General features: G+C 74.5%; 56 protein-coding genes, 2 tRNA genes, 1 other RNA gene and 1 pseudogene (2 of these 60 only partly in view). 32 read left to right on the forward strand and 28 right to left on the reverse strand.

Annotated features, from left to right (window positions below; translation table 11 throughout):
• The 3 genes from WCD58_RS19920 to WCD58_RS19930 form a co-directional block, all read right to left on the reverse strand.
• Positions 1-65, reverse strand: the 5' end (the start) of a protein-coding gene (locus WCD58_RS19920; RefSeq protein ID WP_337704806.1) for a cytochrome P450 family protein. It extends 1141 nt beyond the left edge of the window; only the first 65 of its 1206 coding nucleotides appear in the window; its start codon is at positions 63-65; its stop codon lies off the left edge, out of view.
• 113 nt (positions 66-178) lie between these two features.
• Positions 179-1075, reverse strand: coding sequence for an SDR family oxidoreductase (locus WCD58_RS19925; protein WP_337704807.1), 897 nt, complete (start codon positions 1073-1075; stop codon positions 179-181).
• Positions 1076-1097: 22 nt separating this feature from the next.
• Positions 1098-2639 (reverse strand): flavin-containing monooxygenase, encoded by a 1542-nt coding sequence (locus tag WCD58_RS19930; protein WP_337704808.1) that lies wholly within the window; start codon positions 2637-2639, stop codon positions 1098-1100.
• Between the two features lie 76 nt (positions 2640-2715).
• Between WCD58_RS19930 and WCD58_RS19935 the strand changes: the two genes are divergently transcribed.
• A complete protein-coding gene (locus tag WCD58_RS19935; protein WP_337704809.1) occupies positions 2716-3408 on the forward strand; it encodes a TetR/AcrR family transcriptional regulator in 693 nt (230 codons plus the stop codon).
• 354 nt (positions 3409-3762) lie between these two features.
• Positions 3763-4980, forward strand: coding sequence for an LCP family protein (locus WCD58_RS19940; RefSeq protein ID WP_337704810.1), 1218 nt, complete (start codon positions 3763-3765; stop codon positions 4978-4980).
• Here the strand turns inward: WCD58_RS19940 and WCD58_RS19945 are convergent, their stop codons facing one another.
• On the reverse strand, positions 4981-6087 hold the full coding sequence (locus tag WCD58_RS19945; RefSeq protein WP_337704811.1) for a YncE family protein: 1107 nt from the start codon (positions 6085-6087) through the stop codon (positions 4981-4983). It abuts the gene before it with no gap.
• A 95-nt stretch (positions 6088-6182) separates the two neighbouring features.
• Positions 6183-6770 (reverse strand): type 1 glutamine amidotransferase domain-containing protein, encoded by a 588-nt coding sequence (locus tag WCD58_RS19950; protein WP_337704884.1) that lies wholly within the window; start codon positions 6768-6770, stop codon positions 6183-6185.
• A 126-nt stretch (positions 6771-6896) separates the two neighbouring features.
• On the opposite strand from WCD58_RS19950, the gene WCD58_RS19955 reads away from it, so the two are divergent.
• Positions 6897-7121 carry a copper ion binding protein gene (locus WCD58_RS19955; protein ID WP_337704812.1) on the forward strand — a complete coding sequence of 75 codons (225 nt, stop codon included), beginning with the start codon at positions 6897-6899 and terminating at the stop codon, positions 7119-7121.
• A 6-nt stretch (positions 7122-7127) separates the two neighbouring features.
• Here the strand turns inward: WCD58_RS19955 and ku are convergent, their stop codons facing one another.
• Positions 7128-8165: a non-homologous end joining protein Ku gene (gene ku / locus WCD58_RS19960; RefSeq protein WP_337704813.1), complete on the reverse strand. Its 1038-nt coding sequence runs from the start codon at positions 8163-8165 to the stop codon at positions 7128-7130.
• A 164-nt stretch (positions 8166-8329) separates the two neighbouring features.
• Here ku and WCD58_RS19965 point away from each other — a divergent pair, with 164 nt between their 5' ends.
• A complete protein-coding gene (locus WCD58_RS19965) occupies positions 8330-9052 on the forward strand; it encodes an ATP-dependent DNA ligase (protein WP_337704885.1) in 723 nt (240 codons plus the stop codon).
• A 31-nt stretch (positions 9053-9083) separates the two neighbouring features.
• Here the strand turns inward: WCD58_RS19965 and WCD58_RS19970 are convergent, their stop codons facing one another.
• The gene (locus WCD58_RS19970) at positions 9084-10949 is read right to left on the reverse strand and encodes an HNH endonuclease signature motif containing protein (protein ID WP_337704814.1); all 1866 of its coding nucleotides are present in this window, start codon (positions 10947-10949) and stop codon (positions 9084-9086) included.
• A 54-nt stretch (positions 10950-11003) separates the two neighbouring features.
• A complete protein-coding gene (locus WCD58_RS19975) occupies positions 11004-11663 on the reverse strand; it encodes a TetR/AcrR family transcriptional regulator (protein ID WP_337704815.1) in 660 nt (219 codons plus the stop codon).
• Between the two features lie 104 nt (positions 11664-11767).
• On the opposite strand from WCD58_RS19975, the gene WCD58_RS19980 reads away from it, so the two are divergent.
• Complete coding sequence (locus WCD58_RS19980; protein WP_337704816.1) at positions 11768-12688, forward strand: SDR family oxidoreductase; 921 nt, start codon at positions 11768-11770, stop codon at positions 12686-12688.
• Here WCD58_RS19980 and WCD58_RS19985 read toward each other — a convergent pair.
• Positions 12675-13697 (reverse strand): prephenate dehydrogenase, encoded by a 1023-nt coding sequence (locus tag WCD58_RS19985; protein ID WP_337704817.1) that lies wholly within the window; start codon positions 13695-13697, stop codon positions 12675-12677. The two genes, WCD58_RS19980 and WCD58_RS19985, sit on opposite strands and share 14 nt — an antisense overlap.
• A 56-nt stretch (positions 13698-13753) precedes the next feature.
• Entirely contained in the window at positions 13754-15007 is a 1254-nt protein-coding gene (locus WCD58_RS19990; RefSeq protein ID WP_373696253.1) for a M20 metallopeptidase family protein, read from the reverse strand.
• 166 nt (positions 15008-15173) lie between these two features.
• On the opposite strand from WCD58_RS19990, the gene WCD58_RS19995 reads away from it, so the two are divergent.
• From WCD58_RS19995 to WCD58_RS20005, 3 genes are all read left to right on the forward strand, one after another.
• A complete protein-coding gene (locus WCD58_RS19995; protein WP_133826502.1) occupies positions 15174-15713 on the forward strand; it encodes a tRNA adenosine deaminase-associated protein in 540 nt (179 codons plus the stop codon).
• Positions 15714-15759: 46 nt separating this feature from the next.
• Positions 15760-16206: a nucleoside deaminase gene (locus WCD58_RS20000; RefSeq protein WP_337704819.1), complete on the forward strand. Its 447-nt coding sequence runs from the start codon at positions 15760-15762 to the stop codon at positions 16204-16206.
• A gap of 10 nt (positions 16207-16216) precedes the next feature.
• Positions 16217-16302 (forward strand) — tRNA-Ser (locus tag WCD58_RS20005).
• A 130-nt stretch (positions 16303-16432) separates the two neighbouring features.
• Here WCD58_RS20005 and mftD read toward each other — a convergent pair.
• Together mftD and WCD58_RS20015 are read right to left on the reverse strand one after the other, a co-directional pair.
• On the reverse strand, positions 16433-17611 hold the full coding sequence (gene mftD, locus WCD58_RS20010; protein WP_337704820.1) for a pre-mycofactocin synthase MftD: 1179 nt from the start codon (positions 17609-17611) through the stop codon (positions 16433-16435).
• Between the two features lie 105 nt (positions 17612-17716).
• Positions 17717-18787 (reverse strand): LacI family DNA-binding transcriptional regulator, encoded by a 1071-nt coding sequence (locus WCD58_RS20015; protein WP_337704821.1) that lies wholly within the window; start codon positions 18785-18787, stop codon positions 17717-17719.
• A gap of 150 nt (positions 18788-18937) precedes the next feature.
• On the opposite strand from WCD58_RS20015, the gene WCD58_RS20020 reads away from it, so the two are divergent.
• From WCD58_RS20020 to WCD58_RS20035, 4 genes are all read left to right on the forward strand, one after another.
• Positions 18938-19180 (forward strand): hypothetical protein, encoded by a 243-nt coding sequence (locus tag WCD58_RS20020; RefSeq protein ID WP_337704822.1) that lies wholly within the window; start codon positions 18938-18940, stop codon positions 19178-19180.
• An 86-nt stretch (positions 19181-19266) separates the two neighbouring features.
• Entirely contained in the window at positions 19267-19944 is a 678-nt protein-coding gene (locus WCD58_RS20025; protein ID WP_337704823.1) for an RNA polymerase sigma factor, read from the forward strand.
• On the forward strand, positions 19941-20759 hold the full coding sequence (locus WCD58_RS20030; RefSeq protein WP_337704824.1) for an anti-sigma factor domain-containing protein: 819 nt from the start codon (positions 19941-19943) through the stop codon (positions 20757-20759). The genes WCD58_RS20025 and WCD58_RS20030 overlap by 4 nt, the downstream gene beginning before the upstream one ends.
• Before the next feature lie 183 nt (positions 20760-20942).
• Entirely contained in the window at positions 20943-22715 is a 1773-nt protein-coding gene (locus WCD58_RS20035) for an ATP-dependent DNA ligase (RefSeq protein WP_337704825.1), read from the forward strand.
• Between the two features lie 73 nt (positions 22716-22788).
• On the opposite strand, the gene WCD58_RS20040 is transcribed toward WCD58_RS20035, so the two are convergent.
• Positions 22789-23046 carry a hypothetical protein gene (locus tag WCD58_RS20040; RefSeq protein WP_337704826.1) on the reverse strand — a complete coding sequence of 86 codons (258 nt, stop codon included), beginning with the start codon at positions 23044-23046 and terminating at the stop codon, positions 22789-22791.
• A 222-nt stretch (positions 23047-23268) separates the two neighbouring features.
• On the opposite strand from WCD58_RS20040, the gene WCD58_RS20045 reads away from it, so the two are divergent.
• Positions 23269-24048, forward strand: a complete 780-nt coding sequence (locus tag WCD58_RS20045) for a hypothetical protein (protein ID WP_337704827.1) — start codon at positions 23269-23271, stop codon at positions 24046-24048.
• 17 nt (positions 24049-24065) lie between these two features.
• On the opposite strand, the gene tatB is transcribed toward WCD58_RS20045, so the two are convergent.
• From tatB to tatA, 3 genes are read right to left on the reverse strand one after another with little or no spacing between them, the layout of a single operon-like run.
• Positions 24066-24374, reverse strand: a complete 309-nt coding sequence (tatB, locus tag WCD58_RS20050) for a Sec-independent protein translocase protein TatB (protein WP_337704828.1) — start codon at positions 24372-24374, stop codon at positions 24066-24068.
• Between the two features lie 29 nt (positions 24375-24403).
• Positions 24404-25291, reverse strand: a complete 888-nt coding sequence (tatC, locus tag WCD58_RS20055) for a twin-arginine translocase subunit TatC (RefSeq protein ID WP_337704829.1) — start codon at positions 25289-25291, stop codon at positions 24404-24406.
• 1 nt (position 25292) lies between these two features.
• Positions 25293-25547, reverse strand: coding sequence for a Sec-independent protein translocase subunit TatA (tatA, locus tag WCD58_RS20060; protein WP_337704830.1), 255 nt, complete (start codon positions 25545-25547; stop codon positions 25293-25295).
• A 262-nt stretch (positions 25548-25809) separates the two neighbouring features.
• Between tatA and WCD58_RS20065 the strand changes: the two genes are divergently transcribed.
• Positions 25810-27090 carry a Gfo/Idh/MocA family protein gene (locus tag WCD58_RS20065; RefSeq protein ID WP_337704831.1) on the forward strand — a complete coding sequence of 427 codons (1281 nt, stop codon included), beginning with the start codon at positions 25810-25812 and terminating at the stop codon, positions 27088-27090.
• Positions 27087-27989: a TIGR03619 family F420-dependent LLM class oxidoreductase gene (locus WCD58_RS20070; protein WP_337704832.1), complete on the forward strand. Its 903-nt coding sequence runs from the start codon at positions 27087-27089 to the stop codon at positions 27987-27989. Before WCD58_RS20065 ends, WCD58_RS20070 begins: the two co-directional genes overlap by 4 nt.
• On the opposite strand, the gene WCD58_RS20075 is transcribed toward WCD58_RS20070, so the two are convergent.
• The 4 genes from WCD58_RS20075 to WCD58_RS20090 form a co-directional block, all read right to left on the reverse strand.
• Entirely contained in the window at positions 27975-29108 is a 1134-nt protein-coding gene (locus tag WCD58_RS20075) for an ROK family transcriptional regulator (protein WP_337704833.1), read from the reverse strand. The two genes, WCD58_RS20070 and WCD58_RS20075, sit on opposite strands and share 15 nt — an antisense overlap.
• A 51-nt stretch (positions 29109-29159) precedes the next feature.
• Positions 29160-30161: a Gfo/Idh/MocA family protein gene (locus WCD58_RS20080; protein WP_337704834.1), complete on the reverse strand. Its 1002-nt coding sequence runs from the start codon at positions 30159-30161 to the stop codon at positions 29160-29162.
• Positions 30162-30186: 25 nt separating this feature from the next.
• Positions 30187-30999 carry an LmeA family phospholipid-binding protein gene (locus WCD58_RS20085; RefSeq protein WP_337704835.1) on the reverse strand — a complete coding sequence of 271 codons (813 nt, stop codon included), beginning with the start codon at positions 30997-30999 and terminating at the stop codon, positions 30187-30189.
• Between the two features lie 112 nt (positions 31000-31111).
• Positions 31112-31196: transfer RNA gene (locus WCD58_RS20090), tRNA-Ser, on the reverse strand.
• A 73-nt stretch (positions 31197-31269) separates the two neighbouring features.
• On the opposite strand from WCD58_RS20090, the gene ffs reads away from it, so the two are divergent.
• An RNA gene (ffs, locus tag WCD58_RS20095) (signal recognition particle sRNA small type) lies at positions 31270-31366 on the forward strand.
• 52 nt (positions 31367-31418) lie between these two features.
• Positions 31419-33503 carry a DNA polymerase III subunit gamma and tau gene (locus WCD58_RS20100; protein WP_337704836.1) on the forward strand — a complete coding sequence of 695 codons (2085 nt, stop codon included), beginning with the start codon at positions 31419-31421 and terminating at the stop codon, positions 33501-33503.
• A gap of 57 nt (positions 33504-33560) precedes the next feature.
• On the opposite strand, the gene WCD58_RS20105 is transcribed toward WCD58_RS20100, so the two are convergent.
• Complete coding sequence (locus WCD58_RS20105; protein WP_337704837.1) at positions 33561-34607, reverse strand: aldo/keto reductase; 1047 nt, start codon at positions 34605-34607, stop codon at positions 33561-33563.
• Positions 34608-34685: 78 nt separating this feature from the next.
• On the opposite strand from WCD58_RS20105, the gene WCD58_RS20110 reads away from it, so the two are divergent.
• Complete coding sequence (locus tag WCD58_RS20110) at positions 34686-35282, forward strand: TetR-like C-terminal domain-containing protein (RefSeq protein ID WP_337704839.1); 597 nt, start codon at positions 34686-34688, stop codon at positions 35280-35282.
• 35 nt (positions 35283-35317) lie between these two features.
• On the opposite strand, the gene WCD58_RS20115 is transcribed toward WCD58_RS20110, so the two are convergent.
• The 3 genes from WCD58_RS20115 to WCD58_RS20125 form a co-directional block, all read right to left on the reverse strand.
• Positions 35318-36187: a DMT family protein gene (locus tag WCD58_RS20115; protein ID WP_337704840.1), complete on the reverse strand. Its 870-nt coding sequence runs from the start codon at positions 36185-36187 to the stop codon at positions 35318-35320.
• Between the two features lie 3 nt (positions 36188-36190).
• A complete protein-coding gene (locus WCD58_RS20120; RefSeq protein ID WP_337704841.1) occupies positions 36191-37303 on the reverse strand; it encodes an MGDG synthase family glycosyltransferase in 1113 nt (370 codons plus the stop codon).
• Positions 37304-37390: 87 nt separating this feature from the next.
• On the reverse strand, positions 37391-39202 hold the full coding sequence (locus tag WCD58_RS20125) for a S9 family peptidase (protein ID WP_337704842.1): 1812 nt from the start codon (positions 39200-39202) through the stop codon (positions 37391-37393).
• 98 nt (positions 39203-39300) lie between these two features.
• Here WCD58_RS20125 and WCD58_RS20130 point away from each other — a divergent pair, with 98 nt between their 5' ends.
• Both WCD58_RS20130 and recR read left to right on the forward strand, forming a co-directional pair.
• Positions 39301-39621, forward strand: coding sequence for a YbaB/EbfC family nucleoid-associated protein (locus tag WCD58_RS20130; RefSeq protein ID WP_337704887.1), 321 nt, complete (start codon positions 39301-39303; stop codon positions 39619-39621).
• 6 nt (positions 39622-39627) lie between these two features.
• Positions 39628-40248 carry a recombination mediator RecR gene (gene recR, locus WCD58_RS20135; protein ID WP_337704843.1) on the forward strand — a complete coding sequence of 207 codons (621 nt, stop codon included), beginning with the start codon at positions 39628-39630 and terminating at the stop codon, positions 40246-40248.
• Positions 40249-40263: 15 nt separating this feature from the next.
• Here recR and WCD58_RS20140 read toward each other — a convergent pair whose 3' ends face one another.
• Positions 40264-40452 carry a hypothetical protein gene (locus WCD58_RS20140; RefSeq protein ID WP_337704844.1) on the reverse strand — a complete coding sequence of 63 codons (189 nt, stop codon included), beginning with the start codon at positions 40450-40452 and terminating at the stop codon, positions 40264-40266.
• Positions 40453-40721: 269 nt separating this feature from the next.
• On the opposite strand from WCD58_RS20140, the gene WCD58_RS20145 reads away from it, so the two are divergent.
• Both WCD58_RS20145 and WCD58_RS20150 read left to right on the forward strand, forming a co-directional pair.
• On the forward strand, positions 40722-41591 hold the full coding sequence (locus WCD58_RS20145) for a helix-turn-helix domain-containing protein (protein WP_337704845.1): 870 nt from the start codon (positions 40722-40724) through the stop codon (positions 41589-41591).
• Between the two features lie 41 nt (positions 41592-41632).
• Positions 41633-41845 carry a DUF397 domain-containing protein gene (locus WCD58_RS20150; protein ID WP_337704888.1) on the forward strand — a complete coding sequence of 71 codons (213 nt, stop codon included), beginning with the start codon at positions 41633-41635 and terminating at the stop codon, positions 41843-41845.
• A gap of 202 nt (positions 41846-42047) precedes the next feature.
• On the opposite strand, the gene leuA is transcribed toward WCD58_RS20150, so the two are convergent.
• Positions 42048-43859 (reverse strand): 2-isopropylmalate synthase, encoded by a 1812-nt coding sequence (gene leuA / locus WCD58_RS20155; protein WP_337704846.1) that lies wholly within the window; start codon positions 43857-43859, stop codon positions 42048-42050.
• Between the two features lie 304 nt (positions 43860-44163).
• Here leuA and WCD58_RS20160 point away from each other — a divergent pair, with 304 nt between their 5' ends.
• From WCD58_RS20160 to WCD58_RS20190, 8 genes and pseudogenes are all read left to right on the forward strand, one after another.
• The gene (locus WCD58_RS20160; protein ID WP_337704847.1) at positions 44164-44523 is read left to right on the forward strand and encodes a hypothetical protein; all 360 of its coding nucleotides are present in this window, start codon (positions 44164-44166) and stop codon (positions 44521-44523) included.
• A 103-nt stretch (positions 44524-44626) separates the two neighbouring features.
• A complete protein-coding gene (locus WCD58_RS20165) occupies positions 44627-45892 on the forward strand; it encodes an aspartate kinase (RefSeq protein ID WP_337704848.1) in 1266 nt (421 codons plus the stop codon).
• A 2-nt stretch (positions 45893-45894) separates the two neighbouring features.
• Positions 45895-46947 (forward strand): aspartate-semialdehyde dehydrogenase, encoded by a 1053-nt coding sequence (locus WCD58_RS20170; protein ID WP_337704849.1) that lies wholly within the window; start codon positions 45895-45897, stop codon positions 46945-46947.
• A gap of 122 nt (positions 46948-47069) precedes the next feature.
• Positions 47070-47399 (forward strand): annotated as a pseudogene (locus WCD58_RS33695) (toll/interleukin-1 receptor domain-containing protein); the annotation flags it as partial.
• Positions 47400-47577: 178 nt separating this feature from the next.
• The gene (locus WCD58_RS20175; protein WP_337704850.1) at positions 47578-48291 is read left to right on the forward strand and encodes a DUF1349 domain-containing protein; all 714 of its coding nucleotides are present in this window, start codon (positions 47578-47580) and stop codon (positions 48289-48291) included.
• 163 nt (positions 48292-48454) lie between these two features.
• Positions 48455-48922, forward strand: coding sequence for a Fur family transcriptional regulator (locus WCD58_RS20180; protein ID WP_373696255.1), 468 nt, complete (start codon positions 48455-48457; stop codon positions 48920-48922).
• Positions 48923-48931: 9 nt separating this feature from the next.
• Positions 48932-50416 carry a catalase gene (locus tag WCD58_RS20185; RefSeq protein WP_337704852.1) on the forward strand — a complete coding sequence of 495 codons (1485 nt, stop codon included), beginning with the start codon at positions 48932-48934 and terminating at the stop codon, positions 50414-50416.
• 132 nt (positions 50417-50548) lie between these two features.
• Positions 50549-51025, forward strand: a complete 477-nt coding sequence (locus WCD58_RS20190; RefSeq protein ID WP_337704853.1) for a Dps family protein — start codon at positions 50549-50551, stop codon at positions 51023-51025.
• A 152-nt stretch (positions 51026-51177) separates the two neighbouring features.
• Here the strand turns inward: WCD58_RS20190 and WCD58_RS20195 are convergent, their stop codons facing one another.
• Complete coding sequence (locus WCD58_RS20195; protein ID WP_337704854.1) at positions 51178-53031, reverse strand: S9 family peptidase; 1854 nt, start codon at positions 53029-53031, stop codon at positions 51178-51180.
• Positions 53032-53111: 80 nt separating this feature from the next.
• Here WCD58_RS20195 and WCD58_RS20200 point away from each other — a divergent pair, with 80 nt between their 5' ends.
• Together WCD58_RS20200 and WCD58_RS20205 are read left to right on the forward strand one after the other, a co-directional pair.
• Positions 53112-53924, forward strand: a complete 813-nt coding sequence (locus WCD58_RS20200; RefSeq protein WP_337704855.1) for an SAM-dependent methyltransferase — start codon at positions 53112-53114, stop codon at positions 53922-53924.
• Positions 53925-53931: 7 nt separating this feature from the next.
• On the forward strand, positions 53932-54663 hold the full coding sequence (locus WCD58_RS20205; RefSeq protein WP_337704856.1) for an enoyl-CoA hydratase: 732 nt from the start codon (positions 53932-53934) through the stop codon (positions 54661-54663).
• Here the strand turns inward: WCD58_RS20205 and WCD58_RS20210 are convergent.
• Positions 54660-55646, reverse strand: partial view of an HAD-IB family hydrolase gene (locus tag WCD58_RS20210; protein ID WP_337704857.1) — the 3' portion only. 465 nt of this gene lie beyond the right edge of the window; only the last 987 of its 1452 coding nucleotides appear in the window; the start codon falls outside the window, past its right edge; its stop codon occupies positions 54660-54662. The genes WCD58_RS20205 and WCD58_RS20210 overlap by 4 nt on opposite strands.

Below are 55646 nucleotides of genomic sequence, written 5' to 3' on the forward strand. Positions count from 1 at the left end.
AGAGCGGCGAAGGGGTCGCGCCAGTAGTCGTCGGTGAAGAGCGGCGCGGGGGCGACGTCGGTCACGGAGCAGGACCCCTTCCGGGTTCACTGAGTGGTGGTTCAGTGACGACCGTACGCGCGCGCCCGGGGCCCTGCCGTGTCGATGGTCGAGCTCCGCAGGCTCCGTCTCCCGCTGGTCAGCTCCGCACCTTCCCCATCCCCGCACTGGTCGCCCCGAAGGTGCGTCCGGTCTTCCGGAACTGCTCCTCCAGACGGGGCACCATCTGCTTGGCCTGCGCGAGGACGGGCAGGTCGCCGAGCCACGAGAACGTGATCGGCCGCGCCGCCGCGACCAGCGCGACCGCCTTCGGCACGAAGATCCGGCGCTTGCGCTTGGCGATCCCCTCGAGGAACGCGTTCGCGCAGTCCTCGACGGAGGTCAGCGCGCCGAGCGGGTAGGGGAGCTTCTTCAGTGTGTCCTCGAACGTCGACGAGTCCGCCTTGACGTCCCGGACGAGGTCGGTGTCGATCCACCCCATGTGCGCGGTGCCGACGCCGATGGCGCGGTGGGCGAGCTCGAAGCGCAGGGCGTTGCCGTAGTTCTCGACGCCCGCCTTGGCCCCGCAGTAGGCGGCCATGCCGGGCAGCGCGGTGAACGCGGCGAGCGAGGACACGAGCAGCAGGTAGCCCCGCCGCTTCTCGACCTCGGCGACCGTCGCCGACACCGTCCGCGAGACGCCGATGAGGTTGACCTCCATGACGCGGGCGATCACGTCGGCGGGGCTCTCGGCGACCGTGCCGTGGTTGGCGATGCCGGCGTTGGCGACGACGACGTCGATGCCGCCGAGCTCGCGCACGGTCGTCGCGACGGCCGCCTCGAGCGAGGCCTGGTCGGTGACGTCGCACTCCGCCCAGGTGTGGCCGGGGCCGAGCTCGGCGACCAGCTTCTCGAGGCGCTCGGGCTCCATGCCCACGGCGGCGATGTGCGCGCCGCGGGCGGCGGCGCGCCGCGCGGTCTCCTCGCCGATCCCGCGGGCGGCGCCGGTGATGAACAGGACCTTGTCCTTGAGGCTGCCGGTCAGGTCGGTGGCCATGGTGTCTCCTCGGGGTGTCGTGTCAGCGGCGCGTGGCGGCCACGGGAGTCAGCACGTACTCCTCGGGCCGGAAGCGCCGCAGCCGGCGGCGGAACGGCATCGTGAAGGTCGGCCAGAGGGCGGAGTTCTGTCCGTGCTTGTCGAGGTACCAGCTCGAGCACCCGCCATCGACCCAGACGGTGCCCTCCGTCTTCTGCTGCATCTCGGCGACGAACGCGTCCTGCGCCGCCCGGGTGGGCTCGACGGCGCCGACGCCGTGTCCGCGCATGTGGCGGATGGTGTCGAGCACGAGGTTGATCTGCGACTCGATCATGAACACGACCGAGTTGTGCCCCAGCCCGGTGTTGGGGCCGAGCAGCGTGAACGCGTTCGGGAAGCCCGCGATCATCGTGCCGTTGTGGGCGTACGGCGAGCCGGCCCAGTGGTCGGCGAGGGTGCGGCCGTCGCGCCCGTGGATGCGGTGGCTGATCGGCAGGTCGCCGATCGCGAAGCCGGTGCCGGCGATGATCGTGTCGACCTCGTGCTCGGTGCCGTCGGCGGTGACGACGGCGTGCGGCCGGATCTCGACGATCTTCTCGGTGATCACCTCGACGTTGTCCCGGTCGAGCGCGGGCAGGTAGTCGTTGGACAGCAGGATGCGCTTGCAGCCCATCGAGTAGCTCGGCGTGATCTTCTCGCGCAGCTCCGGGTCGCTCACCTGGCGGCGCATGTGCGCCTCGGCGATCTTGGCGGCCTTGGCCATGCGCTTCGGGTCGCGGAACCCGAACACGAACGTCTCGCGCGCCCAGTAGATCGCCTCGCGCACCGCGCGCTGGGCCGGCGGGAACCAGCGGAAGAGCAGCTTCTCGACCCCGGTGATCGCCCGGTCCTGCCGCGGCATGATCCACGGCGGCGTGCGCTGGAAGACCTTGAGCTCACCGACCACCGGCGCGATCTCCGGCACGAACTGGATCGCCGACGCGCCGGTGCCGATGACGGCGACCTTCCGGCCGGTGAGGTCGAGGTCGTGGCGCCAGGTCGCGGAGTGGAAGACCGGCCCCTCGAAGGAGTCGAGACCCGGGACGTCGGGGAACGACGGGTCGGAGAGCGCGCCGGAGCCGAGGACGAGCGCGTCGCCGGTCCAGACGCCCTGGCTCGTCGTGACCGTCCACTGCTGCGTGGCGTCGTCCCACGTCGCGTCGAGGACCTCGTGGCGGTGGCGGGTGAAGCGGTCGATGTCGTACTCGGCCGACACGCGCTGCAGGTAGGCGTGGATCTCCGGCTGGCCCGAGAACGAGCGGCTCCAGTCCGGGTTCGGGGCGAACGAGAACGAGTACAGGTGGCTCGGCACGTCGCAGGCGCAGCCGGGGTAGGAGTTGTCGCGCCAGGTGCCGCCGACGTCGTCGTGCCGCTCGAAGATCAGGAAGTTGTCCTCGCCCGCCTGGCGCAGCCGGATGGCCGTGCCGAGACCGGAGAAGCCGTTGCCGACGATCGCGACGGCGAGGTGCGGGACGTGCCCGTCGCCGGGTCCCGGCGGGGTCTGCTGCTCGGTGGCCGTGTCTCTCACCCGGGTCGGCGTGCTCATCAAGAACCCTCCTCGTTTGGTACGCGAGCGTACCGAATCGGGGAGTCAGTGTGGTACGCGGTGGTACCGTTGTCCAGTGTCCGTTCCCGCCGCCACCGGATCCGTGGGTGCCGCCGGCTCCGCGCACCGCGACCGCCTCGTCCAGGCGATGATCACACTGGTCGCCGAGCGGGGCTACGCGGCCGTCACCGTGGCCGACGTCGTCGCCGCCGCGCGCGTCTCCAAGCGGACCTTCTACCAGCACTTCTCCGACCGCGAGGACTGCTTCCTCGCCGCCTACGTCACCGCCGCCGAGCAGCCGCTCACCCGGATCGCCGAGGCCGTCGCCCCGGTCGTCGAGGCCGCCCCGGGTGCGGCGACGCCGTCGCTCGCCGACGAGGTGACGGCGGGCACCTCGGCCTACCTGGCCGCGCTCGCGGAGCAGCCGGCGCTGACCCGCACGCTGCTCACCGAGATCAACGGGCTCGGGGCGCGGGGCTGGCGGGTGCGGCGCGAGGTGCTCAACCGCTTCGCCGAGCAGCTCTCCGCCCTCATCGCCCTCGGCGCCGCCCGCTGGGCCTCCGGCGAGTCGGGACCCGCCGCCGTCCCCGAGCTCGCCGGGGTGCGGGGGCTGCCGCACCCCACCGCCCTCGCGCTCGTCGGCGGCATCAACGAGCTGGTGCTCGACGCCGTCGAGGACGGGCGCGGCGACCGGCTCGGCGAGCTCACCCCGACCGTCACCGAGCTGATCCTCGCGGTGATCGACCGCACGGCGCGGCCGGAGGGCTGAGCGCGCCGATCCACATTCGGCCGGACGTGTGACGCCCTCCGGCCGCGTGATCGGGACCGTTCATGAGCGCCCGGACGAGCGGGGGGCGCTGGGCGGCCCTGTGGCCTGCGTATCCTCATCGACCACGACGGCCCCGCGGTCGGTATCCGAGAGCCGGCCGGGCGTCCACCGACGCCCCGTCGACGCGAGGCGCGAGGTGAGACGGCGATGAACCGACCCGGCGGACCCCCCGGCCGGGGACGACCCCCCGCGGGTCCTGGCGGCCCGCCGCCGGGGCCCCCGCCCGGGCGCCCCGCCGGTCCACCTCCCGGGCCCCCGCAGGGCCAGCCGCCCCCGCGTCCCGGCGGGTTCCAGATGCCCGGCCGCGGCGGTCGCGGCGGCGGTGGTGGTGGTCGCGGCGCCGGTCGCGGTGGCGGCGGTGCCGCGCCGCCGAACGGCGGCCCGCGCCAGCAGCCCACGCGCGTCGGGGGGCCCGACTGGAACCGCGATCCGCAGGTCGGCTTCGACCCCGACGTCGCCCGCGCGGCGCAGGAGCGGCAGCGCCCCTCGTGGCGCGAGCGCATCCCCGAGCGCCCGGCCTGGTCGCGCTCCGGGGGTGGCGGGCGCGGCGGTCGTGGCGGCCCGTTCTCGCGCTGGAGCTGGCCGAAGCGCATCGGTGCCGTGCTCGCGGTGCTGGCCCTGCTGCTCGTCAGCTTCGGGATCTACCTCGACACGCAGATGACGCGGATCGACGCCCTGCCCGAGTACGAGGGCTCCGCGAGCTCGGGCACCAACTGGCTGATCATCGGCTCGGACAGCCGCGCCGGCCTCGACGACGCGGCCGCCCAGCAGCTCTCCACCGGCGAGGTCGACGGCAGCCGCACCGACACGATGATGCTCGTGCACGTCGGCGGCTTCGGCGGTCAGACGTCGCTGACGAGCCTGCCGCGCGACTCGATCCTCTCCATCCCCGGACACGGGCGCGGGCGCCTGAACTCCGCCTACGGGATCGGCGGCCCGAAGCTGCTGGTGCAGACCATCGAGCAGAACGCCGACATCGAGATCGACCACTACGCGGAGATCGGCTTCGAGGGCTTCGCCGGCATGGTCGACGCGATCGGCGGGGTCAACATGTGCCTCGACGAGCCGATCGACGACCCGAAGGCCGGCATCGACCTGCCCGCCGGCTGCCAGGACCTGGACGGCCCGAACGCGCTGGGCTTCGTCCGCACCCGCGCGTTCCCCAACGCCGACCTCCAGCGCATCCAGAACCAGCGCAAGTTCCTGTCCGCGCTGATCTCCGAGGCGTCCAGCCCGACGGTGCTGCTCAACCCGTTCCGCATCGTGCCGTTCGCGAACTCCGCGATCGCCACGCTGACGGTCGACGACAGCACCCACGTCTGGAACCTCGCGAGCCTCGGGTTCGCGATGCGGTCGCTCTCCGGGGGCAGCGGGGTGACGTCGACCGTCCCGATCGACCTCTCGACCAGCGTCTCCGGCGGCGTCGTCTGGAACCGGCAGAAGTCCGGGCAGTACTTCGACGCCATCCGCGAGGACGAGGCGATCCCTCAGGACCTGATCACCGGAGGCTGATCACGGGTCGACGATCTGGACGACGCCGGTGGAGACGCCGGCGACGTACAGACGTCCGGTCTGCGGGTCGACGCCGACCGTGTACGGGTTCTGCACGGTCGCCACGCGGGCGACCTCGCGCGGCTGGGGCGCGGTCATGTCGTAGCCGACGACCTCGTTGGTGCCCGAGGACGCGACCCAGAGGCGGTCGCGGACCGGGTCGTAGGTGATGCCGTAGGGCCCGCCGGGCTGGGGGACGCGGGCGACCTCGCGGGGGCCGCCGTTCGGCCCGGTGGTCGGCTCGAAGACGATCACCGCGTCACCGCGGGTGTCGGTGGCGATCATGCGGCCGTGGCGGTCGGCGACGAGGTGGGTCGGGCCGGCACCCGCCGGGGCCTCGCCGACGATGCGCAGACCGGCGACGTCGTACGTGGTCAGCGTGTTCTTGCGGACGTCGATCATGCCGACGGTGTCGCCGACCGGGGCGACGCCCGCGGGCTGCACGCCGTCGGTGAAGACCTTGACGACCCGGTCGCCGCGCACCGCCGACACGGTCCCGCCGAGCTCGTCGGCGGCGATCACCGTGCCGTTCGGGGCCTGGGTGACGTCGTGGGGCACGGTGCCGACGACCAGCGGAGGGTCGGCCTGCCCGCCGGGCAGCGCGACGCGCACGACGGCGTTGGCGCTCTCGACCGGCACGAGCACCGGACCGCCCGGGGCGGCGAGCTGGAGGTGGCGCACGAAGCCCGGCAGCGGGGTGCGTGTGCGGACCGCGCCGGTGTCGGCGTCGAGGAGGACGAGCTCGTTGGGGTTGCGCTTGGTGACCGCGACCGTCCGCGTCACCGGGTCGACCACCACGCCCTCGGGGGCGGGGCCGACCTCGACCTGGCGGCCGGGCGGGGTGGCCGTCGGCGCGGGGGCGCCCTGCGGCTCGGCGGCGAGGGGGAGCTGGTCCGTCGGCGGGCGGGTGCCCTCGGTGGGGACGCCCGGCGGGAGGAAGCCGGTGGTCGTCGTCGGGGGCGCGGCGGGGGTCGGCGGCGCCGGGGGTGGCTCGTTGCTGCAGCCGGCGAGCGCGAGGCCCGCGATCAGGCCGAGGGCGGCCACGGCGCGGGCGGTGCGTCTGCGCATGGGCCGGGAGTATGGCGCTGCTCCCGGCGTCCGCGCGCGATGACGCCGACCGGCCCAGCGCACCGGACCGGTCGGCGTCGTGGCTCGGGGCGGTGTCAGGCCTGGTCGCCGGAGAGGGCGTGGGCCGGGGTCGGCGCGTTCGCGAACTCCTCGACCAGCGTCCGGCAGAAGGCGGGCAGGTCGTCGGGGTTGCGGCTCGTGACGAGCCCCTGGTCGACGACGACCTCCTCGTCGACCCACTCCGCGCCGGCGTTGCGCAGGTCGGTCGCGAGGCTCGGGAACGACGTCAGGCGGCGTCCGCGCACGACGTCGGCCTCGATGAGCGTCCACGGGGCGTGGCAGATCGCGGCGACCGGCTTGCGGTTCGCGAAGAACTGCCCGACCACCTGGACGACGTCCGGGATCGTGCGCAGCAGGTCGGGGTTGGCGACCCCGCCCGGCAGCACGAGGCCGTCGTAGTTCTCGATCTTGACCTGGGTGATGACCGCGTCGACGTCGAAGCGGTCGCCCTTGTCGAGGTGGTTGAAGGCCTGGATGGAACCCGGCGTCTCCGAGACCAGGACCGGCGTGCCACCGGCCTCCTCGACCGCCTTCCAGGGCTCGGTCAGCTCGACCTGCTCGGTGCCCTCCTTGGCGCAGAGGAACATGATGGTCTTGCCCTGAAGCTGGTTGTTCTCGGCCATGGTCGCGCAGTGCTCCCTCACGTCATCGGTACCCTCGGGGGGTATGCACGCGTCCCCGCAGGAGGACGGTGTCGCTTGACGCCGGGGGCTCCCCCGACCCCGCCGCGACGAAACGGAGGCCGCGCCATGGCCAGCACCACCCTGTCCGTGCCCGAGATCCACTGCGGGCACTGCAAGTCGGCGATCGAGGGCGCGGTCGGGCCGCTCGACGGCGTGCAGACCGTCGAGGTCGACGTCGACTCCCGCAGCGTGCACGTCCAGCACGACGACGCCGTCACCGTGCGCGCGCTCGTCGACGTGATCGAGGACCAGGGCTACGACGTCCCCGACCAGGAGGCGCTCGCCGGCTGAGCCCGCTCAGGCGGTCTTGCTGCGCCGGCCCTTCGAGGTCGAGGCCGCCGCGGTCTCGTCGTCGTCGGCCTTCTTCTTGGTCGAGCTCTTCGACCGCGTCGACTTCTTCGGGGCCTCCTCGGTGGCCTCCTCCGCCTTCGCCTCGGTCGCCTCCTCGGTCTTCTTGGTGCGCGAGCGCGAGCGCTTCGGCTTCTCCTCCTCGGCCGGTGCCTCGTCGGTCGACGCGGTCGCGGCGGTCGCGGCGGCCGGCTCCTCGGCCGGGGCCTTGCCGCCGGCGGCCTCGACGCTGCGCCGCAGGGCGGTGAGCAGGTCGGTCATGTCGTCGCCCTCGTCGGCGGGGGCCGCCTCGGGGGTCGGGCGCCCGCCGCCGTGCTCGCGCTTGTACTCGATGAGGTCCGAGACGGCCTGGCGGTAGTCGTCCTCGAACTGGTCGGACTCGAACTCGCCCGAGAGGCTCTCGACCAGCGAGGACGCCATCTGCATCTCCTGCGGACGCAGGTCGACCTCGGTGTTGAGCGTCTCGAACTCGGGCTCGCGGACCTCGTCGGGCCACAGCATCGTCTGCAGCACGATCGCGTTGTCGCGGACCCGCAACAGCGCCAGCGTCTCGCGCTGCCGCAGCGCCACCTTCACCACGGCCATCCGGTCGGTCTCGCGCAGCGCCTCGCGCAGCAGTGCGTAGGGCTTGACGGCCTTGCTCTCCGGCTCGAGGTAGTAGCTCTTGTCGAGCAGCAGGGCGTCGATCTGATCCGACGGCACGAACTGCACCACGTCGATCTCGTGGCCGGACGCGACCGGCAGCGTCGCGAGGTCGTCGTCGTCCAGCATGATCAGCTGGCCGTCGTCGGTCTCGTAGCCCTTCGCGATCTCGGAGTACTGCACCTCCTCGCCGCAGACCGAGCACGTGCGCTTCTGGCGGATGCGCCCGCCGTCGCGCTCGTGCACCTGGTGGAAACGGATGTCGTGGTTCGTGGTGGCGGCGTACAGCCGCACCGGCACGTTCACGAGCCCGAACGACACCGCGCCGTTCCAGATCGCGCGCATCATCGGCCCCTCTCGGCGGGCAGGTCGGTCGGCGCGGTCGACACGCGCTCACCCTGCGTCGGGACCAGCATGCCCCACCGGCCCCATTCGTCCCAGTCAAGGACGCGCCGACCCCGGTCCCCGTGATTGTCGGTCGGCGGAGGCACGATGGCCGGGTGCGTCCGATGCTCCCCGTCCCCGGCGACCTGCCGGTCGACGGCGCCTGGAGCTACGAGGTCGACTGGGCGGGCGTCCGGCTGCTCGCCGACGTCGACCAGGGCGAGCTGACCCTGCGCACCGCGGACGGCGAGGACGTCACCGCGCGGTTCCCCGAGTTCGCCGGCCTGGTCGACGCCGTCGCCGACGGCCTGCTCGACGGGGAGGCGGTGATGCTCGACGGCGGCAGCCCCTCGGGCGACGCGCTCGGGGAGCGTCTCCGGATCGCCGACGCCGGCCGCGCCCGGGCGATGGCCCGCGAGCGCCCGGCGGTGTTCATGGTCTACGACGTCATGCGCCTCTACGGGGTGCCGCTCGACCCGCGCCCCCTGGAGGAGCGGCGGGCCGTGCTCGCGCGGCTGGACCTCTCGCAGGCCTCCCGCATCCAGATCTCGCCCGCCTACGACGACGGTCCGGCCCTGCTCTCGGGCGTGATCGCGCAGCACTTGTCCGGGGTGATCGCGAAGCGCCGGGGGACGCCGTACCGCTCGGGCGACTCGGCGGGCGACTGGGTCCGCGTCGACCCGGCCCTCGCCACCGGCCCCGCCCTCCTCCCGGCGCAGGCGGGGACCCGCACCCCGCAGCCTCCACCCGTGCCACCGGCGGGTCCCGCGTCTCCGACCCCGCCCGCGTCCCGGCGGCCCCGCCACGCCCGGCGCGAGCGCACGCCCCAGCACGACACCCTCTTCTGAGAGGCGCCGCGGCGCGGCCGGTGAGCCGGGGTCAGAACGGTGGGTCATCGCTGCGTCCTCCGACCCGAGCCGGCGGGCTCGGCCTGGGTGTCGGTGTCGGTGCTGGTGTCGGTGCGGGTGCTGGTGTCGGTGTCGGGACCGTGTCGGGTGTCGCGGGCAGCAGGACGGGCCGGATCGTGCGGTAGCGGCGCCCGGACGGCGTGGTCCAGACGACCGAGCCGCCCGGTCCGCGGGCGACCGTCCACCCGGGCAGGTGCTTGATCCGGTGGTGGTGGCGGCACTCGGGACCGAGGTTGTCGGCCGCCGTCCGGCCCCCGGGATCGCCGGGGCGGAAGGGCACCAGGTGGTCGAGGTCGCAGGCCTGCGCGGGCACGCGACAGCCCGGGAAGGTGCAGTGGAGGTCGCGGTGGCGGACGTGGTCCGCCATCGCGGCGGGTGGTCGGTAACGGCGGTGGCCGACGTCGACGACGGCGCCGGACAGGGGGTCGGTGAGGACGCGCCGCCACGTCGCGTCGGCCTCGGCGGCGAGGGCGCGCGCGGCCTCCGCGGTGATCGGGCCGTACCCGACGAGCTCGGCGGGACGCTCGTCGAACCCGAGGAGCGTGTCGGCGGAGACCACGACCCGGACCTGCACCGACCCCCGCCGACCGGGAGACCCTGACGGCGCTCCCCGCGGTCGAGCCCGAGGCCGATCCCGCGGTCGGGAGGGCGGTGGGGAGGGCGGCGGGGAGGCTGGTGTGGTCCCGGCCGGTGGTCTCTCCGTTGGTGGTCTTCCCGCCGGTGATGACGTGGCGGGCGTGCCCTCGTCGTCGGGCCGCCGCGGCGCGGGGACGAGCGCGCCGGCGTCGTTCTCGGCGGCGTCGTTCTCGGCGGGGTCGTTCTCGGCGGCGTCCTCCGCCGGGCGCCGGGCCGCGTGACCCGGCGGCGGGCACGCGCACGACCCCGCACCCGGATCGCCGCCCCGGTCGTCCGCGTCCGCCCCGTCTCCGGCCTCCTCCGCCGGCTCGGCCACGGCCCCGGCCGCTGCGAGGGCGCCGAGGGTGACGAGGTCGGTCAGGGCATCGGCCCGCCGCGCGTCGGGGGAGCGCTCACCCTCGTCGTCCCTCGACGCCACAACACGGGCGTGGGCGTCGATGGTGCGGTAGAGCAGCAGGGCCTCGGCGGCGGGCAGGTAGGCGGTGACCGTGGCCATGCCGTGGTCCTCCGCGCCGAGGTGCACCCCGCGCTCGCGGGCTTCGGCCCGTTCGCGGCGGCGGGCGCTCGCGGGATCGAGGCGGATCGCGGCCCGGCGCGCCGCGCCGGCCAGCTGGGCCGGCGTGCGCGCGATCTGGCGGCCCGCAGCGGTGCCCTCGAGCAGGTCGCGGCAGATGCGCTCGCGCAGCTCGGGATCGAGGTCGAGCAGGACCCCGGCGACCGCGCGGACGTGGGCGAGACCGAGGCGCCCGTCGAGCATCGCCTCCACGAGCAGCGGCAGCCCGCCCACGAGGCTGACCGCCTCGTCGACGCGGCGGGTGGCGGTGCGCCCGGCGACCTGCCAGGTCAGCGCCAGCTCGGCGGTCACCGAGTCGACCTCGGCGCCGACCCCGCCCACGTGATCGTCGAGAAGCGTGCCCGGCGGGCGCCGCTCGGCGCGCGCGACGGCACCGGAGACCAGCGACTCGACCGTCATCATCTCCTGCGCCTGGGCCCACGCGCTCATGCGCGCCCACCCCGCGACCCGGTCCAGCCCGTCGCGGACGGCCGCCCGCCAGGCCGCGTCGCCGTCCGGCGAGTGGTCGGCCGGCGAAGGATCCGGGGCGAGGAGCTCGGCGGCGATCAGGTGCTCGCCCAGCTCCGGACCCGGGAGGACGCCGGCCAGGGCGGCCGGAGCGCTCTCGTCGACGAATCCTTCGAACATGTGTTCGAGTATGTCACGCCCCACCGACACCGCGGGCCGCTTCGGGCAAAGAACTCAGGGCTCCCGCGCCACCAGCCCGCTGAGCACCACGGCCAGGAGCTCGGTCAGGGCCGTCGGGAAGTCCAGGCGCATGACGGCGAGGTCCGGGTTCTCCTCGTAGGCGCAGACCATCGCCGGCGCCGGCTGCGTGGCCGCCCACAGCGTCCCGGCGCAGAGGCTCGACACCGCGGCGGCGCGCAGGGTCGCGTCGGGTCCGAGCTCGGGGAGGTGCCGGCGCAGGACGGCGGCCAGGTCGCCGGCCAGGGCCATCGTCTCCCGCTTGTGGCGCACGGCCAGCTCGGTGGACACGTTGCGCTCGAGGACCGCGGCCTGGGCGCCCAGGAGGTCGCACAGCACGGGACGCTCGGCGAGGGTCCGCGCCAGCAGGCCCGCCACGGCGTCGATGCGCTCACGACCGGTCCCGGAGGCGACGGGCGCCGCGGCGACGACCGCGAGCCACTCCGCCAGCCGCGCGTGCAGCAGGTCGAGCAGGGCCGCCTCGCGGGATTCGACGTACCGGAGCACGTTCGACTTCGCGAGCCCCACCCGGCGGCTGATCTCGTTGAGGCTGACGTCGGCGACCGGCATCTCGCCGAGCATCGCGGCCGTCGTGTCGAGGATCGCCCGGCGCCGCTCCTCGCGCTGCTCCTCGCTGCGCGCCCGCCGGAAGGTCATGGGTCACATATTACGGACCACCGGTCCGTTGCGAAGAGACCGGTGGTCCGTTAGCGTCGGTCGCAGCTACAGACCGTCGGTCTGTTACGACGAGAGGAGCGGCCGTGTACGCCGTGCCCGACCAGACCGGACGGACCGCCGTCGTCACCGGCGCCAACAGCGGGACCGGGAAGGAGGCCACCGCCCGCCTCGCGGCTGCGGGCGCCCGGGTCGTCCTGGCCGTGCGTTCCCCGGAGAAGGGGGAGGCGGCGCGTGAGGAGATCCGGCAGCGGGTGCCGGGCGCCGACCTCGAGGTCCGTCGCCTCGACCTCGCCGACCTGGCCTCCGTCGAGGCCTTCGCCGACGGGATGCGGGGCGGCCCCCTCCACGTCCTCGTCAACAACGCCGGCGTCATGGCCGTGCCGCAGCGCCGCGAGACCGCCGACGGGTTCGAGCTGCAGATGGGCAGCAACGCCCTGGGCCCGCTGGCGCTGACGGTCCGGCTCCTGCCCGCGCTGCTCGCCACGCCCGGCGCGCGGGTCGCCACCATGAGCAGCGGCGCGGCGCACGTCGGGCGCGTCGACCCCGCGGACCTCGACGCCACGCGCCGCTACAACCCGTGGCGCGCCTACGGAGCGTCCAAGCTGGCGGACCTCCTGCTGACCCGCCACCTCGCCCGTCTCGCCGACGAGCGCGGCTGGGACCTGCGCAGCACCGCGGCCCACCCCGGCTACACGCACACCAACCTGCAGACGACCGGGCCGAACCTGGGGCACCCGGGTCGCGTCCAGCGTGCGGGCCGGTACCTGGAGCGGTTCCTCCCGTCGCAGGAGGTCGACACCGGCGCCGAACCGCTGCTGTTCGCCGCCGTCGACCCGGCCGCGGAGAACGGCAGCTACTGGGGCCCGGACGGCCGCTTCGAGATGACCGGGTCGACGACGCGCGCCCGCTTCCCGCGCCGCGCGCTCGACGCCGAGCTCGCCGCCCGCTTCTGGCACACCGCGCAGGAGCGCACCGGCGTGGAGCTGCCCGTCAGGACGGGCTGAGCGCCTCGTCCGCGGCGTCGAGGGCCTCGGCGGTCCAGCCGATGACGCGCCCGCCGGTGCGGCCGAGCTCGCGCATCGCCTCGAGGAACTCGCCGGGGGTGCCCTCGAGGTCGATCCGGACCTCGCGGCGGGCCGAGCGCGCCTCGTCGAGCGCGGTGCGCCCGTCGTGGCCGGCGCGCAGGGTCGCCAGCAGGCCGCCGGTCGAGGCGAGGGAGCCGCGGGCGGCGCCCAGCCGACCCAGGGCGTCGTCGAGCGACGACAGGAGGGCCGAGCGGTTGCCCTCGGTCATGGCGGCGGTGAGCTCGGGGCGGGTGCCGGCGACGCGGGTGCCGTCGGTGAACGACCCGGCGGCCAGGGCCAGGGCGAGCTCCCCGCCGTCGGCGCCCACCGCGGCGAGCACCGCGGCGAACAGGTGCGGCAGGTGGGAGATGCGGGCGGCGGCGAGGTCGTGCTCGTCGGCGGCGGCCGGGACGACGACCGCGCCGCACGCCAGGGCCAGCGCGGCGACGTCGATCCACACCTCGAGGTCGGTGTCGTCCTCGGTGGCGACCACCCAGACCTTCTCGTGGAAGAGCTGCAGCGACCCCGCGTCCCAGCCGGAGAACTCCGTGCCGGTCATCGGGTGGCCGCCGACGAACCGGGTCGCGGGGGCCAGGCGGGCCACCGACTCGGCGACCGGGACCTTGACGCTCGTGACGTCGGTGAGCCGGCAGTCCGGGGCCTCGCGGGCCACGGCGGCGAGCACGTCGTCGAGGGCGGTCAGTGGCACGGCCAGCACGACGAGGGCGTCCTGGGCGGCGGCCCGGGCGAGCGCCTCGTCGACCGAGCCGGCGATGTCGTAGCCGTCGGCGGCGGCCTTCTCGGCCGTGGTCGTCGAGGCGGACGCGCCCCAGGCGTGACGTCCCGCGTCCGTGGCGGCGCGCAGCAGCGAGCCACCGATGAGACCGAGCCCGATGACGCACACCGGGCGCTGCTGGGCGGCGGCGAGGGCGGCACCTGCGGATTCCACGGGGGCGACCCTAGGACGACCCGGGAGAGTGAGGACGATGCGCCCGAACAGGGGTCTCAGCCCGGCCGGAGGGCGTCCAGGACGTACCCCGAGTACAGGGCCACCCCGGCGACCATCGAGTCCTCGTCGAACACCACGCGGTTGGAGTGGTTGGGCGGCGCCTCGGCGGGGTCGACGTCCGACGGGCAGGCGCCGAGGAACGCGAGCGCGCCGGGCACGCGCCCGAGCACGTAGGAGAAGTCCTCCGACCCCATGATCGGGTCGGGCATCGGCTCCACGAAGCGCGACCCCAGCACCGAGCGCCCGACGTCGGCGACGCGGTCGGCGACGTCCGGGTGGTTGACGGTGACCGGGTAGCCGGCCTCGATGTGCACCTCGCACGAGCACCCGTAGGCCGCCGCGACGCCCGCGCACACCTGCCCGATCTCCTCGAGCACCCGGGAGCGCGTCTCCTCGGACAGCGTGCGCACCGTGCCCTCGAGCAGGGCGGTCTCGGGGATGACGTTGGTGGTGGTGCCGGCGCTGATGTGGGAGACGGTGAGCACCGCGGGGTCGAACGCGCTGATCTTCCGCGTGATCATGGTGTGCAGCGCACCGACCATGGCGGCCGCGGCCGGGACCGGGTCGAGCGCGTCGTGCGGGGCGGAGGCGTGGCCCCCGCGGCCGGTGACGCGCACGTGCAGGTCGTCGGACGACGCCATGATCGAGTCCGGACGGGTCTGCAGCGTGCCGGCGGTCAGGCGCGAGGTGACGTGCAGCGCCATCGCCGACTCCGGGACGCCGCCCGGGCCGTCGGCGGACAGCAGGCCCTCGTCGATCATCGTGCGCGCGCCGTGCGCGCTCTCCTCGCCGGGCTGGAACATGAAGACCGCGGTGCCGGCGAGGCGTTCGCGACGGCCGCTGAGCAGGCGGGCGGCCGAGGCGAGCATCGCCGTGTGCAGGTCGTGCCCGCAGGCGTGCATGGCCCCGTCGATCTCCGAGGCGAACGGCAGTCCGGAGTTCTCCTCCATCGGCAGCGCGTCCATGTCGGCGCGCACGAGCACCGTCGGCCCCGGCTGCGCGCCCCGCAGCACGGCGGTGACCGAGGTGCAGTCGCGGCCGGTGTCGATCTCGAGCGGGAGCTCCCGCAGCGCGGACAGCACCGCCGCCTGGGTGACCGGGAGCGTCAGGCCGACTTCGGGGTTGCGGTGCAGGACGCGGCGCAGCGCGAGCGTGCGCGGCTGGAGGCCCCGTGCCTCGGCCAGCAGCGCCCGTTCGGGGGCCCGGTGTGCCGCGCGCCGACCACCCGCTCGCCGCTCCGGAGCACTCACCCGTCCGATCCTGGCACCCCCGTCGTGTGGTCGCGGCGTGCGCGAGACCGTTCGTTCATCCGGGCGAGGTCCCCCGGACGCCCGGAGGCAGTGCGCCGACGACCGTCCGGCGCCCGTGACCTCGCCGGACTTCCACGTGGACACACCCGCCCCCTACCGTAGAGCCATGGCAGGCCAGGGCCCTGGAGGCTCCACCGCGACACGCGGCGGCGCGGGCACCGTCGCACCCCTCGACGGGTGGGCGGTGGCCGTGACGCGCGAGGAAGGACGCTGGCGCGCGGTCGCCATGGACCGCGGCAGCCTGGCCGATCTCGACTCGGCCATCAGTGCCCTGCGGGCCCTGCGCTCGACCGGCGCGGTGCTGGGGCTCCTCGACGTCGACGACGAGTTCTTCGTCCTCGTGCGCCCGACGCCCGGCGGGGTGGCGCTGCTGCTCTCCGACGCCGTCGCCGCGCTCGACTACGACGTCGCCGCCGACGTGCTCGACCTCCTGCGCCTCGAGGTCCCCGACGAGGACGAGGCCGACGACGACCCGTGGCCCGAGGGCGACCTCGGCATGCTCGCCGACCTCGGCGTGCCCGAGGACGAGCTGGCGGTCCTCGTCGAGGAGATCGACCTCTACCCGGACGAGCAGCTCACCGCGATCGCCCGCCGCTGCGGGTTCGCCGACGAGCTGGCGAAGGTCGTGGAGACCGCTGCGCCCTGACCGGGAGACGGAGCGCAGCGCAGCTCGACCCGTCGATACGGCCCTGATGGGCCGGGCGCTGGAGATCGCCCGGACCTCGGGTGACGACGTCCCCGTCGGCGCGCTCGTCGTCGACGCCGACGGCCGCGAGCTGGCCGCGGCCGCCAACGCCCGCGAGGCCACCGGCGACCCCACCGCCCACGCCGAGATCCTGGCGCTCCGGGCGGCGGCGCCGCGTCACGGCGACGGCTGGCGCCTGGGCGGCTGCACGCTCGTCGTCACCCTCGAGCCCTGCACGATGTGCGCCGGCGCGGCCGTGCTCGCGCGCGTCGACCGCATCGTGTTCGGCGCCTGGGAGCCGAGGACCGGCGCCGTCGGCTCCCTGTGGGACGTCGTGCGCGACCGGCGGCTCAACCACCGCCCCGAGGTCGTCGGCGGCGTCCGCGAGAGCGAGTGCGCGGCGGTCATGCTCGACTTCTGGCCCGGTCGTGATCGTCGGGAGAGCGTCCCGTAGCCTTGTCGGCGGTAGCGTGTCCGAGCGGCCAAAGGAGCGCGCCTCGAAAGCGCGTGTGGGTTCTGCCCACCGTGGGTTCGAATCCCACCGCTACCGCACAGTGAGGGGCTCCGCCCCCCACACCCCCTGAAAGACAACGACAGTGAGGGGCTCCGCCCCCCCACACCCCCCGAAGGACAACGACGGCCCCCTCCCGGACTCGGGAGGGGGCCGTCGTCATCGGTGGCTAGTGGACGGCCTGGCGGGTGAAGTTCGGCGGGATGATCAGGTCCTCGGGGACGAGGTCGTGCACCGACTTCTTGCCCAGGCCCATGAGCCCCGAACCGATGCCGCCGCGCAGGATCTCGAAGACGTTCTCGACGCCCGGCTGGCCGGCTGCGGCGAGGCCCCACAGGTAGGCGCGGCCGATCGCGACGGCCTTGGCGCCCAGCGCAAGGGCCTTGACGACGTCGCTGCCGCGGCGGATGCCGCCGTCGAGGATGACCTCGACGTCGCGGCCGACCGCGTCGACGATCCCGGGCAGCACGCGGATCGGCGCCGGGGTGGAGTCGAGGTTGTTGCCGCCGTGGTTGGACACCTGGATCGCGGTGGCGCCGGCGTCGACGGCGCGCTTGGCGTCGTCGATGCGGGTGATGCCCTTGACCGAGAACGGCAGGTCCGAGCCCCACTGCTCCCGCAGCCAGGCGACGTCGGCCCAGGTGGGGGGCGGGGTGAACATCCACTGCCCGTAGGCGCCGAAGAACGTGGGCGGCTGCTCGCCCTGGGTGGGGATGTTCGGGACCGTCAGGTCGGGGATCTTGCCGGAGCGCAGGAACGCGAGGCCCCACTTCGGCCGCGTGGCGCCCTCGGGGATGTACTTGAGGATCGTCTTCCAGTCCATCTTCTCCGGGATGGACGGGCTGCCCCAGTCGCGGCCGTGGGAGAACGACCAGTCGAGGGTGACGATGAGGCCCTTGGCGCCGGCCTTCTTCGCGCGCTCGGCGCGGGCCGCGAGGGTGTCGCGGTCGCCGACCCAGTACATCTGGAAGAACGTCTTGTCGTTCGCCTCGACGACGTCCTCGACCGAGCGGCTGGCGAACGACGACAGGCCCATCGCGGTGCCGGCGTTCTTCGCGGCGCGCGCGACCGCGACCTCGCCCTCCGGGTTGACCGCCTGCACCCCGGTGGGGGAGACGATCACCGGCATCGAGACCTCCTGCCCCATCACCGTGGTCGACAGGTCCTTCTCGAACGGCAGGTCGCACACGTGCGGCAGGAACTGCAGCTCGCGGAAGGCGTTGATGTTGTCCTCGAGCGTCGCGCCCGCCTCGCTGCCGGCCACCAAGGCGCCGTACACCGACTTCGGCAGGCTCTTCTTGGCGCGCCGCTGCGCCTCGGCGACGGACTCGAACCACTGACCAGCCATGGAAACCCTTCCGCGCGTGACGTGCTTCGCCGCAGCCTATCCGCGCGTGAGGCCGAGCACGGTGTCTGCGCGGACGGTCCCGGGCTGCCCGTTCGGAGGGGGCGCTCACCGCCAGGGCGGGGGTCCACTCGACGCGCGCACCACCAGCTCGACGGGCAGCCGGTGCTCGTCGGCGACCGCGTGCGGGCGCAGCAGGAGCTCCGCGGCGCGCCGCCCCTTCTCCCGGTGGGACTGGCGCACGGTGGTCAGGGCGGGGTGCGCGTCGGCGGCGGCGGGGACGTCGTCGAACCCCACGATCGAGACGTCGCCGGGCACCGACAGCCCCGCGTCGGCGGCGGCCGCCATCGCGCCGAGGGCGAGCTCGTCGCTCATCGCGAGCAGCGCGGTGGGACGGGGACGCCGCGCCAGCAGCGCGGCCGCGGCCCGCCGGCCGGCGTCGCGGCCGTAGGGGGAGCGCTCCTCGACGGGCACCGCCGACCAGCGGTGCCCCGCGGCCTCGACGGCCTCGCGGTAGCCGATCAGCCGCTCCCGGCAGGCGCGGTACCGGGCGCGGTCCTGGCGCTCCAGGTCGGCGGTGCCCTCCCACTCGTCGTCGACCAGCGGCATGGCCAGCACCCCGAGCCGCGTGTGACCGAGGTCCAGCAGGTGGCGCGCGGCGGACGCGGCGCCGCGGCGGTCGTCGATGCCGACGTGCCCCGCCCCCGGCAGCCGCGGACCGTCGACGACGACGAACGGGAGGCCCCGGTCGACGACGGCGGCGAGCTTGCCGTCGATCGGGACGTCGCAGTAGCAGATGACCGCGTCGACGAGGGCGACGCGCGCGACCGCGCCCGCGGGACCCCCGCTGATGAGCACGAGCGCGAGGTCCTCGTGCTCGCACACCTCGCTGACGCCCTGGAGGAACAGCACCGCGGCCGGGTCGCTGAACGCGAACGACATCGGGTCCTCGTAGATGAGGCCCAGGGCGTTCACCCGGCCCCGCGAGAGCGTCGCGGCGAGGGGGTGGGGCCCGGCGTAGCCGAGCTCGCGGGCGGTGTGGAGGACCCGGTCGCGCAGGGTCGAGCTGAGCCGCTCGGGGTGGTTGTAGGCGTTGGAGACCGTCGCCCGCGAGACGCCGAGCGCGTCGGCGACGGTCGCGAGCGTGACCCGCCCGCCCCGGCGCCCGTCGGTCTCCACGCCGCGATTCTCCCCGACCCCGGGAGAGGGCCGGGAGACGACGAGGTGGTGAACCGGTTCAAGGCCAGCTCGATCGACTTCAATCGAGGTCTTGCGTCGCGCTCGTTTGAACCGGTTTAGTAGGCGAGCGACGACGTGAGGAGGAGCCACATGGGACTCCGACGAACCTGGTTCGAGCAGGCGCAGGTGCTGCTGGGGGTCGGCGCGGCGGCCCGGCAGGTCGCGGCGGAGGCGGAACGGGTGGTCGCCCGGGCGGCCGCCCGCGAGCGCCTGACCGCGGTGGAGGGCGAGATCGCGCACCTGCTCGCCGACGAGCACGTCCCGGCCCGTGCCCGGCGGCTGCGGGCCCTCGAGCAGGCGAGGGACGATCTCGAGAGGGAACTGGCCGCGTAGCCGGCCACACCGCGATCCCGATCACTCCGAACGGCCGAACCGTCGGCGACCCCTGGGCGAACGGTGCCCAGAACGTCGAGGAGGAGGTGGCCAGGGTGGTCGAGCAGGTGGTCGAGACGGCTCCGCCCATGACCCCGGACGAGGTCGTCACCGACTCCCCGACCGAGGCCGGTGCCGCGGCGGCCGACGCCGCGCTGGTGCACCGGCTCGGCGGCCGGGAGAAGGCCGCGCTGGACGCGCTCTACCAGCGCTACGGACGTCCCGCGTACTCGCTCGCGCGACGGATCTGCGGCGACGAGGGGCTCGCGGAGGACGTGGTGCAGGAGGTCTTCCTCGCCCTCTGGCGCGACCCGGGCCGCTTCGACGCCGGACGCGGCACGGTCGCGAGCTGGCTGATGACCCTCGTGCACCACAAGTCCGTCGACGCCGTGCGCCGCGAGGCCACCCGGCGCCGCCACCACCCGACGACCGGCGAGCCCGACGAGGGCGTGGCCGCGGCCGGGCCGTCCGCGGCGCGCCAGGCGCTCGGCGCGGTGATCGGCGAGCAGGTGCGGGCCGCCCTGCGCCGGCTGCCGACCGAGCAGCGCACCGCCCTCGGGCTCGCCTACTACGGCGGCTACTCGCAGCGCGAGGTCGCGAGCCTGACCGGCGTGCCCATCGGCACCGTCAAGTCCCGGATGTTCGCCGGTGTCGCGCGCCTGCGGGTGCTGCTCGGACCGGCGCTGGGCGCCTCGGCGGCCGACGCCCTCGGGGACTTCTCGTGACCACCTGCGACCTGCGCGGCGACGCCGTCGGTCACGCCTTCTCCGCCCTCGAGCCCGACGAGGACCGCGCCTTCGAGGCCCACCTGCCGCACTGCGCGAGCTGCCGGCGGGCCCGGGCCGAGGCCCTGGACGTCGTGGCCGCGCTGGGTGCGTCGGTACCGCCGGTCGAGCCGCCGGCGGCGCTGCGGCAGCGGATCCTCGACGCGGCCCGGGCCGACGCGGCGCCGGTGGCGAGGCCCGTCACGCCCCCGGCGACCCCCGCTCCCCGCGACCGGCCGGCCCCGCCGCCCCGCCGCCGGCGTCGCGTCCTGACCGCCGTGGGGGGTCTCGTCGCCGCGGTGGTCCTGGGCGTCGGCCTGATCGTCGCCCAGGGTGTGCTGCCCACGCGGTCGACGCCCTCGGGCGACCCGGTGACGGCGCTGGCCGACCAGGCCGACCGGGTCGTCGACGACGCCCGGGACCGCGATCCGGGGGCCCGGACCACCGTGCTGCGCTCGGAGGCCGGCACGCCCGCCGCGGTCCTCGTCGACCCCGCCGACGCGACGGCGCCGGTCCGCCTGGTCGCCCTCGATCTCCCGCCGACCGGGAACGCGCGCGACTACGTGGTCTGGGCGACGGGGATGCCGGGCAACGCCCCCGAGGCGGTGGCCGTCATGGACCCGGACGACGGGATGACACGCCCGCTCGCCGCACCCGACGCCCCCGCCGCTCCGGGCGAGCCCGGGCCGCGCGGCTGGGCCGTGTCGATCGAGCCGAGCGGGCCGGTGCCCGCCCGGCCGTCGACGGTCGTCGCGATCGGCCTGGTGGCGGGCTGAGGGCTCCTCACCCGCACGCCACCCGTCGTTCCACCGTTCGTCGCTGCTCGGTGGTCCCCGGTCGCAGTCCGCGCGTGCCGCGGCCGCGAGTTCGGTGCCGTCGTCGGACCGCGCGTCTACCGTGGGACGTGCCGGCGATCACCCCGCCGGCGCGCCCTGCGACGTGCCCGGGAGGAGGCGCCGATGACCGACGTGGCGACCCTCGCCACCGGGCTCGCGGGCCCCGCCGTCGGCACGTCCGCCGGGGAGGCCTCGCCCGGGCGGCCGATGCTCGCGAGCGCCGGTGACGTCCCGCGCGGGGTGGGCTGGGCCTTCGAGTTCGTGTGGGACGGGCTGCGCTGCCTGGCCCGCACCGACACCGACGGGCTGCGCCTGGTCACCGACGCCGGCCGGGACGTGACGTCGCACTTCCCGGAGCTCGGGGTGTCGGCCCCGTGGACGAGCACCGAGGGCCTGGTGCTCGACGGGGTCGTCGTGGCGCTCGACGGTGTCGGGCGGCCGAGCGCGGGCAAGCTGCGCCGCCGCCACCGCGTCGCGCACCCCTCGGAGATCCTCCAGGCCCAGGTCCCCGTGTCGTACTACGTCTTCGACGTGCTCGAGGTGGCCGGCGCGTCGACCCGCCGGCTGCCCTACCGCCAGCGCCGTGAACTCCTCGCCGAACTCGATCTCTCCGGGAGCCGTGTCGTGATCCCGCCGTTCTTCACCGGCGTCGCCGCCGAGGCCGTGATCGACACGGCGCGGCGGTACGGGCTGGACGGGGTGGTGGCGAAACGCCTGGAGTCGACCTACCAGGTCGGTCGGCGCTCGCGGAGCTGGATCGAGACCGCCGTGCGGCGCACCCAGGACGTCGTGGTCGGCGGCTGGATCCCCGCGCGCGGCCGTCCCGGCACGGTCGGCGCCCTGCTCGTCGGCGTGCCCGGCGAGACGGGCCTGAGCTACTCCGGCCGGGTCGTCACCGGTGTGACGGCGGCCGCGCGGCGCGAGCTCGACGGCGTCCTCACCGCGCTCGAGCGCCCGGCCAGCCCGTTCGCCACCGCGCTGCCCGAGGGCGAGAGCGGCGCCGTGCACTGGCTCGCGCCCCGGCTCGTCGGCCAGGTCGAGCACCGCCGCTGGACCGCCACGGGCCTGCTCGAGCGCCCCACCTGGCAGGGCCTGCGCTCGGCGCACCCCGCCACCGTCGAGGCGCCGGTGCTGTCCGCGCCCGTGGTCGACACCGACCTGGAGCTCGACGACCTCGAGATCGCGGAGTCGCCGGGCACCACGGCCCGCGCCAGCCGGCGCACCCCGGCCACGCCCGCCGACGTCGTCGCGGTGCCCTCCGCCGAGGACGTCGAGTCGGCGCTGCGCTCGCGGTTCTCGGCCCACTTCGTGCACAACACCCTCACGGCGATCGCGTCCTACGTGCGCACCGACCCCGGCCGGGCGCGCGAGCTGCTCACCGAGTTCGCGGACTTCACGCGCTACTCGTTCCGCTCCGGCGGCGAGCTCACCACCGTCGGCGACGAGCTCCACAACGCCGAGCGCTACCTCACCCTCGAGCAGGCGCGCTTCGGGCAGCGGCTGCTCGCCGAGGTCGCGGTGGCGCCCGAGGTCCGCGGCGTGCTCGTGCCGCCGTTCGTCGTGGCCCCGCTGGTGGAGAACGCCGTGCGCCACGGCATCGAGCCGGTGCCCGGCGGCGGGAAGGTCAGCGTCTTCGCGGCCGGCTCCGGGTCCGACTGCGTGATCACCGTGTCCGACGACGGCGCCGGCATGGGCCCGGAGGCGACACGCTCGGCCTCCCAGGTCGACCGGCGCCACGGCGGCATCGCCGAGGTCTCCCGCCGCCTGCACGCCACGTTCGGCTCGCAGTGCGACGTCCACGTCGACACCCGGCCCGGCGTCGGCACGGCGGTGCGCCTGCGGCTCCCGGCGATCACCGCCTCGGCCACGGAGCCGAGCCGGGTCCTGGTGGGCTGACGCCGCGCGAGCACGACCACGGGCAGGCCGGACGGCTCGGGGCCGCCCGGTCCGCCCGCGGGCCGGAGACGTCTCAGTCGTCGTCCTCGTCGTCCACCACGCTGCACGTCGCGTCCGGCCCCGACGCGTCGTCCGGCGAGAGGATGTCCGACAGGATCGGGACGGCGGCGTCCACGCCGCAGGCCTGGACGGGCAGGACGGTGAGATCGTTGAGCAGGGCGATCCCGGTGGAGTCGTCGTCGGTCGTGACCGGGTCGGCGAGCGCGAGCGGGGCGGCGGCGAGCAATCCGGCGCCGGTGAGGGCGACGATCGAGGCAGCGCGTCGGAACATGAGTGGTCTCCTCGCGTAAGGACGAACGAAGGAGACCGTTCGTCGCATCTGCAGCTGCGGTGAACGGCCCGCGAGGACTCAACCCCGCCGTCCGCGACCCGGCAATCGGTGCGACGAAGGGCCACCGGAAAGCGTGGTGGTCGATTGGGTGGGACGAGTGGTGGGCACGCCGCGCCGAACGGTCCTCACGGCGGGACGAGCGGCGAGCAGGAGAGGTGGTGCATGGAGGCCGTCGCGGTGGACTGGTCGGGCGACGCGCGTGCTGCCCACCGGCGGATCCGGGTGGCGACGGCGGTGCCGGGGCGGCTGCTCGAGGTGCGCGCCGGCCTCGACCGCGACGGGGTCGCCGCCCTCCTGCGCGAGCGCGCCGCGGCCGGGCCCCTCGTCGCCGGTCTCGACTTCTCGTTCGCGCTCCCGGCGTGGTTCGCCCACGAGCACGGGTGCGCCGACGTCGCGGCGCTGTGGGACCTCGTCGACCGGGAGGGCGAGCGCTGGCTGCGGGAGTGCCGGCCGCCGTTCTGGGGCCGCGGGGCGACGCCGCGCCCGCCGTCCGACCCGGCGCGGCCGGGCTTCCGGGTCACCGAGGAGGCCGCGCGCGCCGACGGGCTCACGCCGAGCTCGACGTTCCAGATCGGCGGCGCGGGCGCGGTGGGCACCGGCTCGCTGCGCGGGATGCCTCACCTCGCGCGCCTCCGGGCGGCCGGGCTCGCGGTCTGGCCGTTCGACGACGCCGGGGACGCGACGCTGCTGGAGGTCTACCCGCGCGTGCACACAGGGCCGGTGGTGAAGCGCTCGCCCGCCGCGCGCCAGGAGGCCGTGCGGGGCGACCCGCGCATCCCCGCCGCGCTGCGCGACGACGTCGTGGCGACCGAGGACGCCTTCGACGCCGCGCTCTCGGCGCTCGCGATGGCCGAGCACCTCGACGAGCTGCGCACCCTGCGGGCGGCGCCGGCCGGCAGCCCCGAGGCGATCGAGGGCGCGCTGTGGCGCCCCCGACCGTGATCTCGGGTGCAGGGATCTCAGATGTGCGAGCGCACCCGTGCCGGGCGCACCGGCTGCGGGACCTCGCGGAAGGCCTCCCGCACCGCCCGGCGCGGGTCGGCCGAGCGGATCTCGGCCAGCGGCTCCCGCAGCTCGTCGAGCTGCCGGCGGACCTCGGCGAGGTCCGCGGCGGAGTCCACCTGCTCGCGGAGCGAGGACGCGTACTGCTTGCCCTGCGTCACGGCGTTGGCGAGCGAGCGGATCGCGCCGGGGAGCCGCTCGGGGCCGATGACGAAGAAGCCGATGAGGGCGAGCAGGACGAGCTCACCCATGCCCAGTCCGAGCACGGATCGTCACCTCCTGGGTGTCGAAGGAGTCAGCCGACCGGATCGGGCAGCGGGGACGGGCTGTCGTCGTCGAGGTCGTCCCAGCCCGGGTTCCGCCGCGCCTGGCGGCGGTCGTGCAGGCGGCAGACCTGGATGGCGAGCTCGAGCAGCACGCAGAGCGCTGCGCCGAGCACCGCCATGGAGATCGGGTCGCCGCCCGGCGTCGCGATCCCGGCGAACAGGAAGGCGCTGAAGATGATGACGCGCCGCCAGCTCGCGAGCTTCGCGTACGAGACGGCGCCGACGCGGTTGAGCATGACCACGACCAGCGGGGTCAGGAACCCGACGCCGAAGACGACCATCAGCGACAGGACCAGCGAGTAGTACTCGTCGCCGCGCAGCGCCGTCGTCTGCACCGAGTTGCCGATCATGAGCAGGAAGCTCAGCGCCTGGGCCACGACGAGGTAGGCGAGGATCGCGCCGCCCGCGAACAGCACCGACGCGGTGCTGATGAACGCGACCGCGCCGCGCTTCTCCCGGCGCCGGAGTCCCGGGGTCACGAACGCCCAGAGCTGGGAGAGCCAGCCCGGCGCCGACAGCACCACGCCCGCGGTCGCCGCGACCTTGACGCGCAGCAGGAACTGGTCGAACGGGCCCGTCGCCAGCAGGCGGCAGTCCGTGCCGTTCAGTCCCGCCCGCGCGCCGGGGGGCAGCGAGCAGTAGGGCTGGATGAGCAGCGAGCCGAGACTCGGGACGCCGAGGATCGAGTTCTCGTACCAGACGAACCCGAGCACGGTGCCGACGGCGACCGCGACCAGCGCCCACGCCAGACGGCGGCGCAGCTCGAGGAGGTGGTCGAGGAGGGTCAGGGTCTCCTCGGGATCCCGGCGCCGGCGCCCGGGCCACCACCGCGGCAGGCGGCGGGTGGGGGTGGACACGTCAGACCCGCGAGCCGTTCGAGGTGTGCGTGGGGGTGGGCGCGGCGGCGGGCGTCGGCTCGAGGGCGGCCGGCTCGGCGTCCTTCTCGGCCTTGGCGGCCTTCTCGTCCTCGGAGAGCGCCGAGGTCTCGGCCTTGAAGATGCGCAGCGAGCGCCCGATGCCGCGGGCGGCGTCGGGCAGCCGCTTCGCGCCGAACAGCAGGAGCAGGACGACGAGGATGATCAGCCAGTGGGACGGGCTCAGTGCACCGGTCATGAGGGGTTCCCTTCGGGGCGGGCGACGTGGTGGCGAGCGCCCTTCGGGCGTAACGGCAGAGGCCGTTCGCCGTAGAAGCTGGGGAGCTTGAAGGAGTAACGATTCGAGTCACGAGAACGTAACGGGTCCGAGGCAAGATCATTAAACGTCGTGTCGGTCGCTCGGCCGAGCGGCCGGATGGCCGCGACCACCGGGCACCGCGTGTCCCCCGTTGGGGGCAGGATGGGAAGTCCGGAGAGAGCAGCGGCAGGGAGGAGCGCGGGTGAGCCTCGGGCCAGGTCCGGTGCGGGTCGGCATCGTCGGCGCGGGCGGGCGGGGCCGCCTGCACGCCCGCAACGTGCAGCGCGCCGGGGGCCGGGTCACGGCGATCGCCGAGCCGGTCGGGGTGCGCCGCGAGCAGCTGGCCGACACCCACGACGTGCCCGCCGCGGCACGGTTCGCGCGCTGGAGCGACCTCGCCGACCGGGCCGCGGGCCTCGTCGACGTGGTCGTCATCGCGACCCAGGACCACGAGCACGCCGACCCCGCCGTCGCGTTCGCGGAGCGCGGCGTGCACCTGATCTGCGAGAAGCCGATCGCCCCCGACGAGCCCGAGGCCCGGCGCGTCGCGGAGGCGGTGCGGCGCGCGGGCGTGCAGTTCACGATCTGCCACCCGCTGCCCTACGCGCCGTCGACGCGCGCGCTGGTCGCCGCGCTGCGCGCCGGCCGGATCGGTGACCTCGTGTCCGTCCAGCACCTGGAGCCGGTCGGCGCCTGGCACTTCGCCCACTCCTACGTGCGCGGGTCGTGGCGCCGGGAGGACCTCGCGTCGTCGCTGCTGCTCGCCAAGTGCAGCCACGACATCGACCTGCTCACCCACCTCGTCGGCGACCGCCCCGCCCGGCTCGCGTCGTTCGGGCGGCTGAGCCACTTCCGGGCCGACCGGCACCCGGAGGGCGCGGCGGCCCGCTGCCTCGACTGCGCGGTCGAGCCGACCTGCCCGTACTCCGCGCCCCGGCTCTACCGCTCGTGCCTCGGCGACCCCGACTGGGAGCACCAGCTGCTCGGCGCGGTCACCGACGTGGCGACCCCGGAGGCCCTCGACGCGGCGCTGCGCGACGGGCCCTACGGGCGCTGCGTCTATCTCTGCGACAACGACGTCGTCGACCACCAGGTCGTCGCCTTCGACTTCGACAGCGGGATCACCGCGACCCACACGGTCACCGCGTTCTCCGAGCCCGCCCCGCGCCAGACACGGGTCTTCGGCACCCACGGCGCGGTCGAGGCCGACGGCGGCGAGCTGCGCTTCCACGACTTCCGTGCGCACCCCGACCGGGCGGTCGAGACGGTGCGGGCGGGCGACGGGCGGGCGCCGCACCACGAGGGCGACGAGGAGCTCGTCGCGACCTTCCTGCGCGGGGTCGCCGACGACGACCCGAGCGGCAACCTCACCGGCGTCGAGGAGGCGCTGACCAGCCACCGCATCGTCTGGGCCGCGGAGCGCGCCCGGCTCTCCGGCGAGACCGAGCGCATGACGTGGGACGCCGGGGTCCCCTGCGCATGAGGGTGGGCATCACCGTCCCCAACTTCGGCCCGGCCGCGACCGCGGACTCGTTGCGCGCCTGGGCCGCGGTCGTCGAGGACGCCGGGTTCGACTTCCTCATGGTCGGCGACCACGTCGCCGCCACCCCCGCGGTCACCGCCGCCTACCCCGGCCCGTTCTGGGAGCCGCTGACGCTGCTCGGCTACCTGGCCGGGGTCACCCGCCGCGTCGAGCTCGGCACGACCGTGCTCGTCGTGCCCTACCGCGACCCGCTGCTGACCGCGCGCAGCCTCGCCGGGCTCGACCAGCTCAGCGACGGGCGCCTGCTCGTCGGCGTCGGGGTCGGCTGGGCGGACGACGAGTTCGCCGCCCTCGGCGTCGACGCGCGCCGCCGCGGCGAGATCACCGACGAGTACCTCCGGGCGCTGATCGCACTGTGGTCCGACGACGTCGTGAGCTTCGCCGGCCGGCACGTCGCCTTCACCGACGTCGACACCCGTCCGCGCCCGCGGCGCCGCCCGCACCCGCCGCTGTGGATCGGGGGCAACGGCGCGGCGGCGCGCCGCCGGGCGGTGCGCTTCGGCGCGGCCTGGCACCCCCTGCGCACGCCCGCCGGGTGGCTGCGCACGACGGGCCTGCCCGGCCTGCGCGCGGCGGCCGCGGACGCCGGGCGGGACGTGCCCGCCCTGGCCCCGCGGGTCGTGCTGCACCCCACCGCCGAGCGCCGGCCCGACGACGACCGCCTCACCGGCGAGGGCCGCCCCGACCAGATCCGGGCGGACCTCGACGAGCTCCGCGCGCTCGGTGCCACCCACGTCCTGCTCGACACCCACCGGGACGCCGAGGCCGCCCGGGGCGACGACCACGCCGCCCAGCGCGCGCTCGTCGAGGACGCGGCGGGCTGGCTAGCCCCGTCCTGACACCAGGCTCTCCCAGGCCCGGCGCCGTGCCTCGGCCAGCGCGCCCCAGAGCGGCGCGCTCTCGCCGAGCGCGCCGGCGACGACGGGCACCTCCCGCGGCGCCAGCTCGGCGACCGTGGCCTCGACGTGGGGCCGCAGCCCGGGGAGGAGGCCCACCGGGCCGCCGAGGACGAGCAGCGCGGGGTCGACGATCGCGCAGACCGCCACCGCCGCCTCGCCCAGCGTGCGCCCCGCACGCGCGAGCGTCGTGTCGTCCGGGGTCGTCCCGGCGACCAGCGACTGCCCGGCGACCGCCTCGCCGAAGCGCAGGCGACCGGAGCCCTCGCCGAGCGGGAGGTAGCCGATCTCGCCCGCGAGCCCCCGCGCGCCGCGGACCAGCAGGCCGTCGACCACCAGCCCGAGCCCGACGCTGTGCCGCTCGCCGACGTAGAGGTACGCGAACGTCGCGGTGTCGACCGCGGCGCCGTGGTCGCGCTCGGCGAGGGCCGCGAAGTTCACGTCGTTGTCGAGCACGACCATCGCCGGGTCGACGCCCTGCACGTCCTCGACCCCCACGACGCCCGCGGGGAAGGCTGACTCGTGCAGCTCGACGACCCGGCCGGTCGCCGGGTCGACGGGGTTGGCGATCGACACCGCCACGGCGCGCACCGGGCGGCCGTCGGCACGCCACCGCTCGCCGACCGCGGCGAGGACCTCCTGGAGGCGCGGGGCGACGAGGCCGTCGTCGGGCGGCTCGTGGTCGGCGCGCTCGAGGCCCCGCCCGGCGAGGTCGCCGACGGCGGTGCGCACGACGCTGCGGTTGATCTCGACGGCGACGACGACGCCGGCCCCGGGCGCCAGGTCGTAGAGGGTCGCGACGGCGCCGGGCACCCCGGAGCGCGGGCCGACGGCGACGAGGACCGCGTCGGCCTCGAGGCGGCGCACGGCCTCGCTGATCGCGGGCGGCGAGATGGCCGTGCGCCGCGCCAGCTCGGCCCGGGTCAGCGGGCCGTCCTCGGCGGCGAGACAGTCGAGGATCGCGCGCTCGGTGGTCGCACGGCGCAGGCCACTGTGTGGGGACGTGTGTGGGGACGTGTGCGGGGACGTGCCCCGGGACGGTTCCTGCTCACGATCGGCCATGACACCTCCTGCCCGTCCGGGTGAGGGTAGGGGGCGGGACGATACGCAGGGTCACACGGCGGTGTCGTCCTCGCGGAAGACCAGTCCGAGCTGGTCCGCGGCCTCGGCGAGCACGCCCTGGACGGCGAGCGTGTCGTCAAGGGGCATGACGGTGCTCTCGGCGCGGCCCGCGCGCAGGCACTCGGTGACCTCGACGAGCTCGTGGAAGTAGCCCGCGCCCGTCGCCGGCAGCTCGATGCGCTCGCCGGGGTCGTTGGTGTCGTGGTGCAGGACGATCGTGCTCGGGTGGTGGAACCGGGGGAGCACGTCGATCCAGCCGGTCGTCCCGAACACCCGCGCCTGGCCCGGCGACGGGCTGTGGAACGACGTCTGGAGCGTGGCGTAGCGGCCGTCCTCGAACGCCAGCAGCATCGCCCCGTCGGCGTCGACGCCCGTGGTCTCCCGCGACGCGACGGCCGTGACGCGGTCCGGGGCGCCCAGCACCATCTGGGCGAACGACACCGGGTAGACGCCGAGGTCGAGCAGCGCGCCGCCGCCGAGCTCCGGGGCGAACAGCCGGTCGGTGGGGTCGACGTCGCGCACCGTGCCGAGGTCGGCCTGCACCGAGCGCGGCTCGCCGATCGCGCCCTCGGCGATGAGCTCGCGCATCCGCACCACGGCGGGCTGGAAGCGCGTCCACATCGCCTCCATCGCGAACACGCCGCGGGTGCGCGCGGTGTCGACGACCCGCCACGCGCCGGCGAGCGTCGCGGTGAACGCCTTTTCGACCAGCACGCCCTTGCCGGCCTCGAGGCAGGCCACCGCGAGCTCCGCGTGCTGCGGGTGCGGCGTGGCGATGTAGACGACGTCGACCTCGGGGTCGTCGACGAGGGCCCGGTAGGTGCCGTGCGCACGGGCACCCGCACCGCCGTGGGCGTCGGCGAAGGCCCGGGCGCGCTCCTCCGAGCGCGAGCCGACCGCCGCGAGCGTCGCGCCCTCGACCAGGGCCAGGTCGTCGGCGACCTTCTCGGCGATGCGACCGGGCCCGGCGATGCCCCAGCGGATGTCCTCCATGGGGTCACTGTGTCAGCGCGGCTGCTCAGGACCCCGGGCGGGCCAGGAGGTCGACGTCCCGGGCGGTGCCGGACACCACCAGCTCCCCGTCCTCGGCCCGCAGCTCGGTCGCGGTGATCGAGAACGGGAGCTGCCCGGGGTCGACGCTCGTCGAGAAGCCGGACAGCTGGCGGCGCAGCGCGGCGGCGGCCACCTGCCCGGCCTGGCCGGCCCCGCCCTCGGCGCGGATGTCGCGGGCCTGCAGGGTGATCCGGCCGCCGGAGAGGCGGAAGGTCGCGATCACCGAGACCTGCACCTGCTGGCCCGCGATCGTCCGGGTCGAGTTCAGGCGGACCGCGTTGGCGGGGTCGACGTCGGCCAGGGCGCTGCTGCTGCCCGACGCCCCGGAGTCGTCGGCGTCGGCGTCGGCGCGCAGCTGCTCGAGGTCGGCCGCGGTGAGCGGCTCGATGGTCAGGTCGCCGACGTCGAGCAGGCGGGCGAGGTCGGTCGGGTTCACGCGCGCGGACGCGACGACCTGGTCGGCGGGGATCTCGCGGACCTGCCCGTCGATCAGGTTCGCGGTCGGCACCGACACCCCGGACAGGTCGGCGGTGAGCGTGATGTCGCGCAGCTCGCCGTACCGGATGCCCGGCGCCGAGAGGCCCACGTCGTCGTACTGCCCCGAGAGGGCCTGCGTGAGGAACGGGAAGCCGCGGACGTCGACGTCCGGCTGGTTCGGCAGCGACAGCGCGTCCTGCAACGCGGCCCCGACGCGGTCCTCGGCGACCCACCGCGCGCCGAAGTCGACGCCGACCACCACGGCGACGATGACGAGCAGGCTGATGAGGCATCCGCGCACGGACGACACGGTGTCATCGCGCCGCAGCGTGGTCGGGCCGGGGTCTCCGCCGGACACACGGACGCCGGCCGACCCGAGGGGATCGACCGGCGTCGTCGCTGGTCAGCGAGTGCGGAGGATACGGGATTCGAACCCGTGAGGGTGTGAGCCCAACACGATTTCCAATCGTGCGCCTTAGGCCGCTCGGCCAATCCTCCGCGGCAGACGATACAGCCTCCGCAGCGGCCGACCCGGGGGCCGGGTGCCGCTCGCCGGCTCCGTTACAGTGGGCACCGGACCCCGCGCGGCGTCCATCCTGTGAACTCCCCCAGGGCCGGAAGGCAGCAAGGGTCAGCGGGCTCTGGCGGGTGCGCGGGGTCCCCTTCATCTCTCCTCCGGTCCGGTCCCTCGCCGTCGGACCCTCCGCGTAGCCTCGCCGTGTGGCTCTGGCGCTGTACCGCAGGTATCGGCCATCGACGTTCGCCGAGGTCGTCGGGCAGGAGCACGTCACCGGTCCGCTGCGCACGGCGCTGGCGGCGGGACGCATCAACCACGCGTACCTCTTCTCCGGGCCCCGCGGCTGCGGCAAGACGTCCAGCGCGCGCATCCTCGCCCGCTCGCTGAACTGCGTGCAGGGTCCGACGCCCGACCCGTGCGGGGTCTGCGACTCGTGCGTGGCGCTCGCGCCGAACGGTCCCGGCTCGCTCGACGTCACCGAGATGGACGCGGCGAGCCACAACGGCGTCGACGACGCCCGCGAGCTGCGCGACCGCGCGCACTTCGCGCCGGTCGCCTCCCGCTACCGCGTCTTCATCATCGACGAGGCGCACATGGTCACCACGGCGGCGTTCAACGCGCTGCTCAAGGTGGTCGAGGAGCCGCCCGAGCACCTCATCTTCATCTTCGCGACCACCGAGCCGGAGAAGGTGCTCACCACCATCCGGTCGCGCACCCACCACTACCCCTTCCGACTGCTGCCGCCGAGCACGCTGCGCGGGCTGCTCGAGCGGATCTGCACCGAGGAGGGCGTCACGGTCGAGCCGGCCGTGTACCCGCTGGTCGTCCGCGCGGGCGGGGGCTCGGCGCGCGATTCGCTCTCGGTGCTGGACCAGCTGCTCGCCGGCGCCGACGACGCCGGGGTCACCTACGCGCACGCGGTCGGCCTGCTCGGCGTCACCGACGTGGCGATCCTCGACGACGTCGTCGACGCGCTCGGCGCCCAGGACGGCCCGGCGGTGTTCGGCGCGGTCGACCGGCTCGTCGAGGCGGGGCACGACCCGCGGCGCTTCGCGTCCGACCTGCTGCAGCGCCTGCGCGACCTGATCCTCGTGCAGGCCGTCCCGGACGCCGGCGAGCGCGGGCTGGTCGACGTGCCCGCCGACGAGCTGGAGCGCATGGTCGACCAGGCCCAGCGCCTCGGTCCGGCGGCCCTGGCCCGGCACGCCGAGCTCGTGCACACCGCGCTCACCGAGATGCGCGGGGCGACGGCGCCGCGCCTGCTGCTCGAGCTGGTCTGCGCGCGCATGCTGCTGCCCGCGGCGTCGTCGGAGGACGCGGCCATGGTGCAGCGCCTCGAGGGCGTCGAGCGGCGCCTCGCGCTGGGCGCGTCGGGCGGCGCTCCGAGCGGGGCGGGCGCCGAGGGCGCGGACGAGCCCGCGCGCTTCACGCGCCCGTCGCAGCGCGACGGCGAGGCGCCCTCGCGGGCGAGCGACCTGGACGCCACCGTCGACCCGCCCACCGACCGCCCGACGGCCACGGTCGAGAGCCGCGACGAGCCGCCGCGGGACGTGCCGCGCCCGCCGCGTCCTGAGCCCTCGCGCCCGGAGCCCTCGCGCCCCGAACCGCAGCCGTCACGCCCCGAGCCGCCCCGTCCGCCCCGGGAGGAGGCGCCGGCTCCCGCGACCGGTGCCATGGACGCCGCGGGCCTGCGGCGGGTGTGGCCGGAGGTCATGAACCAGGTCCGCGAGCGCAACAAGCCCACGCACGCGCTGCTGCAGAACGCGACGGTGACGGCGGTCGAGGGCACCACGGTGACGCTCGGCATGCCGACGCCGCCCCTGGCGCGCCAGCTCTCCCAGCCCAACCGCGCCGACCACGTCGCCGCGGCGCTCGGGGCCGTGCTCTCGGGGCAGTGGACCGTGCAGGCGGTGCACGGCACGGGCGGCGACGCGCCGAGCCGCCCGGAGCCGCCGGCGCGCCAGCGCCCCGACCCGCCGAAGCGACCCGAGCGTCCCCGCCAGGAACAGCCGGCGCCCGAGCGGCCGGCGGAGCCGCCGCGCGAGCAGGCCCGGGAGTCGGGACCGCGCGAGATCCGCCGCCCGAGCCGTCCGGCGCCCGGGCCCTCGGACGTCCCCCCGCCCCCGGAGCCGCCGCCCGAGGACGGCGAGGTCACCGAGGAGGACATGTACAACGAGGCCGCCGCCGACCCCGGCGGTGCCTCCGGGGGCGCGCGCGTCGACCCGGAGGAGGCGGCCATGGAGCTGCTGACCTCGCAGCTCGGCGCCCGGCGGGTCGACGGGCGGTAGGCGCGGGAGCGGCATGGCTGTCGGGCCGAGTCCTCGTCGCCGGGACGACCTCGGGCGTCAGCGACGGAGCCCGGCCATCGGCGGGTTGAGCTGGGCGAAGCCGTCCTGGCGCTCGTAGGGGAAGTGCGGGTAGGGCGCGGGGCGGCGGCTCACCGCGTCGAGCAGCGCGAGGTGCTCGTCGTCGAGCTCCCAGCCGACGGCGCCGAGGTTCTGGTCCAGCTGCTCGAGGTCGCGCGCCCCGACGATGACGGAGCTGACCGTGGGCCGGGTGGTCAGCCAGTTCAGGGCGATCTGCGGCACCGTGTGCCCGGTGTCGGCGGCGATGCGGTCGAGCACGTCGACGACGTCGCCGAGCAGCTCGTCGTCCACGGGTGGCCCGGCGGCCGCGGTGGCGTGCAGCCGGCTCGACGGCGGCGCGGGCGTGCCCCGCCGGATGCGCCCGGTGAGCCGGCCCCACGCGAGCGGGCTCCAGACCACGGCCCCGACGCCCTCCTCGGCGCCGAGGGGCATGAGGTCCCACTCGTAGTCGCGCCCGAGCAGCGAGTAGTAGACCTGGTGCGCGACGGGGCGGACCCATCCATGCCGGTCGGCGCGCTCGAGGGCCCGCATGAGCTGCCAGCCCGCGTGGTTGGAGACGCCCACGTAGCGGACCGCGCCGTCCTCGACGAGGCGGTCGAGGGTCGACAGCACCTCGTCCACCGGGGTCGTGGCGTCGTAGGCGTGGAGCTGGAACAGGTCGATGTGGTCGGTGCCGAGGCGGCGCAGGGCGTCGTGCACGGCCTTGCGGAGGTGGTGCCGGGAGGTGCCGGCGTCGTTCGGTCCGCTGCCGGTGGGCAGCGCGGCCTTCGTCGAGATCAGGGCCTCGTCGCGACGGCGGCCCAGGGCGGCGCCGAGGACCTCCTCCGCGGCGCCGTCGGAGTAGACGTCGGCGGTGTCGAAGAGCGTGACCCCGGCGTCGAGGCAGCGCGCGAGGATCTCGCGGGCGCCGTCGACGTCGGTCGCGCCCCAGGCGCCGAACAGCTCGCCGCGGCCGCCGAACGTGCCCGTCCCGAAGCTCAGGACGGGCACGCGCAGCCCGCTCCGGCCCAGCGTCCGGTATTCCATGGTCTCTCCTTAACGGGACTGCAGTTCCTTTTCGGAGGCTAGCACAAACGGGACTGGAGGACCGATAAGCTGGGCGACGTGACAGGAGCGGAGGTGCGGCCCGGCGGGCGGGCCGCCCGGGTCCGGAGCGCCCTGCTCGACGCGGCGGCCACGGCGCTCGTCGAGTGCGGGCCGGCGGGGTTCGACCTCGCCGAGCTCGCCCGGCGCGCGGGCATCGGCAAGACCACCGTCTACCGCCGGTGGGGCACGGTCGGCGCGGTCGTGGGCGACCTGGTCGCCGACATGGCCGAGACCTCGCTGCCGCGGGCCGACACCGGCACCCTCGACGGCGACCTCGCGGCCAACGCCGATCTCGTCCGCGCGACGCTCGCCGACCCGCGCCAGGGCCGGCTCTTCGCCGCGCTCGTGGCCGCGGCGACCGCCGACCCCGCGACGGCCGACGCGCTCCGCGACTTCTACGACCGGCGCATCTCGGAGTGGCAGCCGTGCGTCGCGGACGCCGTCGCGCGCGGCGAGCTGGACCCGGGGACGGACACCGCCGCCGTCGTCCGGGCCGTGTCGGCCCCGCTGTACTACCGGCTGCTCACTCGCGGCGAGCCGCCGACGGAGGACGACGCCCGCCGCGCCGCCGGGGCGGCGGCGGCCGCCGCACGCGCCGGGGTCTTCCTGTCATAACGCCGTCGAGCGTGTGGCATCACGAACACCGGATGTCAGCGGTGGCCCACCGCTGACATGTCGGGCGCGGGGTCGAGCAGCCGGACACCGGCGACGGCGAGGCCCGCGGCCAGCACGATCCCGGCGGTGGTCGGGGCGTCGGGGGCGATCCGCTCGCCGAACCACGTGGCGCCGATGGCCGTGGCGACCAGCGGGTCGGCGAGCAGGACGACCGTCACCACCGGCCCCGCGCGCCGGGCCCGGGCGAGCGCCCGCTGGCTCGCCACGAACGCCGCCGGGCCGACGACCAGGAGCAGGACCGCGGCGAGGGCGTGCTGCGGGTCGGTCAGCACGGCGCCGGGGTCGCGAGCGAGCACGGCGAGCAGGGAGGCGGCGAGCCCGTAGCCCGCCCCGCAGGCGAGCGCGAGGCCGAGCGCGCCGGGCGGTCCGGGGCGCCGCGCCCCCACGAGCCCGGCGAGCACGACCGCCCCGACCCCGAGCAGGCTCAGCGCGACCGGGGCGCCGGTGAGGTCGACGGGGCCCTCCGCCGCCGCGACCGGCCCGAGCAGCGCGACCACGAGGAGCGGGCCGAGCATCGCCAGGCCGACCCCGAGCAGGGCACGTCGTCCGGGGAGCCGCCGCGCCAGCAGGGACTCGCCGACCGTCGTCCACGCGACCGCCGTCGCGAGCAGCGCCTGCACCACGGCCACCGCGCCCTCGGCGAGTGCCACCGCCTGCAGTGCGCTCGCGACCACCGAGGCGCCGGTCCCCGCGAGCCACGAGGGCCGGCGCAGGAGCCGCCGGTCCGCGGTCCCGCCGAGCTCGTGCGTCGCCCGCTGCTGGGCGACCACCGCCGCGCCGGCCGCGGCGGCCGAGGCCAGGGCGAGCAGCGGGGCGAGCACCTCGGCGAGCACCTCGGCGAGCACGGGCTACCCCGCCGCGGAGAGCGCCGGTTCGCCGAGCCCGCCCGCGTGGCGCGCGACGACGGCGGAGGCGTCGCGCTCCTCGGTCCACCACGGCCGCGGCGGGCGCCGGCGCAGCGGACGCGGTCCGAACCCGTCGATCGCGGCCACGAGCTCGCCGGGCCCCCGCAGCCACGGCGCGATCCCGGCCTCGTCGAGGACCGCGGCGTTGGCGCGGCCGTGCCCGGGGATGGGGCGGTAGGTCACGGCCGGGAGCCCGGCGACGAGCGCCTCGGTGAACGACAGCCCGCCCGCGTTGTGCACGAGCACGTCGGCGGCGGCCATGAGCTCGGGGACGTCGTCGCGCCAGCCCAGCGTCACCACCCGCGCGCGGCCGGCGAGGCGGGCGCGCAGCTTCGTGTTGCGCCCGCAGGCGACCACCGACCACGCCCGCGGGTGCCGGCCGAGCGCGTCGACCGCCTTCTCGACCTCCCCCATCCCCAGCGAGCCCGACACCAGCAGGGCCATCGGGGCGTCGTCGGGCACGCCCAGCTCGGCGCGGACCCGTCCGCGGGTCGCGACGGGCATCGGGCGCGAGAAGCGCGGCGCGCACAGCGGACCGACGCTGCGGAGCGCGACGCCGTAGCGGGCGCCGTCGGCGGCGGTGGCGTCGGTGACCGTGAGGTGCTCGTCGAGGCCGGGGTGGCACCAGAGCCGGTGCGCGGCGGGGTCGGTGAGGAAGGTCAGCGCGGGCACGCCGAGGCGCCCGTCGGCACGCAGGGCCCCGAGGGTCTGGCCGGCGAGCGGATACGTCGTGACGACCGCGTCGACGTCGCGCGCCGCCGCGAGGAGGGGGTCCTCGGCGATCCGGATCAGGTGCCCGGTGACGACGCTCGCCGGACGCCGCGGGTACTCGAGGTCCGTGAAGATCCGGTCGAACAGCGCCGGGGTGTGGTGCACCGACGGCGCGTAGAGGTCGCGCAGGGTCCGCCGGCCCCAGCGGGGGAGCAGGTCGGTCCAGTCGAGCACGTGGGCGTCCACGCCCCGGCGGTCGAGCCGCCGCACGAGCTCGCGGGCCGCGCCGTCGTGGCCCTGGCCGACGGCGGCGCTGAGGACCAGGACCCGGGGTCGTCGAGACACCCCGACACCCCAGCCCAGTCGTCGGGGCGGGGGGTGAACGCGCGGTGAGCGTCGGCGATAGATCGGATGGCGGGTCGCCCCGGCCCGTCAGCCCCCGAGCACCCGCCCCAGGAACGCGACGGCCCGCGGATAGGCGTCGAGCCGGTTGACCCGCTTCGCGAGCCCGTGGCCCTCGTCGTCGTAGACCACCATCTCGACCTCGACGCCGTTGCCCCGCACCGCCGCGGCCACCTGCTCGGCCTCGGAGAGCGGCACGCGCGGGTCGTTGGCGCCGTGGATGACGAACAGCGGGGCGCGCACGTCGCCGATCCGGTTCAGCGGCGACGCGCGCTCGAGGAACTCGCGGTCGCGCTCGAGCGAGCCGTACTCCCGCTCGCGGTGCGCGCGGCGGTAGGCCGAGGTGTTCTCGAGGAAGGTCACGAGCGAGGAGATGCCGACGATGTCGACGCCCGCCGCCCACAGGTCGGGCTGGAACGCGAGGCCCGCGAGCACCATGTAGCCGCCGTACGACCCGCCCCACAGCGCCGCGCGCGCCGGGTCGAGCCCGAGCCGGGGCAGGTACGCGTGCAGCGCGGCGAGGTCGGCCACCGAGTCGAGCCGGCGCTCGACGTCGTCCAGCGAGTACCAGCGCTTCCCGTAGCCCACCGAGCCGCGCACGTTCGGCACGAGCACGGTGTGCCCGTCACCGACGAGCGCCTGCACGATCGCCGAGAACGAGCGCACCGACTGCCCCTCGGGCCCGCCGTGCACGATCGTGACGCTCGACCCGGACGGCTGCGCGGGTGAGTAGACGAAGCACGGCACGGTCTCGCCGTCCGGGGTCGGGATGCCGTGGCTCGTGGGGTCGACGAGCTCGAGATCGCTCAGCGGTTCCCGCGACGACGCCGCCACGGCCGCCCGTCCGCGTCCGGCGTCGACGATGAGCACGTCGGCCGGGGTCGCGGGGTCGGTCCACGTGACGGCGAGCCCGGTGGAGTCCGGCGACCAGCGCGGGGCGGCGAGGAAGTCGGCGACGCCGCCGCGGAGCTCCGGCGGCAGGGCGATCGCGCGGACGAGGGTGCCGTCGGCGTCGTGCACGGCGAGGCGGGAGGCGCCGTCGTCGTCGGTGACGACGAGCAGGTGGCGTCCGTCGGGGGACAGGCGCGCGGCGACGTCGTGGGCGTCGTCGGTGACCAGCCAGGTCAGCGATCCCGTGGCGACGTCGAGACGCGCGACGCCGAGGTGGTCGCGGCCGGCGTCGGTGGTGATCACGGCCGCGGTGCCGTCGGGCAGCCACTCGGGGGAGAGGTGGCGGGCGTGCTCGTCGGCGTCGGTGAGCTCGGTGACGGTGTCGCCGGCGAGCAGCAGGACCTGCGAGCTCAGCGCCGGTCGGCCGGGGCGGGTCATCAGGGCCCGGGTCCCGTCGGGGGCGATCGCGGCGTTCCCGACCATCCCGCCGCCGTCGTAGAGCACGGTCTCGGACCCGGCGTCGACGTCGCGGACGACGAGGTCGAAGTCGACGCCGTTGCGGCGGTTGGTGGCGTAGACGACGCGGCCGCCCTCGAGGACCTCGACGAGCCCGTGGATGTGCTCGGGGTCGTGGACGAGCGGGGTCAGCCCGTCCTCGCCGACCGGCTCCTCGACGGCGTCCGGGTCGAGCAGCGAGAGCTGCGCGCGCTCGTTCCCGCCGGCGTCGTGGGACACGACGATGGTGCGCCGGCCCGGGAGGTAGCGCCCGTGCACGGCGCCGGGCAGGGCCGTCAGCGGCACCCGGTTGCCCTCGGGTCGGAGCTCGACGAGCTGGACGGAGCCGGAGGCGTCGTGCCCGGCGAGGATGCGCCCCGCGGCGTCGACGTCGAAGGCGCGCCAGGTGGTCGCGTCGAGGAGGCGGTGCAGCAGGGTGTCGCTCGCGGTGGTCATCACCGGTGAGCCTGCCTCCTCGCGGGGTGCGACGGCGAGCGCGCGGGCGTGGTTACGCTGGTGACGTGCAACCCGGTCAGAACCCTGAAGGCATGGACATGGGCGCGCTGCTGCAGCAGGCGCAGGCGATGCAGGAGCAGCTGATGTCCGCCCAGGCGGAGCTGGCCGAGGCCGAGGTCACCGGCCAGGCGGGCAACGGCCTGGTCACCGTCACGCAGACCGCGGCCGGTGAGATCCGCTCCGTGAAGATCGACCCGAAGGTCGTCGACCCGGACGACGTCGAGACGCTGCAGGACCTCGTGGTCGGCGCGCTCGCCGACGCGGCCCAGGCGGCGGCCGACCTGCAGGCGGAGAAGATGGGCCCGCTCGCCGGTGGGCTCGGGGACATGGGCGGCGGGCTGGGCCTGCCCGGGCAGTAGGGCGCGGTGTTCGAGGGGCCGGTCCAGGACCTCATCGACGAGCTGGGCCGGCTGCCCGGCATCGGTCCCAAGAGCGCGCAGCGGATCGCGTTCCACCTGCTGGCGACCGAGGAAGCCGACGTGACGCGCCTGCAGGAGGCCCTGCAGAAGGTCAAGGTCGGCGTGGTGTTCTGCGACATCTGCGGCAACGTGTCGGAGCAGCCCCGCTGCCGGATCTGCAGCGACGCGCGCCGCGACGCCACGCTCGTGTGCGTCGTCGAGGAGCCGAAGGACGTCATGGCCGTCGAGCGCACCCGCGAGTTCCGCGGCCGCTACCACGTGCTGGGCGGGGCGCTCGACCCGCTCTCGGGCATCGGGCCCGACCAGCTGCGGGTCCGCGAGCTGCTCACCCGCATCGGCGGCGCCGGCAGTGATCAAGGCGGGGAGCCGGAGATCGCCGAGGTCATCCTGGCCATGGACCCCAACACCGAGGGCGAGGCCACGGCCACCTACCTCGTGCGCCTCCTGCGCGACTTCCCGGGCCTGACCGTCACCAAGCTGGCGTCCGGTCTCCCCATGGGCGGCGACCTCGAGTTCGCCGACGAGCTCACGCTCGGCCGCGCGCTCGCGGGTCGCCGCGCCTTCTAGCGGTTCTTCCAGCGGTCAGACGCGGAAGTCCCGGCCGCGCACGGGCGTGCGGCCGGCGACGATCACGTCCCTGTCGAGCGCCATCTCGGCGCGGTGCAGGCGGGCGCTGCGACGCCGCGTCGCCTCGCGGTGCACCGAGATGCCCACGAGCACGCCCACCACGAACAGGGTCCAGAAGACGACCACCGCGATGATGATCGTCATGGCGGTCATCGGTGCCCGCGGAACACTCCGCGGCGGCGTCCGCTCCTCGTAGCGATCATGTGTCATGCCTCCCGTCGAGTCGTGCTGTCCACGGCTCCGGCGTTTCGGCCGTGCTCTGAGAGTGCCGTGTGCCACTGCACTGCACAAGTGTGTTCTGCAATTGCACACAACGATTGCGTGACGACATGCCGCCGGCGGTCTATCGTGGACGCGTCGAGACCGGCCCGGGGGGAGGCCGGCGTACGACCCGACCCTCGGGAGGCGTGCGGATGACCTGGTCACCCGGCCCTGTGGTGACTCGCCGGCGCCTCGGCGGGGAGCTGAAGCGTCTCCGCGAGAGCTTGAACTACAAGCTCGAGGACGTCGCGCGCAGCCTGGAGTGCTCGCCGTCGAAGATCAGCCGACTCGAGAACGGGAAGGGCGTCCCCCGCTGGCGCGACGTGCGCGACATGCTCGACGTCTACCGCGTGCCCGAGGGCGACGAGCGCGAGCGGCTCCTCGAGTGGGCGCGCACCGGTCGGGCCAGGACGTGGTGGTCCGAGTACGCCGACGTCCTCGCTCCGGACATGGCGCTGTACGTCGAGTACGAGTGGGACGCCGCCCGCATCGACGCCTACGAGGCGCACATCGTGCACGGGCTCCTGCAGACGCGCGACTACGCCCGCGGCGCCCTGCGGTCGTTCTGGGGTCGGACCCTCGGATCGACGCAGATCGAACGGCTCGTCGAGGTGCGGATGCAGCGCCAGGAGGCGCTCCGCGCGGAGCACGGGCTGACCTTCCGCTGCGTGCTCGACGAGTCGACGCTCTACCGCGTCGTCGAGAGTCCGGACGTCCTCGCCGGCCAGGTCGAGCACCTCATCCGGATCGCCGAGGCCGAGCACGTCGACGTCCGCGTGCTCCCGTTCAGCGCGGGCCTGGTGCCGGCGAGTCGGGAGTCGTTCTCGAAGCTCCAGTTCTCGGAGGGGATCGAGCACGGCCTGATCCACGTCGAGAGGCCGGTCATGAGCGAGTTCCTCGCCGACCGCGACGACATCGCCGTGCACGACACCCGGATGTCGGCGCTGCTCAAGGCCTCGCTGCCGGAGAACGAGTCCGTTCCCCTGATGAAGCGTGCCCTTCGGCGCATCGGGGACGCCTGATCGAGGGGTCGGTGCCGCGCCGCGCGACACCGCACGCCAAGATGCGCGTCGTGACCGACTCGCCACTGGCTGGTGACCTGTTCGTGCGCCGGAGCAGCTTCTGCTCGGACGGCGGGTGTGTAGGCGTCGCCATGGCGGGTGACGAGGTGCGCGTCGTCGACACGAAGTCGTCGGAGGCCCTGCGGTTCACCCCCGAGGAGTGGGCGGCGTTCGTCGCCGGCGTCAAGGCCGGCGAGTTCGACCTCCCCCGCTGACCGGTCACGACGTCGTCGTGGCCGCCGGTGGCGGGTCCCCCGCCCGATAGGGGATCCGCCACCGGATCAGCAAGATCCGGGTTGGTGGAGCGAACGCTCCGCTCAGCGAGACATTCGCTCCACCAACCTGGATCTTGTGGCGCGACGACGACCGCGAACCCGCTCACATCTGAGCGGGCTCGTCACCGAGACCGCGATCAGGTCAGCGCATCGCGCGGTTGACCGCCGACACGACGGCCTTGAGCGACGCCGTGAGGATCGAGCCGTCGATCCCGATGCCCCAGACCTCGACGTCGCCGACCGCGGCCTCGACGTAGGCCGCCGCGCGGGCGTCGTCGCCGGCCGACATCGCGTGCTCGGCGTAGTCGAGGACCCGCACGTCGTAGCCCACCGACGCGAGCGCGTCGACGAACGCGGCGATCGGGCCGTTGCCGACGCCGGTGACCTCGTGCAGGTCGCCCTCGACCTTCAGCGTCGCGCTGAGCTCGGCCTTGCCGTCGTCGTGGGTCTGCACCCGCGAGCTGACGAGCTCCAGCGGCACCCGGCGCTGCAGGTACTCCTCGGTGAAGATGTCGTACATCTCCTTGGCGGAGACCTCGCCGCCCTCGGAGTCGGTGACCTCCTGGACGCGCCTGGAGAACTCGATCTGCAGGCGACGCGGCAGGTCGAGCTGGTGCTCGGTCTTCATCAGGTAGGCGACGCCGCCCTTGCCCGACTGCGAGTTCACGCGGATGACGGCCTCGTAGGTGCGGCCGACGTCCTTCGGGTCGATGGGCAGGTACGGGACCTCCCACGGGTGCTGGTCGATGCCATGCCCGGCCGCCTCGGCCTCGACGGCCATCGCCTGCAGGCCCTTGTTGATCGCGTCCTGGTGCGAGCCGGAGAACGCGGTGAACACGAGGTCGCCGCCCCAGGGGTGGCGCTCGCCGACGGGCAGCTGGTTGCAGAACTCGACGGTGCGGCGGACCTCGTCGATGTCCGAGAAGTCGATCTGCGGGTCGATGCCCTGGCTGAACAGGTTCATGCCCAGGGTCACCAGGCAGACGTTGCCGGTGCGCTCGCCGTTGCCGAACAGGCAGCCCTCGACGCGGTCGGCGCCGGCCTGGACGCCGAGCTCGGCGGCGGCGACGCCGGTGCCGCGGTCGTTGTGCGGGTGCAGCGACAGGATGATCGCGTCGCGCCGGGCGAGGTTGCGGTGCATCCACTCGATGGAGTCGGCGTAGACGTTCGGGGTCGCCATCTCCACCGTGGCCGGCAGGTTGACGATCATCGGGCGCTCCGGGGTGGGCTCCCAGACGTCGCCGACCGCGTCGACGATCTCCTTGGCGTACGACAGCTCGGTGCCCGTGTAGGACTCCGGCGAGTACTGGAAGCGCCAGTCGGTGCCCGGGCGCTTCTCGGCCTCCTCGCGGACCAGCTTCGCCCCGTCCGTCGCGATCTTCGTGATCCCGTCGCGGTCGGAGCGGAAGACCACCCGCCGCTGCAGGATCGACGTCGAGTTGTACAGGTGCACCACCGCGGAGTGGGCGCCCTCGAGCGACTCGAACGTGCGCGTGATCAGCTCGGGGCGCGCCTGCGTCAGGACCTGGATCCGCACGTCGGCGGGGACGGCGTCCTGCTCGATGATCTCGCGGACGAAGTCGAAGTCGGTCTGCGAGGCGGCGGGGAAGCCGACCTCGATCTCCTTGTAGCCCATGCGTACGAGCAGGTCGAACATGCGGCGCTTGCGAGCCGGCGACATCGGGTCGATCAGCGCCTGGTTGCCGTCGCGCAGGTCGACCGCGCCCCACAGCGGCGCCCGGGTGATCACGCGGTCGGGCCACGTGCGGTCCGGCAGCGAGATCTTCTCGACGACGTCGGCGAAGGGGCGGTAGCGGTCCACCGGCATGTGGCTGGCCCGCTGGGTGTTCCACGCCGGCTGGTCGGCCGGGGTCTCGCCGTCGGGATGGACCACGGTCGAGCGGATGTCGGCGATGGGTTCGTCGTTGATCGGCGAGCCCGGGGTGATGCTCATGGGATGTCGCGCTCCTGCCTGCAGCACTGCGAGGGATGGCGACCGGCAGCGCGCATCACCCGCGGCGAGGGGCCGGTCTGTTCAGACCCCGCCGCGGCGGCGAAGGAGCAGCCCGGAGGCTGCGAGCGCGGGAGACATCGCCGCTCACGGTACGCCCGCGTCGTCGTCACCCGGAAGTCCGGGGCCTCGACCGGGGGCGTGTCGGAACGTCGATCATGCCGTTCACCTGCGACGATCGACCGGTGGTGACTCAGGTCGCACCCTCGGCTACCGACGGGTCACTTGTCGTGCCATGATGACCCGCATGGCGCAGGATGCGAGCACGGAGACGGCCGAACAGCGGCGTTCGCACACCCAGGACGACCTCCGCGCGCTCACCCGGAAGGTCCTGACGGTGGCCGCCTCGGTCATCCGCATCCTGACCGTGATCTTCGCGGCGATCCTGGTCATCCACGTGATCCTCGCGGTGGCCGGCGCGAACCCCGCGAACGGCATCACGATCTTCTTCCGCGACCTCGCGTCGAACCTGACGCTCGGCATCGGCGACCTGTTCATCCCGGCGAGCGAATCGCTGCGGATCATCCTCAACTTCGGTCTCGCGGCCGTCGTGTGGATCGTGATCGGAATCGTCGTGTCGAAGCTGCTCAACGCGCTCGCGCCGTAGGGACCGCACCCCGCCCGGAGTGGGGTTGCTCCCAGCCCGTGCACGGACCTGCCTCGGATAGGGTCGCGGTGATTCACCGACCAGTTCGTGGAGGTCCGTCGCGGTGGCACTCGTCGTCCAGAAGTACGGCGGCTCGTCCGTCCAGGACGCGGAGCGGATCCGCCGGGTCGCCGAGCGGATCGTGCGCACCGGCAAGGACGGCAACGAGGTCGTCGTCGTCGCCTCCGCCATGGGTGACACCACCGACGAGCTGACCGACCTCGCGATGCAGGTCCACCCGAGCCCGCCGCCCCGGGAGCTGGACATGCTCCTGACCTCCGGCGAGCGCATCTCGAACGCCCTGCTCGCCATGGCGATCAACGCCCAGGGCGGGCGCGCGCGCTCGTTCACCGGGTCGCAGGCCGGCATGATGACCACGGGCAAGCACGGCGACGCGCGGATCGTCGACGTCACGCCCGGCCGTATCCACGCCGCCCTCGCCGAGGACCACATCGCGCTCGTCGCGGGGTTCCAGGGCGTCAGCGTGGACTCGAAGGAGATCACGACCCTCGGCCGCGGCGGCTCGGACACGACTGCGGTGGCGATGGCCGCCGCGATGAAGGCCGACGTCTGCGAGATCTACACCGACGTCGACGGCGTCTACTCGGCCGACCCGCGCATCGTCCCCGACGCGAAGCTGCTCGAGACCATCACCTACGAGGAGATGCTCGAGATGGCCGCGTGTGGGGCCAAGGTGCTGCACCTGCGCGCCGTGGAGTACGCGCGCCGCGAGAACGTGCCCCTGCGGGTGCGCTCGTCGTACAACGACAAGCCCGGCACGACGATCGTCGGGTCCATCGAGGAGCTCAGCGTGGAACAGGCGGTCCTCACCGGCGTGGCGCACGACCGGTCCGAGGCGAAGGTGACCGTGGTCGGCGTCCCCGACCAGCCCGGCTTCGCGGCGCGCATCTTCCGCGCCGTCGCGGACGTCGACGTCAACATCGACATGGTGCTGCAGAACATCTCGCACCTGAAGACGGGCAAGACCGACGTGACGTTCACGCTGCCGGTCAAGGACGGCCCGCGGGCGGTCGACGCGCTGAGCGCGATGAAGTCGGAGGTCGGCTTCGAGGACGTCCTCTACGACGAGCATGTCGGCAAGGTGACGCTGGTCGGCGCGGGCATGCGCAGCCACCCGGGCGTCACGGCCACCTTCTGCGAGTCCCTCGCCGTCGCGGGCGTGAACATCGAGATGATGAACACCTCGGAGATCCGCATCTCCGCGCTGATCCGCGACACCCAGCTCGACGACGCCGTCCGGGCCCTCCACTCCGCCTTCGACCTCGGGGGCGACGAGGAGGCCGTGGTGCACGCAGGAACAGGACGCTAGCCATGACGACACTCGCCATCGTCGGGGCCACCGGTGCGGTCGGCTCCGTCATGATCGACATCATCGACGCGCGCGAGAGCGTGCCGTGGAGCGAGATCCGGCTGATCGCCTCGCCCCGGTCGGCCGGCAAGCGCCTGAAGGTCCGCGGCGAGGAGATCGAGGTCGTCGCGCTGTCGCCGGAGGCGTTCGACGGCGTGGACATCGCGATGTTCGACGTCCCCGACGCCGTCAGCGCCGAGTGGGCGCCGGTCGCGGTGTCGCGCGGGGCGATCGCCGTCGACAACTCCGGCGCGTTCCGGATGGACCCCGAGGTGCCGCTCGTGGTGCCCGAGGTGAACGCCGACCAGGCCCACGAGCGCCCCAAGGGCATCGTGTCCAACCCGAACTGCACGACGCTGTCGATGATGGCGGCGCTCGGCGCGCTGCACCGGGCGTTCGGCCTGCGCGAGCTGGTCGTCGCGAGCTACCAGGCGGCGTCCGGCGCGGGCCAGGAGGGCATCGACCGCCTGCAGGCCGAGCTCGCCGCCGTCGCCGGCAAGGGCGTCGGCCACCGTCGAGGGGACGTCGCGGAGGTCATCGCGGCCGCCGGCCTCCCGGACGAGTCGCCGTTCCCCGCGCCGCTGGCGATGAACGTTGTGCCGTTCGCCGGGTCGGTGCGCGACGGCGGGTGGACCTCCGAGGAGCTCAAGGTCCGCAACGAGTCGCGGAAGATCCTGGGGCTGCCCGACCTCAAGGTCTCCGCGACGTGCGTGCGGGTCCCGGTCGTCACGACGCACTCGCTGTCGGTCCACGCGACCTTCGACCGCGAGGTCGACGTCGCCACCGCCCAGCAGCTGTTCGCGGCCCAGCCGTCGATCGTGCTGGTCGACGAGCCGGAGGCGAAGCGCTTCCCGACGCCGGCCGACGTCGTCGGCGAGGACCCGACCTACGTCGGCCGGATCCGCCAGGCGCTCGACTTCCCCAACACCCTCGACTTCTTCGTGTGCGGCGACAACCTGCGCAAGGGCGCGGCGCTGAACACCTACGAGATTGCCGAGGAGCTCGTCCGGAGCTGACGGAGCGCATCCCCGACCTGCTCCCGCTCACCGGCCATCACCCGGATGGTCGGCACCCGCCGCGGGATTCGGTGACCTACCGTCGTTGACGGTCGGTCCTGGATCGACGCTCGGGGGGCGTGATGGCTGGCTACCGTTCATCTCGGCCGTCGGTCTTCGTCAGCTACCGCCGCGCCGACAGCTCGCACGTCGCCGGTCGGCTCCAGGCCCGCGTGTCGGAGCGGCGTCCCCGCGTCGATGTCTTCATGGACGTCGACGCGATCGCCCCGGGCGCGGACTTCGCCGAGGCCATCAACGAGGCCGTCCTGGCCTCGCACGTCGTGCTGGTCCTCATCGGGACGCGCTGGAACGAGGACCGGCGGCTCTCGCGGCGCGACGACGTCGTCGCGCTCGAGGTGCGGGCCGCGCTGCGCGGAACGGCGCGCCTCATCCCCGTCCTCGTCGACGGCGCCGACATGCCCCCCGAGGAGGAACTGCCCGAGGACCTCCGACCTCTTGCGCCGGCAGGCGATGCGGCTGGATCACGCGACGTTCATGCGGGACAGCGACCACCTGATCGCGACGATCCGGAAGGGGCTGCCCCGTGGGTTCGCGAGGTGGCCGAGGTCTCGGCTCGCCGGCGCGGTCGTCGTGTCCCTGGCCGGCGTCGTCGCGCTGATGATCGTGTTCGTACCGTGGGCCTTCCCCGAACCGTTGCCGCAGCCACCGGCGCCGGCGTGCACGGCGGTCGGTGGGGACGTCGCGGCTCTCCTCGGCGACGCCCTGGTCCGGCGAGGGAACGACGACCCCGCCGTGCCGACGTTCGCGGCCACCCCCGGGTCGTTGCGCATCACGGCACCGCCCGGCTCGGACGTCCGCACTGAACAGGGCCGCATCACCGCGCCGTCGCTGCTCGTCCCCGTCGACGGCGACTTCGTGCTCGAGACGGAGATCGACCTCGTCCCCCTGGTCGCGTACCAGGCCGCCGGTCTGCTCGTGATGCGCGACGTCGACGACTACGTCCGGCTCGAACGCGGTATCGGGGACTTCGACGCGGTCGCGCTCGAGTTCTCGCGCGACGCCCGGCACGTCAAGGTGCACGGGCCCTTCCGTGGGGATCCCCAGCCCATCCGTACCGAGACCGTCGCGGTGGGCCTCCGGCTGGTCCGGACCGGGGAGACGGTCCGGGCGTCGTGGCGGGATGTGGCTGCCGACGGCCAGTGGCGTGCTTTGAGTGGGGAGGTTCCCTTCGCCGGGCCCGCCTCGGTCGGCGTGGCCGTGCTCAATACCGGAGCGGCGGCCGACGCCGAGAACTTCGCGGTGAGCGTGCGGCGCCTGTCGTTGACCTGCGGCTCGTCGACGTGACACAGAGCCCTTTTCTTGACCCGTTCCAGTCTCGGTGGCAACGTGAGTCGATATGAGGCCCACGACCGGTTCCCGGGACGACGACGCGGACACCCCCGCGGTCGTCCCCGAGGCCGGACCGGCCCCGGACCCGCGGCACCACGTCGCCGACCCGCGAGCGCGGCTGCGCGCGGCGGGCTTGCGCGTCACCGCGCCCCGGCAGGCGGTGCTCGGTGTCCTGGGCGAGTCCCCGCACTCCACGGCCGAGGCCGTGGCGTCGGCGGTCCGCGCCCGCCTGGGGTCGGTGAGCACGCAGGCCGTGTACGACGTCCTCGCCGCGTGCGTGGACGCCGGGCTGGTGCGCAGGATCGAGCCCGCGGGCTCGGCGGCGCGCTACGAGACGCGGACCGGCGACAACCACCACCACGTGGTCTGCCGGTCCTGCGGGGCGACCGCCGACGTCGACTGCGTCGTCGACGAGCGGCCGTGCCTGACCCCCTCGGACGCGAGCGGCTTCGTCGTCGACGAGGCCGAGGTCGTGTTCTGGGGGACGTGCCCGACGTGCACGGCAGCCGGAGTGGGTAACCGGGAATCCCGGCGCGCTGTGCGCGGCGCCGTCGCGGTCCTGCACGAGAGCCACCACCACGTCTGAGAGGCGAACGTGACCAGTACGAATCGCTCCTACGCCACCGATGACGCCGGCATCCCGGCCCCCAGTCACGAGTTCTCCGCCACGGTCGGCACGAACGGGCCGCTGGTCCTCCAGGACCACTACCTGATCGAGCAGATGGCGAACTTCAACCGGGAGCGGATCCCGGAGCGCCAGCCGCACGCCAAGGGTGCCGGGGCGTTCGCGAAGTTCGAGGTCACGCAGGACGTCACCGCCTACACCAAGGCCGCGGTCTTCCAGCCGGGCGAGACGACCGAGGGCCTCATCCGCTTCTCGACGGTCGCCGGTGAGCGTGGCAGCCCCGACACCTGGCGCGACCCGCGTGGCTTCTCGCTGAAGCTCTACACGCGCGAGGGCAACTGGGACATGGTCGGCAACAACACGCCGGTCTTCTTCATCCGTGACCCCATGAAGTTCCAGAACTTCATCCGCTCGCAGAAGCGCCTGGCCCGCAACGGCCTGCGCGACCACGACATGCAGTGGGACTTCTGGACGCTCTCGCCCGAGTCGAAGCACCAGGTCACCTGGCTGATGGGTGACCGCGGCCTGCCCGAGACCTGGCGGCACATGAACGGCTACGGCAGCCACACCTACATGTGGATCAACGCTGCCGGCGAGGAGTTCTGGGTGAAGTACCACTTCATCTCGGACCAGGGCATCAAGTGCCTGACCCAGGAGGAGGGTGACCGCCTCGCCGGGGCGGACGCCGACTACCACCGCCGCGACCTCTACGAGGCCATCGAGCGCGGGGAGTTCCCGACCTGGACCCTGAAGGTGCAGATCATGCCCTTCGAGGACGCCAAGACCTACCGGTTCAACCCGTTCGACCTGACCAAGGTGTGGCCGCACGGCGACTACCCCCTGCAGGAAGTCGGGAAGCTGACGCTGAACCGCAACCCGGTCGACTTCCACACCGAGATCGAGCAGGCCGCGTTCGAGCCGAACAACCAGCCCCCGGGGCTCGGCCTCTCGCCGGACAAGATGCTGCTGGCCCGCGGGTTCTCCTACGCGGACGCGCACCGCGCCCGGCTCGGGGTCAACTACAAGCAGATCCCGGTCAACTCCCCGCAGGGCACCGACGCCCACCCGTATACGGTGGCCGGCGCCATGCGCGTCGTGAACGCGCCGGACCCGGTCTACGCGCCCAACACCAAGGGCGGCCCGCAGACGACCGAGACGATCCAGCCGCCGTCGTGGTACTCCGACGGCGAGATCCAGCGCGTCGCCTACGTGGCGCACCCCGAGGACTCCGACGAGGTCCAGGCCCGCACGATGATGCTCGAGGTCTGGGACGACGCCGCGCGCGACCGCTTCGTCGAGAACGTCTCCGGCCACCTCGCCGACGGTGTCGGCGACGACGTGCTGGCCCGCGCGTTCGACTACTGGAAGTCGATCGACGAGGGCATGGGACAGCGCGTCGAGGACCGTGTCCGGGAGCTCACCGGCAAGCAGGACAAGGTGCTCAGCCAGAGCTGATCTGAGCCCAGCCTCACCTCACGCGGCCCGTCTCACACCACGAGACGGGCCGCGTGGTGGTTTTCCACGCCGCTCCGGGGCATCCTTAATCTGGAACCGTTCCAAACAACGGTGTCGAAGGAGCTGAGAAGCATGGCCACCACGCCCATCACCAGCCCGCTGGCCGACGACGCGAAGCAGACCGTCGGGGCGGTCCTACAGGACTCGCTGGCGGACTTCATCGACCTGTCCCTGACCGCCAAGCAGTGGCACTGGAACGTCGTCGGGACCAACTTCCGCGAGGCGCACCTGCACCTCGACGAGCTGGTCGACCTCGCGCGCACCTACTCCGACGAGGTCGCCGAGCGCGCCGCCGCGCTGGGCGCCTCGCCCGACGGGCGCGCCGAGACGGTCGCGAAGAGCAGCGGCCTGCCCACCACCGACGAGGGGTGGCGCAAGGTCGAGGACGTCAACCAGGCGGTCGTCGAGCACCTCGCGACGCTCATCGCGCGCATGCGCGAGCGCATCGCGGCCACCGACGAGCCGGACCCGGTCACCCAGGACCTGCTCATCGGGCAGACGGCGAAGCTCGAGGAGGCCCACTGGATGTGGCAGGCCAAGACGGCCTGATCCACCCTGTCGCCCGATCTGAGCGAAGGGGCCCTTCGGTCGAACTAGTCGACCGGCGGGGCCCTTCGCTCGTCCCGGGGTGAGCGGAGCAGTTCCGGCGAAGGGTGCCCCTCGCTCGTCTATCCGAGCGAAGGTGCCCTTCGGTCAGAACGTCACGCCGGCACGGGCAGGCCCAGGGCCTCGCGGGCGAAGGCGATCTCGGCGACCGTGTGCTTGAGCGTCTCCGCGACGACGAGGGACCCGTGACCGGCGTCGTAGCGCACCATCGCGTACGGCACCTCGCGCGCGGCGAGCGCGTCGAGGTAGTTGTCGATCTGGCGGATGGGGCAGCGCGGGTCGTTCTCGCCGGCCAGCACGAGCACCGGCGCGCGCACCTGGTCGACCCAGGTCAGCGGCGAGGCCTCGGCGTAGCGGTCGGGGACCTCGGCGGGCGAGCCGCCGAACAGCGAGCGGTCGAAGGCGCGCAGCGGCTCCATCTCGTCCTCGTAGGCCGCGAGGTAGTCGGCGACGGGGACGCCCGCGCACCCGACCGCCCAGCGCCCGGGCTGGCGGCCCAGGCCCAGCAGCGTCAGGTAGCCGCCCCACGACCAGCCCTCGAGCACGCACGCGGCCGGGTCGGCGAGGCCCGAGGACACGGCCCACTCGTGCACGGCGGCGACGTCCTCGAGCTCCGTGGTGCCCGGGCGCCCCTCGATGGCGTCCCGCCACGCCGACCCGTAGCCCGACGAGCCCCGGTAGTTCACGTGGACCACCGCGAAGCCGGCGTCCACCCACACCGCGCGCACCGGGGACCAGCGGTCCTCGTCGGCCGCCTGCGGGCCACCGTGGATCATGAAGACGGTCGGGACCGGGCCGGTGGTGCCCGCCGGGCGCGCCCAGAGCGCGTGCACCGGCCCGCCGGGTCCCTCGACCCACGCGTCGTCGAGCGCCACCGAGGGCTCGGGCCGGTCTCCGGGCGGGGCGAGCAGCTCGGTGTCGGTGCCGTCGGGGTGCAGCGCGCGCACCGACGACGGGTGGGCCGCCGAGGACCAGCCGTACTCGACGGTGCCGTCGGGGCGCACGTCCGCGCCGCCGACCGAGCCCGCGGCGGTGGGCAGGTCGGTGAGCTCGCCGGTCGCGAGGTCGTAGCGGTGCAGCGTCGTGCGGCCCGCGCGGGTGTGGGCGACGAGCAGGGCGGACGCGTCCGGGTAGAAGCCGGCCGAGAGGTCGCCGGGCAGGTCGATCGCCACCTCGGTCTCGGTGTCGGTGGCGAGGTCCCAGATCAGCAGCTCGTCGCGCCCACGGCGCTCGTGCCCGACGAGCAGGCGCCGGTCGCCCTCGACGGGCGCGAACTCGATGGGGTCGAGGCCCCGGCCCTCGCCGTCGTGGCGCTCGCCGACGGTCGCGCCGTCGGCGAGACGCAGCACCCGGATCGCGGGGTGGCGGGAGTCGCCGTGCTCGGCGTGCGAGATCGCCAGCAGCGTCTCGTCGCGGGAGAGCGCGCCGATGCCCGCGTCCTCGGTGTGGCGGTAGACGACGCGCGCGTCCCCACCGTCCTCGCTCACCGCGAGCGTCGACCCGTCGTCGGTCGACCACCCGACGGCCACCGTGCGCCGCCCGAGCTCCAGCCCGGCGGGGTAGCCCGGCGCCGCGCCGGCGACCGCGGGTGTCGCCTTCCCGCCCTCGAAGGGCTCGGAGACCCAGACCCCGAACTCGTCGCCGTCGTGGTCGTCGAACCACCAGATGCTGCTGCCGTCGGTGCTCGCGGCGCCGCCGCGGGTGCCCTGCGGGCGGTCGGTGACGCGCCGGTGGGTGTCGCTCGCGCGGTCCCAGGCGTAGATCTCCCAGGTCCCGGTGGCGTTCGAGGAGTAGACGCTGCGCTCCGGAGCGTCGCGGGCCCAGTCCGGCACCGAGACCCGCGCCGCCGTGAAGCGGCCCCGCCACCGCGCCTCGGCGGCGGGATCGGCGAAGAGGGTGTCGGGGATGTCCGGGGCCGGGTCCGAGCGGCGGGGCGACGTCGGGGTCATGCCCCGGATCCTGCCTGCCGGGGTGCCGGGACGGCGGCGCGGAGGGGTCGTGGGCGAGGATGGTCACGGGGGGAGGGACCGTGAACGCACTGGATCCCGCCGACGAATTCGGCGAGGACGACGAGGAGACGCCGCCGAACATGGCGCGCGTGTTCGACTTCGCCATCGGCGGCACCGAGAACCTGCAGGTCGACCGGGAGTTCTCCGCCGAGGTCGACCTGGTGATGCCGGGGATGAGCGCGCTCTGCCGCGACCACCGCCGGTTCTCCGCGGCCGTCGTAGACCACTGGTGCGCCGAGGGCGTCGACCAGTTCCTGGAGCTCGGATCCGGCCTGCCGACCGTCGACCACGTCCACACCCGCGCCCGCCGGACCCACCCCGGGGCGCGGGTGGCCTACGTCGACTGGGACGCCCGGACCGTCGCGCACGCCCGGCGCCTGGTCGCCGGTGAGCAGGGCGTGTCGGTCCTGCACGCCGACGCCGGCGACGCCGCCGCGGTGCTCGGCTCGCCCGAGGTGAGCGAGGTCCTCGACCTCTCCCGCCCGGTCGGGGTGCTGGCCGTCGGGGTCCTGCACTACGTGCACGACGACGCGGCCGCCGCCGAGGCCGTGCACGTCTACACCGACGCGCTCGTGCCGGGCAGCGGGCTGGCCATCTCGCACCTGACGTCGACGGCGCGCGAGGACATCCACGCCTGGGCGACGATGAACCACGGCGGCTGGAGCTACGCGCCGCGGCTGCGCGACCCCGCGGACATGGCGCCGTGGCTCACCGGGTTCTCGGTCGTCGGGCCGGGATGGGTGTCGGCGCCCGACTGGCGCCCCGAGCCGCCCGCCCCCGGGCCGGAGATCACAGCGAGCGGGCTCTGGGGCGTGGTCGCGCGGCGGGGATGATGGCCCCGTGATCGGCACCCAGCGCCACGACGCCGCGGTCCACGAGGTCCGCATCGACCGCACCGAGCGCCGCAACGCCCTCGACACCGCGCACTGCCGCGACCTGCACGCCGCCGTCGACGCCGCGAGCGCCGACGGGGCCCGGGCGCTCGTGCTGACCGGCGAGGGCACGGCGTTCTGCTCCGGCGCCGACCTCGACACGGTCGGCGACCCGGACTTCCTCGCCGCGCTCTACGGCATGCTGCACCGGCTCACCGAGATCCCCGTGCCCGTGGTCGCCGCGGTGCACGGCCCGGCGATCGGCGCGGGCACCCAGCTCGCGCTCGCCGCGGATCTGCGCGTCGTCGACACCCCCGGCGTGTTCGGGCTGCCGACCGCCGCGCTCGGCCTCGCCGTCGATCCGTGGACGGTGCGCCGGCTCGCCCTCGTCGCGGGCGGGGGCGCCGCCCGGCGGATACTGCTCGCCTGCGAGCGCCTCGACCACGACGCCGCTCGCGCGGCCGGGCTCGTCGATCGCGTCGGCGACCGCGACACCGCGCTGGCCTGGGCCACCGAGATCGCCGCGCTCGCCCCGCTGACCCTGGCCTACAACAAGCTCGCCGTCGCCCGCCTGCTCGAGGACGCGCCGGTGCCCGACGAGGTCGCCGCGGCGTTCGATGCGTGCTGGGCGAGCGAGGACCTGCAGGAGGGCCGGAAGGCGCGCGAGGAGAAGCGCGCGCCGACCTTCCGGGGCCGCTAGGAGCCGCCCGGCCAGTGCGCCAGCGTGTGGATGTACTGCTGGCGCACGCCCTCGATGCGCTCGTCGAGGTCCTCGCGGGTCCAGTCCGAGACGTCGATCGGCGGCAGCACGGCCACCTGCACGACACCCGGGTGGATGATCATCGCGTTGCGGCTCATCAGCTCGCCGGTGTTGCGGAAGACGAGCGGGACGATCGGCACGCCGGCCTGCATGGCCAGGTGGAACGCGCCCTTCTTGAACTTCCCGGGCGTCGGGGTGGGCGAGCGGGTGCCCTCCGGCGCGATGACGATCGACGTCCCCGCGCGCAGGCGCTCGACGGCCGGCTCGAGGGCCTTGCGGGCCTGGGCGTTGTCGGCGCGGTCGATGAACGCCGTCTCGAGCAGGCGCATGAGCCCGCCGAACAGCGGGTCGTTGGCGAGCTCCTTCTTCGCCACCGGCGCGAAGTTGCCGCGCAGCAGCCCGCCCAGCACGAGCACGTCGAGCTGGCTCTGGTGGTTGAACAGGAAGACCGCGGGCTGCGCCTCCCAGATGTGGCGCGCGCCGTGCACGTCGAGCGAGACCCCCGACGCCATCAGCGACAGGTCGCCGCCCAGCCCGATGCCGAGGTTGAGCCCGGCGCGCCGGGAGCCGCCGAGCAGCCCCAGCCCGAGACCGGTCGCGAACCCGCCCATCATCCCGGCGAAGGTCGCCGCGGTGCGCGCGATCTCCACCGGCGTCGTCCACGGGCGGCCCGTGAAGTCGAGGGCGGGCCAGCCACGCTCCGCGGCTGCGCGCCGCAGGCCCGCCGACGGGTTGACCGCCGCCGGGTGCGCGACCGTGGCCAGGAACGGCACGTCCTCCCCGCCGTTGGAGTAGGCGAAGCTCGCGTCGAGGTCGACGTCGTGCGCGGCGGCGAACTCCTTGACCGCGGCCGCCTTGCCCTCGCCGTACGGGGAACGGCCGTCGGGACGGCCGGTGAGCGTGCCGTCCTCGCCGACCTCCAC

It is taken from the genome of Actinomycetospora flava (genome assembly GCF_037400335.1).
In the GTDB taxonomy this organism is placed as follows: domain Bacteria; phylum Actinomycetota; class Actinomycetes; order Mycobacteriales; family Pseudonocardiaceae; genus Actinomycetospora; species Actinomycetospora flava.

Excerpts from the sequence above, each read along its gene's own strand:
- WCD58_RS19925 (WP_337704807.1), bottom strand. The coding sequence starts at position 1,075 with ATGGCCACCGACCTGACCGGCAGCCTCAAGGACAAGGTCCTGTTCATC.
- WCD58_RS19930 (WP_337704808.1), bottom strand. The coding sequence starts at position 2,639 with ATGAGCACGCCGACCCGGGTGAGAGACACGGCCACCGAGCAGCAGACC.
- WCD58_RS19940 (WP_337704810.1), top strand. The coding sequence starts at position 3,763 with ATGCCCGGCCGCGGCGGTCGCGGCGGCGGTGGTGGTGGTCGCGGCGCC.
- WCD58_RS19945 (WP_337704811.1), bottom strand. The coding sequence starts at position 6,087 with ATGCGCAGACGCACCGCCCGCGCCGTGGCCGCCCTCGGCCTGATCGCG.
- WCD58_RS19950 (WP_337704884.1), bottom strand. The coding sequence starts at position 6,770 with ATGGCCGAGAACAACCAGCTTCAGGGCAAGACCATCATGTTCCTCTGC.
- WCD58_RS19955 (WP_337704812.1), top strand. The coding sequence starts at position 6,897 with ATGGCCAGCACCACCCTGTCCGTGCCCGAGATCCACTGCGGGCACTGC.
- ku (WP_337704813.1), bottom strand. The coding sequence starts at position 8,165 with ATGCGCGCGATCTGGAACGGCGCGGTGTCGTTCGGGCTCGTGAACGTG.
- WCD58_RS19965 (WP_337704885.1), top strand. The coding sequence starts at position 8,330 with ATGCTCCCCGTCCCCGGCGACCTGCCGGTCGACGGCGCCTGGAGCTAC.
- WCD58_RS19970 (WP_337704814.1), bottom strand. The coding sequence starts at position 10,949 with ATGTTCGAAGGATTCGTCGACGAGAGCGCTCCGGCCGCCCTGGCCGGC.
- WCD58_RS19975 (WP_337704815.1), bottom strand. The coding sequence starts at position 11,663 with ATGACCTTCCGGCGGGCGCGCAGCGAGGAGCAGCGCGAGGAGCGGCGC.
- WCD58_RS19995 (WP_133826502.1), top strand. The coding sequence starts at position 15,174 with ATGGCAGGCCAGGGCCCTGGAGGCTCCACCGCGACACGCGGCGGCGCG.
- WCD58_RS20000 (WP_337704819.1), top strand. The coding sequence starts at position 15,760 with ATGGGCCGGGCGCTGGAGATCGCCCGGACCTCGGGTGACGACGTCCCC.
- mftD (WP_337704820.1), bottom strand. The coding sequence starts at position 17,611 with ATGGCTGGTCAGTGGTTCGAGTCCGTCGCCGAGGCGCAGCGGCGCGCC.
- WCD58_RS20020 (WP_337704822.1), top strand. The coding sequence starts at position 18,938 with ATGGGACTCCGACGAACCTGGTTCGAGCAGGCGCAGGTGCTGCTGGGG.
- WCD58_RS20035 (WP_337704825.1), top strand. The coding sequence starts at position 20,943 with ATGACCGACGTGGCGACCCTCGCCACCGGGCTCGCGGGCCCCGCCGTC.
- WCD58_RS20040 (WP_337704826.1), bottom strand. The coding sequence starts at position 23,046 with ATGTTCCGACGCGCTGCCTCGATCGTCGCCCTCACCGGCGCCGGATTG.
- WCD58_RS20045 (WP_337704827.1), top strand. The coding sequence starts at position 23,269 with ATGGAGGCCGTCGCGGTGGACTGGTCGGGCGACGCGCGTGCTGCCCAC.
- tatA (WP_337704830.1), bottom strand. The coding sequence starts at position 25,547 with ATGACCGGTGCACTGAGCCCGTCCCACTGGCTGATCATCCTCGTCGTC.
- WCD58_RS20070 (WP_337704832.1), top strand. The coding sequence starts at position 27,087 with ATGAGGGTGGGCATCACCGTCCCCAACTTCGGCCCGGCCGCGACCGCG.
- WCD58_RS20075 (WP_337704833.1), bottom strand. The coding sequence starts at position 29,108 with ATGGCCGATCGTGAGCAGGAACCGTCCCGGGGCACGTCCCCGCACACG.
- WCD58_RS20080 (WP_337704834.1), bottom strand. The coding sequence starts at position 30,161 with ATGGAGGACATCCGCTGGGGCATCGCCGGGCCCGGTCGCATCGCCGAG.
- WCD58_RS20105 (WP_337704837.1), bottom strand. The coding sequence starts at position 34,607 with ATGGAATACCGGACGCTGGGCCGGAGCGGGCTGCGCGTGCCCGTCCTG.
- WCD58_RS20125 (WP_337704842.1), bottom strand. The coding sequence starts at position 39,202 with ATGACCACCGCGAGCGACACCCTGCTGCACCGCCTCCTCGACGCGACC.
- WCD58_RS20130 (WP_337704887.1), top strand. The coding sequence starts at position 39,301 with ATGGGCGCGCTGCTGCAGCAGGCGCAGGCGATGCAGGAGCAGCTGATG.
- WCD58_RS20140 (WP_337704844.1), bottom strand. The coding sequence starts at position 40,452 with ATGACGATCATCATCGCGGTGGTCGTCTTCTGGACCCTGTTCGTGGTG.
- WCD58_RS20145 (WP_337704845.1), top strand. The coding sequence starts at position 40,722 with ATGACCTGGTCACCCGGCCCTGTGGTGACTCGCCGGCGCCTCGGCGGG.
- WCD58_RS20150 (WP_337704888.1), top strand. The coding sequence starts at position 41,633 with ATGCGCGTCGTGACCGACTCGCCACTGGCTGGTGACCTGTTCGTGCGC.
- leuA (WP_337704846.1), bottom strand. The coding sequence starts at position 43,859 with ATGAGCATCACCCCGGGCTCGCCGATCAACGACGAACCCATCGCCGAC.
- WCD58_RS20160 (WP_337704847.1), top strand. The coding sequence starts at position 44,164 with ATGGCGCAGGATGCGAGCACGGAGACGGCCGAACAGCGGCGTTCGCAC.
- WCD58_RS20170 (WP_337704849.1), top strand. The coding sequence starts at position 45,895 with ATGACGACACTCGCCATCGTCGGGGCCACCGGTGCGGTCGGCTCCGTC.
- WCD58_RS20190 (WP_337704853.1), top strand. The coding sequence starts at position 50,549 with ATGGCCACCACGCCCATCACCAGCCCGCTGGCCGACGACGCGAAGCAG.
- WCD58_RS20195 (WP_337704854.1), bottom strand. The coding sequence starts at position 53,031 with ATGACCCCGACGTCGCCCCGCCGCTCGGACCCGGCCCCGGACATCCCC.